Raw genomic sequence first — 55690 nt, 5'->3', positions numbered from 1 at the left:
CAGTTCAACGTGCGCTCGGTGGTCACGGGCGGCTCGCCGGTCGCACGGTTCGACATCCCCGACGACGTCTCGGTGCTCTCGATCGAGCACGACCAGGACGTGGTGCCGATGCTCGAGGGCCGCGAGAACCCCGACCGGCCGAACTGGGTGACCGTCGAGCGCGACGCCTCGGACTCGGTCGAGCTCGCCGAGCAGGGCTACACGGTGGGGGCCGTGCACGGCACGGGCGTGTACGCGGAGACGGGTGCGGTGGTCGACGGTTCGGAGGACCCGTCGGTCGCCGCGTGGCGTGCGGCCAACGAGCAGTTCCTGGCGGGCGACCGGTACGGCAGCCCGCAGGTGGACCGCTACCGGCTCGAGCCCGACCGGTGAGGCGGGCGCAGCGGCGCGGCGCGGCGACCGTGCTGGTGGCCGGGACCGCGGCGGGCCTGCTCGCGGCATGCCTCCCCTCAGGTGGGCGTGAGCCCGAGCGCACGCCCGTCCCCGACGAGGTGATCTTCGACGCCGTCCGCGAGATCCCGGGCGTCACCGGCCACGACCTCGTCTACACCGACACCTTCGGCTCGACCGGCTACAGCGGTGAGGTCGTGGTGAGCGACGACGCCGATCCGGCCTGCGTGCTCGACAGGACCCTCGCGCTGCTGTGGCAGGGACGCTCCTACCTCTCGGTGGCGGTCAAGCAGGGGGACGAGTTCACCCACCCTGCCGATCTCGCCGACGGCCTGCCCCGCGCCGCCGCGTTCGCCGAGCGCTACGGCGACAAGCCCGACGACGGCGTGCTGCGCGAGGTCGACCCGCCGGCCTGCGCGGGCTGAGGGGGCCTTCGACGCGTCAGCGCGCAGCGGGCGGCACCGACGGGACGTCGAGCCGCCACGGTGGTGCACATCTTGTCCGCGAAGGTCTGCCGACGCGCGTCCCAGATCGGCCACACCCGGCACCCGGCACCCGGCACCCGGCACCCGGCACCCGGCACCCGGCACCCGAGGAGTGTGGAGCGTTTCCGGGGTCCCCACCGGCGTGTCGCGTCGGATGCGCTCCACACGGGCCGGGAACCCTCCACACAGGTTCGGAACGCTCCACGTGCGGGGGCGGGTGAGGTCCCCGCGGCGGGTGAGGTGCCTGGCGCGGCTTCGCGCGGCGACTACTCCGGGAGGTCGACGTCGAGGCCGAAGACGGCCTCGAGGCCCTCGCGGTACTCGCCGTGGCGGCCCTCGCGCGCGTGCTCGCGGGCCCGGACCGCCGGGGTGTGCAGCAGGGTCGCGGCGAACCTGCGCAGCGAGCGCTCGGTGAGCGCGACCGACGCCTCGCCCTCGCCGCGCGCACGGGCCTGGGCGCGGGCACGGGCGAGCTCGGCCTCGAGGGCCTGGCTCACGTGGTCACGCAGCGCGACGACGGCGGGGGCGACCACCTGCTCGACCATCGCCTCCTCGAACGCGGCGACGGCCTCGTCGACGATCCTCAGGCCGGCCTGCACCTCGGGGGTTACGGTCGTGGGCGAGTGACGCTGCACCACCGCGAGGTCGATCAGCTCGACGCCGGGCACGTGCCCCACCTCGGGGTCGATGTCGTGGTGCAGCGCGAGGTCGACGAGCACCGTCGGCCGCGCGGCACCGTCGGGTCCGGTGGCGCGCTCGCGGGCCGTCCGCACCATCGCGGCGTCGACGACGGGTCCGAGCGCACCGCTGCAGGAGACCACGAGCTCGGCGTGGGCGAGGCACTCGTCGAGCCCGTCGGTGGGGACGGCCTCGAGCCCGCGCTCGGCCGCGAACACCTGTGCGCGGCCCGACGGCGAGTGCACGTGGACGTCCCGGGCGCCGCGGGCCCGCAGCGCGGTGACGCTCGCGCCCGCGTACGAGCCGGTGCCGATCAGCAGCACGCGTGCGCTCGCGAGGTCCACGGTCTGCGCGGCGAGGTCGAGCGCGACCCCCACCACCGAGCGGCCCGTGCTCCCGAGGCCGGTGCGGGCACCCACGGCGCGGGACGTGCGCGACGCCGTCTGGAAGAGCCGCTCGAGCGCGGCCGACGTCGTCCCGTCGCCGCGTGCGGTCGCGAGGGCGCGACGCACCTGACCGGCGACCTCGCGCTCCCCCACCACCATCGAGTCGAGGCCCGAGGCCACGGTGAAGAGGTGACGCGCCACGGCCGGGCCGGTGCGCTGCTGGAGCGACGACGCGACGTCGTCGTGCGCGAGGCCGCTCGCGGCGGCGACGGCGTCCACGGTCACGGCCGCGACCGCGGAGGCCACGGACGCCCGGGCGCCGGGGTCACGGTGCTCGGCCCCCGCGGCCGGGTCCACGTCCAGGTACACCTCGAACCGGTTGCAGGTCGCGAGGACCACGCAGCCGGTGACCAGGGGGCTGTCGGCCACGACCGCCGACCCCACCGAGTGGCTCCCGGAGCTCAGCTGCTCCAGCACGTCGAGGTCGAGGTCGCGGTGACTCGCCGTGAGGGACATGAGCACCACAACTCGCTGAGTTAACCAGCCCGAGGAATGTTCGGCACAATCGTCAGGTGACGCTTCCCGCAACTCATCCCATGACCGACGCCCGGACGGCGAATTCTGCGCTGGTCCGAGCATTTCGGTCCCTCCCGTCGCGTGACGAGGATCACGGGCCCGACGGCGCCCGCCGGGTCCCGGTCTGGTTCATGCGGCAGGCCGGGCGCTCGCTGCCCGAGTACCGGGAGCTGCGCACCGGCGTGACCATGCTCGCAAGCTGCCTCGAGCCCGAGCTCGCGAGCGAGATCACGCTGCAGCCCGTGCGCCGTCACGGCGTGGACGCGGGGATCTTCTTCAGCGACATCGTGGTGCCGCTGCTGCTCGCCGGGGTTGACGTGGACATCGTGCCCGGCACCGGCCCCGTCTTCGCTGAGCCCGTGCGCACGGCCGGCGACGTCGCGCGGCTGCGCCCGCTCGAGGTCGAGGCGCTCGACCCGGTGGTCGAGGCCGTGCGCCTGACGGTCGAGGCCCTGGGCAGCACGCCGCTCATCGGGTTCGCCGGCGCACCGTTCACGCTCGCGAGCTACCTGGTCGAGGGCGGGCCCTCCAAGGACCAGCTGCGTGCCCGCACGCTCATGCACGCCGAGCCCGAGACCTGGCGCGCGCTCATGGACTGGGCGGCCGATGTCACGGGCACGTTCCTGCGCGCCCAGGTGCTCGCGGGGGCGAGCGCGGCGCAGCTCTTCGACTCGTGGGCGGGCTCGCTGTCGCTCGCGGACTACCAGGCGCACGTGGCGCCGGCCTCGGCCCGTGCGCTGTCCCACGTGCGCGACCTCGACGTGCCGGTGGTGCACTTCGGCACCGGTACCTCCGAGCTGCTCGCGGCGATGCGTGACGTGGGCGCGGACGTGGTGGGCGTGGACCACCGCCTGCCGCTCGACGAGGCCAACCGTCGGCTCGGCGGCCGCACGCCGCTCCAGGGCAACATCGACCCGGCCCTGCTGGGCGCGCCGTGGCCGGTGCTCGAGGCGCACGTGCGCGACGTCATCGCGCGCGGTGCGAGCGCGCCGGGCCACGTGCTCAACCTGGGCCACGGCGTGCCGCCGACCACGGACCCCGACGTGCTGACGCGGATCGTGCGCCTCGCGCACGGGGAGACGGACCTGCACGGCGAGCCGGAAGAGAGCTGACGTGACCGACGTCGTCGTCGTCGGGGCCGGGGTCGCCGGGCTGGTCGCGGCCCGCAACCTCGCCCGCGCGGGACGTCGGGTGACCGTGCTCGAGGAGGGCGCCGCGCCCGGCGGCAGCGTCGCGGGGCACACCGTGGACGGGCTGCGGCTCGACGCGGGCGCCGAGTCGTACGCGACCCGCTCGGACGTGGTCGCGCAGCTCGTGGCCGAGCTGGGCCTGGCCGACGACGTCGTGACACCCGTGCCCGAGGGCGCGTGGGTGCACCTGCCCGACGGCACCGTGCCGCTGCCGCGCACCGGCGTGCTCGGCATCCCCGGCCGCCCCTGGGCGGCGGACGTGCGGCGCGCCGTCGGGCCCGTGGGAGCGCTGCGCGCGAGCGTCGACCGTGTGCTGCCCGCCCGGGTGGGTGCGCACGCCGGCGACCTGGGCAGCCTCGTGCGCACCCGGATGGGCCGCCGTGTGCTCGACAGGCTCGTGGCACCCGTGGTCGAGGGCGTGCACGCGGCACACCCCGACCAGGTCGAGGTGCTGCCCGGCCTGCTGCCGGGCCTGCGTCGTACGGGCTCGCTCGCGGGTGCGGTCGCCGGGATGCGCGCCGCGGCGCCGGCCGGCTCGGCGGTCGCGGGCCTGCGCGGAGGGCTGCACCGCCTGGTCGAGGCGCTGGTCGCGGACCTCGCGGCGCTGGACGTCGAGGTGCGCACGGGGGACGCGGCGACCCGGCTCGAGCGCGCGGGCCACGGCTGGCGCGTGCACACGGCCGACGGCCCGCTCGGTACCGGGCGGGTGCTGCTCGCGGTTCCCGGTCACGTCGCTCTCGCGCTGCTGCGGCCCGTGGGACTGGGCGACACGGACGACGACGTCGTGCCCGTGCCCGCGCCCGTGGTACTCGTGACGCTCGTGCTCGACGCACCCGAGCTGGACCGCGCGCCACGCGGCACCGGCGTGCTGGTCGCGACCGGGGCACCCGGGGTCACGGCCAAGGCGCTCACGCACGTGACCGCGAAGTGGGCCTGGGTGCGCGACGTGGCCGGGCCGGGACGGCACGTGGTGCGCCTGTCCTACGGCCGGCCCGGCGACGGCCCACCCGAGGTGGACGTCACGACCGCGCTCTCCGACGCGTCGACCCTGCTGGGGGTGCCGCTCGAGGGCCGGCTGCGAGCGCACGCCGTCACCACGTGGGCCACCGGGCTGCCGCGGCCGCGTCCGGGCCACTCGGCGCGGATCGCGACGCTCCGCAAGGACCTCGCGGGCACGGGGCTGGCGGTGTGCGGCTCGTGGGCCGCGGGCACCGGCCTGGTCGCGGTGGTCGGCGACGCGCGCACCGCAGCGGTCTCCCTGCTCTGACGGGCGCCCCCGGGCCTGGTCCCACGCCCGGCACCCCCGGGCAGCCCCGGCCCGACGCCGCTCCCTGGCGGCGAGGCCGTACATCTGCAGCGAGGGCGTACACGCGCATGTACGCCCTCGCCGCGGATGTACGGCTTCGCGAGTGGAGGCGGGGTCGGGGGTGGGGTCGGGGTCCGTGGGGCCGGGGTCGGTGAGTGACTGGGGCCCGGGGCGGCGGGGGTGGGGTCCGGGGCGGCGGGGTGGGCGTTGTGAGGCGGGTCACGGAAATGTGCGACCTGACAATTCGTCGGAATGTTCTGACGCATTGTCAGAACATTCTGGCCGGGTTCCCGGGCCCCGTTCGATTTCCGCATTCGCGACTCCTGACGGAGACTTTGGGCCATGACCGAGCCCAGCCCTGCTGCGTCCTCCTACGACTCGCCCGCGGCTCCCGACGCGGGTGCCTGGACCCTGTGGACCGTGCTGCGCCGCCCCGCCGGCGCACCGGTCGCGACCCCCACCGGGACCGGGCCGGTGCTCGCCGACGCTGCCGCTCAGACGCCCGACGGCGTGACGCTCCGCGGGCTGTACGACGTCTCGGGCCTGCGCGCGGACGCGGACCTGATGGTCTGGCTCACCGGGCAGAGCGCGGAGGCGCTCCAGGCCGAGATCCGTCGCCTGCGCCGCACCACCGAGCTCGAGGCCCTGCTGCCCTCGTGGTCCGCGATGGGCGTGCACCGCACGGCCGAGTTCAGCGCGAACCACGAGCCCGCGTACATGCGCGACACGCAGCCCAAGGACTGGCTGACGGTCTACCCCTTCGTCCGCTCGTACGAGTGGTACCTGCTGCCCACCGACGAGCGCCGCGCGATGCTCGCCGAGCACGGCCGCAAGGGGCGCGTGTTCTCCCAGGTGCTCTCGAACACCGTCGCCGCGTTCTCGCTGGGCGACTACGAGTGGCTCCTGGGCCTCGAGGCCGACGACCTCGTGGACCTGGTGGACCTCATGCGCGACCTGCGCGCCACCGACGCCCGCCGCCACGTGCGCGAGGAGGTCCCGTTCTACACGGGCCGACGCATCGAGGCCGACGAGGTCGCGGGGGTCGTGCTGTGAGCGCCCCGACCCTGCCCACCGGAGGTGCCGCCGTGAACCCCGAGTCCCTGCCCCACGCCGAGCCCGAGGCCCCGAGCGCCTACGACGCCGTGCTGCTCGTCTCGTTCGGCGGCCCCGAGGGCCAGGACGACGTGCTGCCCTTCCTGCGCAACGTCACACGCGGCCGCGGCATCCCGGATGAGCGCCTCGAGGAGGTCGCGCACCACTACCGCGCGTTCGGCGGCGTGAGCCCGATCAACGACCAGAACCGGGCGCTCCGCGCAGCCCTCCAGGCCGAGATCGACCAGCGCGGCCTCGAGCTGCCCGTGCTCTGGGGCAACCGCAACTGGGACCCGTACCTCACCGACGCGCTGCGCGAGGCGCACGCCGCGGGCCACCGCCGCCTGCTCGCCGTCGTGACCAGCGCCTACTCGTCCTACTCGGGCTGCCGCCAGTACCGCGAGGACCTCGCGCGCGCTCTCGAGGAGACGGGCCTCGCCGGTGAGATGCACATCGACAAGGTGCGCCAGTACTTCGACCACCCGGGCTTCGTCGCACCGTTCGTCGACGGCGTCCAGGGTGCGCTCGAGCGCGCCGAGCAGGGCGGTGTGGACCTCGCGAGCACGCACGTGCTCTTCGTGACCCACTCGATCCCCACGCAGGCCGCGCTCGCGTCGGGGCCGCCCGAGGCCGAGCTGGGCCCCGAGGGCGCCTACGGCGCGCAGCACCGCGCGGTGGCCGAGGTGGTCATGACCGCCGTCGGACGCGACGTGCCCTGGTCGCTCGTCTACCAGTCGCGCAGCGGCGCCCCGAGCACCCCGTGGCTCGAGCCCGACGTCAACGACGCGATCACCGAGCTCGCCGGGCAGGGCACGAAGGCCGTGGTGATCGTGCCGCTCGGCTTCGTGTCGGACCACATGGAGGTGCTGTGGGACCTCGACGAGGAGGCGCTCACGACGGCGCGTGAGGCGGACCTGTGGGCCGAGCGCGTGCCGACCCCCGGGGTGGACCCGGCGTTCGTGCGCGGGCTCGTGGACCTCGTCACCGAGCGGGTCGAGGGCCAGGATGGTGGGGTGCGCCCCGCCCTGACCGCCCTCGGCCCCTGGTACGACGTGTGCCGTCCCGGCTGCTGCGCCGGCCGTGAGGTGCGACCCGCCGTGGCAGGCCTCGCGCCGTGATCCGGCTCGGCACGCGCGGGAGCCTGCTGGCGACGACCCAGTCGGGTCACGTCGCCGACGCCCTCGGGTGGCTGCTGGGCACCGGTGAGGTCGAGCTCGTCACGATCCGCACCGAGGGCGACCGACTGCGCGGCTCGCTCGCAGCGCTGGGCGGGGCGGGCGTCTTCGTCGCGGCCCTGCGCGAGGCCCTCCTCGAGGACCGCTGCGACCTCGCGGTGCACTCGCTCAAGGACCTCCCGACGGCGCCCGCCCCCGGCCTCGCGCTCGCTGCGGTCCCCGCGCGTGAGGAGCCCCGTGACGCGCTGTGCGCACGCGACGGGATGCATCTGAAGGACCTGCCCGACGGCGCCCGTGTGGGCACCGGTTCGCCGCGGCGGGCGGCCCAGCTGCGCGCGGCACGGCTCGACCTCGAGGTGGTCGACATCCGCGGCAACGTCGGCACGCGCCTGGGCCGCGTGCCCGGCCTGGGCCACGACGGGCCGGGCGACCTGGACGCCGTCGTGCTCGCGGCGGCCGGGCTCGAGCGCCTCGGCATGATCGGTGTCGCGAGCGAGGTGCTCGACCGGCACGTGCTGACCCCCGCCCCCGGGCAGGGTGCGCTCGCCGTCGAGGTGCGCGCGGGCGACGAGCTGGGCGAGCTGGTCGCGCGGCTCGACGACCTGACCTCACGGCTCGAGGTGACCGCCGAGCGCTCGCTGCTCGCAACCCTCGAGGCCGGCTGCGCCGCGCCGATCGGGGCGCTCGCCCGGGTCGAGGCCGGTGACCTGGTGCTCGAGGCCGTGGTGTGCCGGCCCGACGGCGGTGCGCAGGTGCGCACCGAGCAGCGTCTGCCCCTCCCGCACGGCGTCGTGGGTGTCGACGGCGCGACGCACCACGACCCGCAGGCACCGGTCTGGGCCCTCGAGGTCGCCGTCCGCCTGGGCGCCGACGTCGCGCACCGCCTGCTCGACGACGGCGCGGCCGAGCTCGCCCCCCTCGTCGACGGGCGGCGCTGACGTGGGGCGGCTCACGGGCCGCCGCGTGCTGGTGCCGCGCGGGGGCGAGTGGGGTGAGCGCGTGGGCGCGCTGCTCGAGGCCGAGGGTGCGCAGGCCGTCGTGCTGCCGATGCTCCGCTTCGAGGACGCACCGGACGTGGAGGACGTCGACGACGCGATCCTGCATCTCGCGGCCGGCCGGTACGCGTGGCTCACCGTGACGAGCGCGACCACGGTGGCCGCGCTGTCCGCACGCGCCGTCACCGTCGCCCCGGGCACCCCCGCCGACGTGCTGCCACGCGTCCTGGGCGGGGCGCGCGTCGCCGCCGTCGGGCCGGGCACCGCGCGTGCCCTCGAGCGCGCGGGCGTGACGCCGGACCTGGTGCCCACGGGTGAACGCTCGGCGCGCGGGCTGGTGGCCGAGTTCCCCGCACCCGCCGCGACGCCGTCGTCGGCTGCGCAGCTGCGCGTGCTCGCGCCGCACTCCGACCTCGCCGAGCCGACCCTCGTCGACGGGCTGCGCGCCGCGGGGTGGCAGGTGGACGAGGTGATCGCCTACCGCACCGTCACGGGTGACACCCCCGACGAGGCCGTGCGCACCGCGTGGCGCGACGGCGGGTTCGACGCCGTGCTGCTGAGCTCGGCGAGCACCGTGACGGCGCTGCTCGAGCTGGTGGGCGCGCCGCCCGCCGCCACAACCGTGTGCTGCATCGGCCCGCGCACCGAGCGTGCGGCCCTCGACGCCGGTCTCGCCGTGCACGTGCGTCCCGCGCACGCCTCGGCCGAGGACATGGTCGAGGCCCTCGCGACCCACCTCGCCGAGCAGGCCCACGACCACGACCAGCCCACCCCCGACCCACGTGTCGACGAGGAGCGCCCATGAGCATGCCCGTCCGACCCCGCCGCCTGCGCCGCACCCCGGCGCTGCGGCGCCTGGTCGCCGAGACCCACGTGCAGCCCGCGCAGCTCGTGCTGCCGATGTTCGTGCGTGAGGACGCGACCGAGCCCGTGCCGATCACCTCGATGCCCGGCCAGGTGCAGCACACGCGCGACAGCCTGCGCCGCGCCGTGACCGAGGCCGCGGCGGCGGGCGTGGGCGGCGTGATGCTGTTCGGCGTGCCCGCCGAGCGCGACGCGACCGGCACCGCCGCGTGCCGGCCCGACGGCGTGCTCAACGCGGCCCTGCGCGACGTCGTCGCCGAGGTGGGTGACGCGCTCGTCGTCCAGGCGGACCTGTGCCTCGACGAGTTCACCGACCACGGCCACTGCGGCGTGCTCGACTCCCGGCCAGGGCGCGAGGGCACGGTCGACAACGACGCGACGCTCGAGATCTACGGGCAGATGGCGGTCGCCCAGGCCGAGGCCGGCGCCCACCTGCTCGGCCTCAGCGGGATGATGGACGGCCAGGTGGCGGCGGTGCGCGACGCGCTCGACGCGGCCGGGCACGACGACGTCGTCCTGCTCGCGTACGCGGCCAAGTACGCCTCGGCGTTCTACGGTCCGTTCCGCGAGGCGGTCGACTCGGCGCTGACCGGCGACCGGCGCACCTACCAGCTGGACCCGGCGAACCGTCGCGAGGGTCTGCGCGAGGTCGAGCTCGACCTCGCCGAGGGTGCGGACGTCGTGATGGTCAAGCCCGCGGGCTCCTACCTCGACGTGCTCGCCGAGGTCGCCGCGATGAGCGACGTGCCGGTGTGGGCGTACCAGGTGTCGGGTGAGTACGCGATGGTCGAGGCCGCGGCCGCGCAGGGATGGATCGACCGACGCGGGGCGATCACCGAGTCGGTGCTGGGCATCCGCCGTGCGGGGGCCGACGCCGTGCTGACGTACTGGGCGACCGAGCTGGCCGGATGGCTGCGGGAGGGACACGCATGACGACCAACCACGACGCGTTCGAGCGGGCGCGGCTCGCGCTGCCCGGAGGCGTGAGCTCGCCCGTGCGCGCGTACGGCTCGGTGGGCGGCGACCCGCGGTTCCTCGCGAGCGCGCGCGGCCCGTACGTGACCGACGTCGAGGGCCACGAGTACGTGGACCTCGTCGCGTCGTGGGGCCCGGCGATCCTGGGCCACGCGCACCCCGAGGTGGTCGCGGCCGTGCAGGAGGCCGCCGCGCGCGGGCTCTCGTTCGGCGCACCGACCCTGGCCGAGGTCGAGCTCGCCGAGGAGGTGCGCCGGCGCGTGCCGTTCACCGAGCGGCTCCGGCTGGTCTCGACGGGTACCGAAGCGACCATGACGGCGGTGCGGCTCGCGCGCGGCGTGACCGGCCGGCCGCTCGTGGTCAAGTTCGCGGGCTGCTACCACGGGCACTCCGACGGCCTGCTGGCCGCCGCAGGCTCGGGCGTCGCGACCCTGGGCCTGCCGGGCTCCGCGGGCGTGACCGAGGCGACGGCTGCCGAGACCCTGGTGCTGCCGTACAACGACCCCGACGCGGTGGCCGACGCGTTCGCGGTGCACGGCCCGCGCATCGCCGCGGTGATCACCGAGGCCGCACCCGCGAACATGGGCGTGGTGCCGCCCGCGCCCGGCTTCAACGCCGCGCTGCGCCGGATCACGGCCGAGCACGGCGCGCTGCTGATCCTCGACGAGGTGCTCACGGGCTTCCGCGTGGGCCCGGCCGGGTGGTGGGGCCTCGAGGGTGCGGCCGAGGGCTGGGAGCCGGACCTTGTGACGTTCGGCAAGGTCATCGGCGGCGGCCTGCCGGTCGCGGCGCTCGGCGGGCCGGCCACCGTGATGGACCAGCTCGCGCCCGCAGGCCCGGTGTACCAGGCGGGCACGCTCAGCGGGAACCCCGTGGCCGTGGCCGCGGGCCTCGCGACGCTGCGCCTGGCCGACGACGCCGTCTACGCACGGCTCGACGCGACCGCGGCGAGGTTGCGCGACGCCGTCGGGCACGCGTTCGCCGAGGCCGGGGTGCCGCACGTGGTGCAGCACGCGGGCAACCTGTTCTCGCCGTTCCTGGGCGAGGCCCCCGCGCGCGACGGCGTGCGCGACTACGCGGCCGCGCAGGCGCAGGACGTCGCGGCCCACCGCCGCTTCTTCCACGCGATGCTCGAGGCGGGCGTCGCCCTGCCGCCCTCGGCCTACGAAGCCTGGTTCGTCACGGCCGCCCACGACGACGACGCCCTGACGCGGATCCTCGACGCCCTCCCCGCGGCCGCGCGCGCGGCGGCCTAGCCACCGAGGTGTGGAGAGTTGCTCACGCTATGCGTGAGGAAGTCTCCACACCTCAGTCCCAGGGGAGGTAGAAGCTCAGGACGTCGCCGCGCACCGGCGGGAAGAGCGTGTCGTAGAGCTCCGGGTCGGGGCCCGGGTAGACGTCGGGGCGGCGGCGCGCGAGCGCGTGCATGCCGCAGCCCAGGAGCAGCGCCCCGAGCTGGTCGGGCGCCACGCCCGCGCCGCCCAGTGAGGCGGGCCACTGCAGCCGTCCGCCCACCTGCGGCGTACCGAGCGCGCCGTCGTCCGCCACCGGGATCCGGACGTGCTCGGCGAAGGTCGACACCAGGATCTCGGTGCCCGTGCGGTCGAGGCCGGCCTCGGACAGGCGCCGCGTCAGCACCGGGCGCAACGCGTCGAGCACCGGGCCGAGCGCCGGGACACGCACGTAGTACTGCTCGGGGTACTCGCTCGCGGGGCCGAGCCGGGCGGCCCAGCGGCGACCCGTCACGGTGAGCTCACGGTGCACCACGCGCAGCTGCTCGCCCGGGCGCAGGCCGACGACGGCGCGCAGCAGCGCGTCGGCCGCGTCGTCGTCCCGGGCGGCGGGGTCGGCGAGCAGCACGGCGCCGTCGTCGGAGCGCAGCCGCACGCTCGCGACCACCTCCTCGTGCTCGCCGTCCTGCTCCGCGGCGCCACGGCGCACGAGCACCCACAGCGCGCTCGCCGGGGTGCCGCGCAGCCAGTCCCAGCGGGCACGCGGGTGCGCGACGGCGACGTCGTAGGGCTGCTGGGCGAGGTCCTGGAGCCCGGCGAGGGCGTCGACGTCGTCGGCCTCGGCGGGGCGAAGCCGGTACGGACCCGGCTCACCCGGCCCGAGCGGCTCGGGCAGGTCCACCACCTCGCGGGCGGGCGGCATGTCGATCGCGTACTCGTAGCCGAAGCGTCGGTACACGTACGGGATCCCGATCATCACCTGGAGGAGGTGGCCGCGCGTCGCCGAGAGCTCGTGCGCCCACTCCATGAGCGCGCGCATGAGGCCGCGACCCTCGTGGTCCTCGTGCGTCGCGACCAGCTCGACCTGGCCCGCGGGCAGCACCACGTCCCCCACCCGCACCGTCTCGTCGAGCAGCGTCGCGGTCGCGACCACGCGGTCCCCGTCGACGACGACCGCGCTCGTCCCCCACCCGGCGGCGGGGTCCTCCACCACCAGGCGGTGATCGACGTCGTCCCCCTCCTCACCCCGGTCGACGAGGAGCGCCGCGACCTGCTCCAGGTCGCCGGGCCGGGTGGTGCGCAGGGTCAGGCCGTCGGGAAGCATGCCGCGAGTCTGCCCCTGCACGGGGCCGAGGCCCAGCAGATTGCGCCGGTCAGGGCTGCGGCACGACCACGGGCACGGGCTCGAGGCGGCGGGTCGCCAGGTGGGCGCGGACGGACCACGCGACGGCGGCGACCCAGACGGCCGCGATCGAGCCGAGGACGACGGCCGTGACCGACGGCGTGGCCGCGAGCAGGTCCGAGCGCAGCAGCGTGCGGGTGTTGGTCAGCACGATCACGCCGCCGACGGCGGAGCCGAGCACGCGTGCGGGCACGTGGCGCACGAGCCACGCGGCGATCGGTGCGGCCACCAGGCCGCCGGCGAGCAGCGCGAGCGCCCAGGTGCCGTCGATGCCTGCGGTGCCGAGCGAGAAGAGGAAGCCCGCCGAGGCCGCGACCGCGACGAGGAACTCGCTCGTGTCGATCGAGCCGACCACCTTGCGCGGCTCGAGCCGGCCCGAGGCCAGCAGGGCCGGCGTGCCCACCGGGCCCCAGCCCCCGCCACCGGTCGAGTCGACGAACCCGGCCACCAGGCCGAGCGGCGTGAGGAAGCGGCGGCGCAGGGGCACGTCGCTGCGCACCACGGGCAGCGTGAAGAACGTGAAGCGGCCCAGCAGGTAGAGACCGAGCGCGAGGAGCACGAGCGCCATGACCGGCGTCGCGGCCTCGGTGGACAGGCGCGAGAGGAAGGTCGCACCCGCGAACGCGCCGATCGCGCCCGGGACACCGACCCGCAGCACGACGCGCCAGTCGACGTTGCCGAACCGCCAGTGCGCGGCGCCGGAGGCGAGGGTGGTGCCGATCTCGGCGAGGTGCACGGTCGCCGACGCCGCCGCGGGGTTGGTGCCGACCGCGAGAAGCAGGGTGGTCGACGTGACGCCGTAGGCCATGCCCAGGCTCCCGTCGACGAGCTGGGCTCCGAGCCCGACGAGGGCCAGGACGAGGAGGGTGCGCATGGTGGTCTCCGATGGTCGGGATCTCTCTCGACCATCTTGACCGTCTTTGTCCAGTTTTGTCGCTCACCCGGGCGGGTGAAAAGGGGCGAATCGGACAGTCAGGGGTTGTCCCAGGCGCCCCCGCGCTGGGCGAGCTCACGCACCGGGGCCGGCAGCCGCCCCTCGACGAGCTCCGCGAGGGTCACCTTGTCGAGGACGTCGCGCACGCTCACCCGGAGCGCGACCCACAGCTCGAGCAGCGACGCGGCCGAGCCCTCGTACTCGAGGCTCGGCGGGCGCTCGTCACGCACGGTCAGCAGCGGGCCGTCGACCGCGCGGATGATCTCGCCGACGACGACGGCGCTCGCCGGGCGGGCGAGACGGTGGCCCCCCGCGCGGCCGCGCACGCTCGCGACGACGCCCGCGCGGCGCAGGTCACCCATGATCCGCTCGAGGAAGGTGACCGGCAGGCCCTGGCGCGCGGCGAGGTCCTCGACCCGCACCGGGGCGCCGTCGGGCGCGATCGCGAGCTCGGCGCACGCCCGCACCGCGTAGTCCGCCTTGGCCGAGACGCGCATGCCGCGAGCGTAGCGGCGGGGACGGACGTCCCGGGCCGCGGCCCTCGCGTGGAATACCCTAGGGGGGTAGGGTGTTGGCCAGGGCACGGCACCACGACGGAGGACCACGATGGCGGGCTACACCGGGACCAAGGACGAGTACCTCGCGCGGCTGCGCCGCGTCGAGGGGCAGGTGCGCGGGATCGCGCGCATGGTGGACGAGGACACCTACTGCATCGACGTGCTGACCCAGGTGGCCGCGGTGACCAAGGCGCTTGAGGCCGTGAGCCTCGGGCTGCTCGAGGACCACCTCACACACTGCGTGGTCGACGCCGCACGTCAGTCCCCCGAGGCCGGGCAGGCCAAGATCCGCGAGGCCTCCGACGCGATCGCGCGTCTCGTCCGCAGCTGACCAGCACGACCGGCACGACAGAAGCACCACCCACCGAAGAAGGAGCACCTCATGAGCACCCAGACCATCAACGTCGGCGTCCAGGGCATGACCTGCGGCCACTGCGTCCGCTCGGTCGACGAGGAGCTGCGCGCGCTGCCCGGCGTGACCGACGTGCACGTGGACCTCGTCTCGGGCGCGACCAGCCAGGTCACGATCACCTCCGAGCAGCCGCTGTCCGACGACGACGTCAAGGCCGCCGTCGAGGAGGCCGGCTACCAGGTCGCTCCCCCGCGTTCGCTCCTCTGAGGGAGCGACGCCACCCGCAGCACCCCCGCCCGGGCGAACCCCGGCGCACCACCCACCACAGGACGTGAGGACATGACCCACCCAGTCGCACCGGCAGGAGCCACGGACGCACGCGTCGTCGTCGGCTCGCTCGACCTCGCCGTCGAGGGGATGACGTGCGCCTCGTGCGTGGCGCGGGTCGAGAAGAAGATCAACAAGGTCGAGGGGGCCACGGCCACCGTCAACCTCGCGACCGAGTCCGCGCACGTCGAGCTGAGCGCCGACGTGGACCCGGCCGAGGTGGTGCGTGCGGTCGAGGCCGCGGGCTACACCGCGACCCTCGTGCGCCGCAGCGGCGGCACCGACGCCGAGCACGCGCTCTCGGGCCACTCGATGGGCGAGGGCCACCACATGGACGAGGACGAGGACACCTCGGCACCCGTCGCGGACCGGGGTGCGGACCTGCGCCGTCGTCTGCTGGTCGCGGCCGTGCTGACGGCCCCCGTGCTCGTGCTCTCGATGGTGCCCGCGCTCCAGTTCGCGGGCTGGCAGTGGGTCGTCACGGCCCTCGCGCTGCCCGTGGTGACCTGGGCCGCGTGGCCGTTCCACCGGGCCGCGGCCCGGGCCGCACGCCACGGAGCCTCGACCATGGACACGCTCGTGTCCCTGGGCGTGATCGCCGCGAGCGCGTGGTCGCTGTGGGCCGTGCTGCTGGGCGGCGCGGGCGAGATCGGCATGCGGATGGAGCCCACGCTCATCCCGCGGTTCGGCGTGGGCCACACCGGCATGCCCGAGCTGTACTTCGAGGTCGCGGCCGTGGTCACGACCTTCCTGCTCGCGGGCCGCTACGCCGAGCACCGGTCACGGCGCCGCGCGGGCGACGCCCTGCGCACGCTGCTCGAGCTGGGTGCGACCGACGTGGCCGTGCTGCGCGAGGTGGACGGGCGCCGCGTCGAGGAGCGCCGCCCGGTCGAGACCCTCGCGGTGGGCGACCTGTTCGCGGTGCGCCCGGGTGAGAAGGTCGCGACCGACGGCGTGGTGGTCGAGGGCACGAGCGCCGTCGACACCTCGCTGCTCACGGGTGAGCCCGTGCCGGTGGACGTGGCGCCGGGCTCGCAGGTCACCGGCGCGACCGTGAACACCTCGGGCTACCTCGTGGTGCGCGCGACCCGCGTGGGCGAGGAGACGATGCTCGCCCAGATCGGCCGGCTCGTGGCCCAGGCCCAGACGGGCAAGGCACCCGTGCAGCGGCTGGCCGACCGCATCTCGGCCGTGTTCGTGCCCGTGGTCATCGTGATCGCGCTCGGCACGCTCGCGGTGTGGCTGCTCACCGGCGGCGGGTCGCAGGCCGCGTTCACCGCGGCCGTCGCGGTGCTGATCATCGCCTGCCCGTGCGCCCTGGGTCTAGCGACCCCCACCGCCCTGCTGGTGGGCACGGGCCGCGGTGCGCAGCTCGGCATCCTCATCAAGGGGCCGGAGATCCTCGAGCAGACGCGCCGCGTCGACACCGTGGTGCTCGACAAGACGGGCACCGTCACCGAGGGCCGCATGCAGCTGGTCGACGTGCTGCCCGCCGAGGGCGTGACGCGCGACGAGGTGCTCCGGTTCGCCGGGGCGGTCGAGGAGCGCAGCGAGCACCCGATCGCCCAGGCGATCGCGGCGGCCCGGCCCGCGGCCCCGCAGGCGACCGCCGAGGCGGGCGCCGACGGCGTGCAGATCGGCAGCGACCAGGTCACCGAGTTCGCGAACGAGGCCGGGCGCGGCGTCGTCGGCGTGGTCCGCACCGCGCACAGCGGGCTCGACCTGGGCCGGCGCGTGCTCGTGGGACGGCCTGCGTGGCTGCGCGAGCAGGGCGTCGTGACCGAGGGCCTCGACGCCGCGTTCACGGCGGCCGAGGCCGACGGCGCGACGGCGGTCATGGCGGCGTGGAACGGCACCGCGCAGGGCGTGCTCGTGCTGCGCGACCCGGTCAAGGCGACCTCGGTCGCGGCCGTCGCCGAGCTGCGTGCGCTGGGCCTCGAGCCCGTGCTGCTCACGGGCGACAACGCGGGAGCCGCCCGTGCCGTGGCCGCCCAGGTGGGCATCACCGAGGTGGTCGCCGAGGTGCTGCCGGCCGACAAGGTCGAGAAGGTGCGTGAGCTCCAGGCCGCGGGCCGCACGGTCGCGATGGTCGGTGACGGCGTCAACGACGCCGCGGCCCTCGCCCAGGCGGACCTGGGGCTCGCGATGGGTACCGGGACCGACGTCGCGATCGAGGCGGCGGACCTCACGCTCGTGCGCGGGGACCTCGCCTCGGCCGGGCAGTCGATCCGGCTCTCGCGCCGCACGCTGCGGATCATCAAGCAGAACCTGTTCTGGGCGTTCGCCTACAACGTCGCGGCGATCCCGCTCGCGGCGCTGGGCCTGCTCAACCCGATGATCGCGGGCGCCGCGATGGCGTTCTCCTCGGTGCTCGTGGTGACGAACTCGCTGCGCCTGCGCCGTTTCGCCTGAGCGCACCCGCGACACGTACGACGGCCGCCGTCGGGCCCGGAAGGGTTCCGACGGCGGCCGTCGTCGTGTCAGCGGAAGCGGCGCCCCTCGTCGCGCCGGTACGCCCACACCGCGAAGGCCGCGAACAGCGCGCCCCAGGCGAGCAGCACGGGCAGCGCCGCCGCACTCGCCTGCGCGTCGGTGAGCGCCTGCACCAGCAGGTCACGGCCGGCACGGCTCGGCAGCGCCTGGGAGAAGCGGTCGAGCCAGTCCGGGAACACCTCGGGCGGCATGAACAGCCCGCCTGCGAACGCCATCGGGAAGAGCACCACCTGCACCACCGCGATCGCGGCCTTGGAGCTCATCGAGTAGCCGATGCCGAGCCCCAGGCCGAGGAACGGCAGGGCCACCCCGATCACGACGGCGAGGCTCACCAGCGCCTGACCCGCCGTGACCGTGGCCGCCGTGAAGATCCAGGCGATCAGGATCAGCGGCACCAGCCCCAGCAGGGCGAAGCCGCCGCCCGTGAGCATGCGCCCCAGCAGCCGCGGAGCCGGCCCGGCGGGCAGCGTGCGCACGTACGGGTCGAACGGCAGCGCACGGTCCTCCGCGGCGCCCACGCCGAACGTGAACATGCACGTGGACATCACCGAGAACATCGCGAGCTGCCCGACGGCGGCCGTCGCAGCCACCGGGTTCTGCGCGACGGCGCTCTGCGGCACCACGAAGAAGAACATCGCGAGCGACGGGAAGAGCATGGTGCCGAGCACCGCGATGGGGACGCGGACGGTCTCGAGCGCCTGGTAGCGCGCGTGCAGCAGGGTCAGGCCGGCCGTGCTCATGCGACCACCTCCGGGGTCTCGCGCGTCAGGGTGAGGAAGGCCTCCTCGAGGCTCGCGCCGCGCACCTCGAGGCCGTGGAACTCCCGCCCCGAGGTGACGAGCGCACGGACCAACGCGTCGGCGTCGCTCGTGAGCAGCTCGTGCCGGTCGCCCTCACGGCCCGCGTCGACCACGCCGGGAAGCGCCTGGGCGTCGTGATCGGTGATCCCCGGCAGGTGCACGACGACGCGACGCACCGCGACCCGTGCGAGCACCGAGCCGAGGGCGTCGTCGGCGAGCAACCTGCCGTGGCCGATGACGACGACGCGCTGCGCGAGCGCCTCGACCTCCTCGAGGTAGTGACTCGTCAGGAGCACTGTCGCGCCGTCGGCGTGGTAGTCGCGCAGGGCCTGCCACAGCAGGTGACGCGCCTCGACATCGAGGCCGGTGGTGGGCTCGTCGAGCACGACCAGGCGCGGGCGGCCCACGAGGGCGAGCGCGACGGCGAGGCGACGCTTCTGCCCACCCGAGAGCCCGCCGGTCTGGCGGCCGGCCACCTCGGTGAGGCCGAAGCGCTCGAGCAGCTCACCGGCCGGCATCGGGTCCGGGTAGTGGCCCGCGACGAACGCGACCACCTCACCGACCTTGAGCGTGGGCGGCAGGCCGGTCTCCTGCGGGGTGGTGCCGAGCGCGCGGCGGCTCGCCGGGTCGCGCGGGTCGCCGCCGAAGAGGCGCACGACGCCCTCGTCGGGCTTGCGCAGGCCGGTGACGAGGCTCAGCAGCGTCGTCTTGCCGGCGCCGTTGGGGCCGAGCAGGCCCACGAGCTCACCGGGTGGCACGGTCAGGGACACGTCGTCGAGCGCGACCGTGGCGCCGAAGCGACGCGTCACGTGCTCGACCTCGACCACGGGGGTCTGGGTCATCGTTCCTCCTGGGACAGCTGCTGGACGTCGGGTGGGGTGAGCAGCGCCTGGAGCGCCGCGGTGTAGTCCTCGAACGCGCGCCGGCCCGCGCGGGTGGCCTCGACCTGGGTGGACGGCACGCGACCCAGGTGCCCCTTGTGGACGGCGACGTAGCCGGCGTCCTCGAGCTTGCGCAGGTGGGTCGAGAGGTTCCCGGCGGTGGTGTCGAGCAGCGACTGCAGCCGCGGGAACGTCAGGCGGTCGCCCTCGCCGAGGGCCGTGAGGGTGGTCATGATCCGCAGCCGGGCCTGGCTGTGGATCACCGGGTCGAGGCTCATCGCCGCCGCCGCACCTGCTCGGCCACCGCCCCGAGCAGCATGCCGCCGCCCCCGGCGAGCGCCATGACCGCGAGGAGGTGCGGGTAGCCCACGAGGATCGCGACGATCGTCACCGCCGCCACCCACACCCCGAGGACGAACTGGGTGCGGTCGCGCCAGATCGCGCCGCCCGCCATGTACAGCGCGCCGACGGCGAGAGCCGAGCCGCCGCTCATGACGGTCGAGGTGAGGGCCGGGCCGGCGTCGAGGGCGTTGAGCGCGTAGCCCATCGCCCCGTAGCCCGTGAACGTGAGCGCCCAGGCCCAGCCGTACATCGCACCCTGCGTCGCGGACGACCCCCGCACCCCGCCCGAGCGCCGTGCGAGGTGCACCGCGGTGACGACGGCGGCGCTCACCAGGAGGAGCCCGAACGCCAGGCCCGCGTACTGCGGGGCCAGGTCGATCAGCGGCTCGTCGACCGCGACCGCCCACAGCACGCCGAAGCCCAGCAGCCAGGCGGTCCCCCAGACCCCGAACAGCAGGCGCGCGTCGACGTCGACGGCCTCGACCACACGCGCGCGCTGCTCGGCGATGAGGGCGGCGCTCTGCGCGGGGTCGAGGGGCGCGTCGTCGTCGGGCTCGAGCGCGTGTTCGTCGGCGGGGGTCATCAGGCTCCTGTCGTGAGTTGCAGACTAGTTTGTGATGCAAAGTTGTTTGCACAGCATGAGCCTCGCGTGGTCGCGGCGTCAAGGCGCACGTAGGTTGTCCCCGTGCCCGAGCAGCCACAGCCCCCGCGGTCGGCGGCAAGCGTGCCTACGCCCGCGACGGCCGCATCGGCCCCCGCGGGACCGGACGCTGCGGGACCGGACGCAGCTCGACCGTCCGACCCCACGCCGCCGTCGGGGACGCGGCGCCGCCTGGGCGCCGAGGTGTGGATCGTGCTGGGCCTGTCGCTCGCGCAGTCCGCGGTGTACGCGGCCCTGCGCCTGTACGTGCGGTTCACGAGCGAGGTCCCGCTCGCGCAGCAGACGGCGACCCTCAACCCCACCCGCTCAGCGCGACCGTACGTCGACCTCGTCTACCAGCTGCTCGGCATCGGCTTCGCGCTCGTCCCCGTGGCGCTCGCGCTCTACCTGCTGTCGACCCCGGGTCGCAGCGCGCTGCGGCGCATCGGGCTCGACGCCGCCCGCCCGCTGCGTGACCTGGCCGTGGGGCTGGGCCTCGCGGCAGCGATCGGCATTCCCGGGCTGGGCTTCTACGTGCTCGGACGCGTGCTCGGGCTCAACGTGCAGGTGCAGCCCGCGGGCCTCGAGCCGTACTGGTGGGCCGTGCCCGTGCTGATCCTCGCGGCGCTGCAGAACGCGCTGCTCGAGGAGGTCGTGGTGGTCGGCTACCTCATGGAGCGGCTCGGCGAGCTGCGCTGGACGCTGCCGGCGATCCTCGTGACGAGCGCGCTGCTGCGTGGCGCCTACCACCTGTACCAGGGCCCCGGCATGGCCGTGGGCAACGTCGTCATGGGCCTCGCCTTCGGCTGGTACTACCTGCGCACGCGCCGCGTCATGCCCCTCGTGGTCGCGCACACCGCGCTCGACGTCGTCTCGTTCGTGGGCTGGGCCGTGCTGCCCGACCCGTGGCTCGAGGCCCTCGGGGTGGCCTGAGGGCCCTCCGCCGCCTCACCTGCCCAGCAAGCGGCTGCCGCCGTGCTTCTTGTGCACGGCCTGCCGGCTCACGCCGAGCACCTGCGCGATGGCGGCCCACGACGCGCCCCGGTTGCGCGCGCGGCGCACCAGCATCGCCTCCTGCCGCTCGGACTCGGCGCGCAGCTCGACCAGTGCCCGGAGCGCCACGAGCGGGTCGTCACCATCGGCCTGGCCCACCAGTGTGTCCATGCGTCCCATGCGGCCACCTCCCGCGGTGATCGCACCAGCCCGTCGACCCGCGTGTCAACCGTGGATGACACGCGGGTCGACGTCAGCGGCATTTCTCACCCGGCGGACCACCCTCCCGGGGGGTGGCAAAGTCGGACATTCCCGGTGACCATGGATCGGCGTGCTCCCCCCAGCGCACGCAGAGGGTGGCGAACCATGACGCCGGGCAGCAGCGACGGACGAGACGTCCCGTCGTCGCGCGCCCAGGGTGACGTGCTGCCTCCCCACGGCGCGGGCGCGGCCCTGCTCGCGGCGGCGCTCATCGGGCTGGTCGCCCTGCCCGCGCTCCTCGCGCTCCACGTTCGCGGCCTCGTGCTCGGCCCTCCCGTCCTGCTCACCGCGCTCCTCGTCCTCAACGGCGTGCTGCCGAGCGAGCCCGTGCAGCGGTTCCTCGGAGGCGGCTGCCTGCGCAACCGTGCCGTGCTGCGCGTGGCGCTCGGGCTCACGCTGTTCGCCGCGACCGCGTGGACCGCCGGGTGGGCACCCCTGGTCCCGCTCGCGGGCATGGTGCTCGCGGTCGTCCACGTCGAGCGGTCGGGCAGCCGCGTCACCGCCCCGGCGATCGGCCTCATCGCCGCGGTCACGAGCCTGGGCCAGCTCCTCGAGCAGGCCGGGGTGCTCACGAGCGTGCCGCAGCTCGAGGTGAGTCACGCCGTCGCCCTCGCGGGCCTGGTGCTCGGCGCACTGACCGTCGCGATCGTCGGCCTGTCGGTGGCCGACCGCGAGCGCTTCGAGCTCACGCTCGCGCGCACCGAGGCCCGGGTGCGTGCGCTCCTGGACAGCTCGAACGACGTGCTGGTGGTGACCGATCGCGACGGCGTGCTCACCTACGTGAGCCCCGCGGCCGAGCGCACCATGGGCCGCACCCCCGACGAGCTGGTGGGCCGCCACCTGCTCGAGATGGTCGACTCGGAGCACCGGCACCAGGTGCAGCAGCGCCTCGAGCACGTGGTCGCGCGCGGGGGCGGGGCCCGCGCGGCGCTCGACGTGCTCGTGGTCCACGCGAGCCACGAGCGCCGCTGGTACGAGTGGAACGTGCGCAACCTGCTCGACGACCCGTTGGTCGAGGGCCTCGTCGTGGACCAGCGCGACGTGACCGACCGACGTCTGCACTCCGAAGCTCTCGCGCACGCGGCCGCGCACGACGACCTCACCGGGCTGGCCAACCGGCGTGAGCTCATGCGGCGGCTCTCGGCGACCCTGCCGCAGGCCGCGCCCGGGAGCGCCGTCGCGGTGCTGTTCTGCGACCTCGACCACTTCAAGGAGGTCAACGACACGTTGGGTCACGCCGCGGGCGACGACCTGCTGGTGGTGGTCGCGCGCCGGCTGCGCGCGAGCCTGCGCCCGCACGACCACCTGGCACGCCTGGGCGGCGACGAGTTCTGCGCTGTGCTCAGCGAGGTGCGCGACGAGCACGAGGTGCGCGCCGTCGTGGCCCGCCTCGAGGAGGACCTGGGGCGTCCCGTCGCGCTCGGCGGACGACGCGTCGCGGTGCGCGCGAGCATCGGGGTCGCGCTCACGACCGACCCGGCCACCGACCCGGAGCGGCTCTTCGCGCATGCCGACGCCGCGATGTACCGGCTCAAGTACAGCCGGCGCGCGGCCGCCACCGACCGCCTGGGCTGAGGGCGCCGCAGGTCAGGCGACGCGCAGCATCCGGGCGACGCCGACGATCGTCGCGGCAAGGGCCCCGAGCGCGCCGAGCACGATGAGCCACCACGTGCCCGCGCCGTCGGCCCCGACCGGCACCATGCCGAGCAGCACGACACCCATCGCGACCGTCATCACCCCGAGCAGCTCCTGGCTGAGGCGGTAGAGCGTCGGCGCGTTCTCCTCCGTCACCGTGACCGGGTAGTTGTGCACGTGGGGCATCCGCACGAGCACCGTGAGCATCACCTGCAGCACGACCCACAGCGCGACGAGCCCCCAGAGCGCGGCGGGGTCGCCCCAGCCGTCCACCGTGCCGGTCGCGCCGTAGTGCAGCGGCACCTCGTCGGGCAGCGACGGCATGCGCAGCGCCACGACGCCCGCACCGCCCAGCGTGAGCAGCCAGCCCACCGCGACCATCGCCCGCACGTGCGCCGGGACCCGGCCCGCGCGCGGCCGCGCGGCCACCTCACCCATCGACCCACCCCCTCGGGGCACGACCGTACTGAGGTCGGCCGGCGACGTCACACGAGGTCGTGCACCAGGACGGGGCGCACCGCCTCGGCCCAGCGGTCCAGCGCCGTGCCGACGACGCGCGCGTCGGCACCGAGCGGGCGGCTCACCGTGTCGGCGCCCGCGAGCTGGAGGCGGTCGTGGAAGAAGCCCGGCGCGAGCAGGTACGACGCGATGGCGACGCGACGCGCTCCGGAGGCACGCGCGGCGTCGACGGCGGCGGGCACGCGCGGGTAGGCCGCAGACCCGTAGCCCACGGTGACCGGACCGCGCCGTCGTCGGGCGAGTTCGGCCGCGACGCGCTCGACGTCGGCCGTCGCGCGCTCGTCGCTCGAGCCCGCGGCCGCGAGCACGACGGCGTCGTCGGGCAGGGCCCCGGCCTGGTCGAGCCGTTCGTCGAGCAGCTCGACCAGCCGCGGGTCAGGTCCGAGCGCCGGGGCCGCGACGGCGCGCGCGCCCCACGGCTCGACCGCCGCCGCGATGTCCACGTGCACGTGGTACCCGGCCGAGAGCAGCAGCGGGACCACCACCACGGGCGCGCCGTCGTCGGCCCCGCCTTCCTCGACCGCACGACGCACCACGTCCGCGACCTCGGGTTGCTGGACGTCGACGAACGCCTCGCGCACGTCGAGCTCGGGGCGGGCCTCGGCGATGCGCGCGAGGATCGCGAGGATCGTCGCGCGGCCGTCCGGGTCCGCGGTGCCGTGCGAGCAGCCGACGAGGATCACAGGGCCTCCTGGGGGTGGGGGTCGGCGACCGCGAGGCGGTAGCCGCGCTTGACGACGGTCCGGACGAGCTCGCGCGAGGTGGCCTCACGCACGCGGGCGACGGCGACCTCGGCCGCGTGCGGGTCCGTGGACGAGCCGGGCAGGGCGGCCAGCACGGCCTCGCGGGTCACCACCGACCCGCGCGCCTCGACCAGCAGGCGCAGCACCTCGAGGCCCGACGGCGACAGCGGGACCACGCGGCCGTCGAGCACGGCCGCGCCGCGGTGCACCTGGAGCGGCCCGGCCACCGTGGGCAGCGCGTCGGTGCGGCGGGTGTCGTAGTGCGCGACGACTGCCCGCACGAGCGACCCCAGACGGCCGCGGTCCGGGATCAGGGGCTCGATCCCGCGCTCCCGCAGGGGTGCGGCGGTCACGGGGCCGACGGCGGCTGCGAGCACGCAGCCCGAGGTCAGACGCTCGTGCAGCGCGTCGGTGACGCCCGCCTCGTCCGCGGCCGCGAGCCACGCGGCGGCACCCGGGGCGGAGGTGAACGTCACCGCGTCGACCTCGCCCGCCGCGCAGTCACGCACCGAGGCCGTGAGCGCCTGCGGGTCGGGCGGCGGGCCCCAGCGGTAGACCACGAGGCTCTCGACCTCGGCCCCCGCGGCCCGGAACGCCTCGTCGAGGCCGTCCGAGCCCGCGCCGTGGTGCTGCACCGCGACGCGCAGCCCCGCGAGGCCCTCGCCCAGCAGCACCTCGGCGATCTCGGCCGAGGTCTCGGACTCGGCGACCCAGTCGGCCTGGAGGCCCGCGGCCTGGATCGCGCCGCGCGCCTTGGGCCCGCGCGCGACGATCCGCGCGCGGCCGAGCACCTCGAGCAGCGGGTCGAGCAGCCCCACCGCGTCGGCCGACTCGGTCCAGCCTCGGAACCCGATGCCGGTGGTCACGACGACGACGTCGGGCGGGGTCTCGATCACCGCGCGCGTCCCGGCCGCCAGGGCCGCGTCGTCGATGTGCGGGACGATGCTGAGCGCCGGCGCGTGGCGCACCGCGGCCCCGCGGCGCGCGAGGGCCGAGCCCAGCTCCGCGGCCCGGCGGTCGGCGGTCACGAGCACCGTGCAGCCTGCGAGCACCTGCGAGATCGGCTCAGCCATCCGGGACCTCGAGCAGCTCGGGTGCCGCGACCGCCCCCAGCACGAGCACGGCGGGGGCGCGCACCCCCACGAGCGCGGCGTCGGCCACCACGGTGTCGAGCCGCGAGCGCGTGACGCGTTGGCGCGGCGTGGTCCCACGCTCGACGACGGCGACCGGGAGCGTCGGGTCGATACCCGCGCCCAGCGCCGTGGCCACCAGCTCGGGCAGCACCGAGACGCCCATGAGCACCACGAGCGTGCCGCGCTCGCGCAGCACCTCGACGGCGGCCGGGCCCAGGCCGTCGTGACCGTTGATCACCTGGAACGTGCCGGTGACCCCGCGGTGGGTCAGCGGGATGCCGGCGGCCGCTGGCACCGCGAGCGCGCTGCTGACCCCGGGAACCACCTCGACGGGCACGCCGGCCTCGTGGCACGCGAGCACCTCCTCGCCGCCGCGGCCGAAGACGAACGGGTCGCCGCCCTTGAGCCGCACCACGACCTCCCCGCGCTGCGCGCGCTCGACGAGGATCCGGTGGATCTCGTGCTGGGGCACGGGATGGTGGCCCGGGGTCTTGCCGACGTCGACCACCTCGACCTCGGGCGGCAGCTCGTCGAGGATCTCGCGCGGGCCGAGGCGGTCGGCGACCACCACGTGCGCCTCGGCGAGCGCGCGGCGCGCGCGTACCGTGAGCAGGTCCACGTCGCCCGGGCCGCCGCCCACGAGCACCACGCGGCCCTGACCGAGCACGGGCGCACGCCGTCGGCGCTGGTCGACGGTGGGCAGCACCTCGGCGAGCGCGTCGCGCACCGTGGTGCTGCGCCTGGGGTCGGCCGGGCCGGTCGAGACCACGCCCACCAGCAGGTCGCCGCTGCGGGTGGTCGCGGGGGTGCGCGCGGTGCCGTGGGTCACGTCACCCGCGTGCACGCACCAGGCGCGACGCGCGTCGGCCCAGCGCGCGACGGCGTCGTCGACGGACCGGTCGCCGGTCGCGGTGTGCACGAGCCACGCGCCGTCGAGGTCACGCTCCTCGACCTCGCCCTCGCGCCAGCGCACCACCCGGGCGTCGGCGAGCTCGGCGAGCTCCTCGCACAGCTGGGGTGCGACCACCAGCACGTCAGCGCCCGCGACGCGCATCGCCTGCACGCGTCGCGCCGCCACCGGGCCGCCGCCCGCGACCACCACACGCCGTCCGGCGAGCTCGACGCCGAGGAGCGCGGTCACCGGGCCACCTCCGCCGGCCGGGAGCCCACGAGCACGAGCCCCGCCTCGACCCGCACGGGCCACGTGCGCAGGTCGGCCTCGTGGCCCGCCAGCGGCTCGCGGCCCACGCGGTCGAGGCACACGCCGGTGCGCAGGTCGAAGACCTGCTTGTACATCGGCGAGGCGAGGGTGGGGACCTCGCCTCGCGTCCCCACGATGCCGCGCGACATCACGTGCGCACCGCTGAACGGGTCGAGCTGCTGGACCGCGAGGACGACGGGCTCGCTCTCCTGCGCGCCGCTCTCCCCCACGCCGCCGTCGGGCCCGTGCAGGCGGACGAGGGCGACCTGCTCACCCTGGACGAGGGCTGCCGCGCCGCGCTCGGGCAGCAGGTCCGCGAGGTGGCAGACGGCGGTCCAGGCGAGCCGGGACGTGTCGAGCACCGCGGTCATGACCGCACCTCCAGGCTCGGGCCCGCGACCAGCACGGCCTCGCGCTCGGCCGGGGTCGCGGGGCGACGCTGGCCGCGCTCGGGCACATACGCGAGCGACGGGTCGGGGGTGGTGGGCGCGTTGACGAAGGACGCGAACCGCGCGAGCTTCTCGGGGTCGTCGAGCGTCGCGCGCCACTCGTCGGTGTAGGCCTCGACGTGCGCGGCCATCGCGGCGTCGAGCTCGTCCGCGATGCCCAGGCTGTCGTCGAGCACCACGGCCCGCACGCCGTCGAGCCCGCCCTCGACCTCCTCGATCCACGGGGCCGTGCGCTGGAGCCTGTCCGCGGTGCGCACGTAGTACATGAGGAAGCGGTCGATCGTGCGGATCAGCGTGGGGGTGTCCAGGTCCTCCGCGAGCAGCTGCGCGTGCCGCGGCGTGAAGCCGCCGTTGCCGCCCACGTAGACGTTCCAGCCCTTGTCCGTCGCGATCACGCCGACGTCCTTGGCACGGGCCTCGGCGCACTCGCGCGCACACCCCGAGACGCCCAGCTTGATCTTGTGCGGCGAGCGCAGGCCCCGGTACCGCAGCTCGAGCTCGACGGCGAGCGCGACCGAGTCCTGCACTCCGTAGCGGCACCACGTCTGCCCGACGCACGACTTCACGGTGCGCAGCGACTTGCCGTACGCGTGACCGGACTCGAAGCCCGCGTCCACGAGTCGCCGCCAGATGAGCGGGAGCTGCTCGATGCGCGCGCCGAACATGTCGATCCGCTGGCCGCCGGTGATCTTGGTGTAGAGCCCGAAGTCGCGCGCCACCTCACCGACGACGATCAGGCCCTCGGGCGTGACCTCGCCGCCCGGCATGCGCGGGACAACCGAGTACGTGCCGTCCTTCTGCAGGTTGGCCATCACGTGGTCGTTGGTGTCCTGGAGCGTCGCGTTCTCGCCGTCGAGCACGTGGCCCGCGCCCAGCGAGCCGAGGATCGACGCGACCACGGGCTTGCAGATGTCGCAGCCGCGGGCACCCGGCAGGTCGGCCCGGCCGTGCCGCGCGATGATCTCGCTGAAGGTCCGCAGGCCCGTGACGCGCACGGCGTCGAACAGCTGCGCACGCGAGAGGTCGAAGTGCTCGCACAGCGCCTGGCTCACGGTGACGCCCGTGCGCTCGAGCTCGGTCGTGACGAGCTTCTTGACCAGCGGGAGGCACGACCCGCAGCTCGTCCCGGCCTTGGTGCACGCCTTGACCCCCGCGAGGTCGGTGCAGCCGTGCTCGGTGACCGCCGCGCGCACGGTGCCCGCGGTGACGTTGTTGCACGAGCACACCGCGGCGTCGTCGGGCAGGGACGTCTGCGGACGGCCGGTGCCCGCACCCTCGGGCAGCAGGTAGGCGCCCGGGTCGCCGTCGAGCTCGCGTCCCAGCATCGGCCGCAGCGAGGCGTAGGCGGAGGCGTCGCCCACGAGCACCCCGCCGAGCAGGGTCTTCGCGTCGTCGGACAGCACGAGCTTGGTGTAGACGCCCGCCACCGGGTCGGCGTGGACCAGCTCGAGCGCGCCGTCGGTCTGCGCGAACGCGTCGCCGAAGCTCGCGACGTCCACGCCCGTGAGCTTGAGCTTGGTCGCGGTGTCGGCGCCCGGGAACACGGCCGCGCCGCCCAGCAGACGGTCCACGACCACCTCGGCCATCGCGTAGCCGGGGGCGACGAGCCCCAGGCACGAGCCCTGGATGCACGCGACCTCACCCACGGCCCACACGTGCGGGTCCGCGGTGCGGCATGCGTCGTCGACCACCACGCCGCCGCGTGGGCCGATCTCGAGGCCGGCCGCGCGCGCCAGCTCGTCGCGCGGCCGTACGCCCGTCGCGAGCACCACCACGTCGGCGTCGAGGCGCCCGCCGTCGGCGAAGTCCATGCGCCGTACCGCGCCGTCGCGGCCCGGCCGCAGCCGCGTGGTCGACGTGTTGAGCCGCACCGCGACGCCCTTGGCGTTGATGAGCCGGCGCAGCGCCTCGCCCCCACCCTCGTCCACCTGGAGCGGCATGAGCCTCGGGCCGAACTGCACCACCGTGCTCTGCGCGCCCAGGGCCTGCAGCGCGCCCGCGGCCTCGAGCCCCAGCAGGCCACCGCCGACGACGGCGCCCTGGACGGGCCTGCGACGCCGTCGTGCCGTCTCCTCGACCCAGCCGCGCAGCGCCGCGACGTCGTCGACCGTGCGATAGACGAAGACGCCCGGCAGGTCGGTGCCCTCGACGGGCGGGACCGCGGCGGACGAGCCGGTCGCGAGCACGAGCGCGTCGTAGCTCAGCACGGCCTCGGAGCCGACACCGTTGCGCACGGCCGTGACGGTGCGCACCTCGCGGTCCACGGCGGTCACCGTGGTGTCGCGCAGCAGCGTGACGTGCGGATCGGCCCACAGGTCCGGGGTGCCCAGCGCGAGATCCGCGGGGTCTCGGCCCGAGAAGTAGCTCGTGAGGGCCACGCGGTCGTAGGGCGCGCGGGGCTCCTCGGCGACCACGGTGACGTGCCAGGCGCCGTCGGCGTCGCGGTCACGCAGCGCCTCGACGAGCCGGTGGGCGACCATGCCGCCCCCGACCACGACGAGCCGCCGTGCCACCCCCCGGTCCATGTCGTGACCGTAGGGAGCGGAGGTTTCCGTCGCGGTGACGGGGTGTTTCGGCTCTGTCACGTCGTCCTCCCGGCCCCGCCCGGGCGGTCGCCGGGTGGGGCCTGCGACGCTAGGCAGCCGGTGTTTCGCCGCCGGACCTGCCGGGTTACCCGTGGGCAACGGTTCTCGCACAGCCGTGGCGCCGGGCCTGTGAGGTGGGAGCGCGTCCTAGACTCGCGACCATGTCGAGCCCGCCCCCCGCCGTGCGCGTGGGCCTGGGCCGTGGTCCGAGCGACCACGGCGTGCGGATCGTCGACACCCCCGCCGTCCGAGTCCACCACCCGGCGGACCTCGTGGGCATCGTGCTCGCCGCGCTGGGCGTGGTGCTCGTGCTCGTGCTGGGCGTGTACGCACAGGCCACGACCAGCGGCCTCACGGAGGACGTGCAGGGCTTCTCGTCGATCGTGCGCCGCATCCTGTTCGTGCCGGTCACCGTGCTCGAGGGGCTCATCACGTTCGTCGCGCCCCTCGCGGTGCTCGCCGAGCTGATCGCCCGACGGCTGCTGCGGCAGGCCTTCGAGGCCGTCGGCGCCGCGGTCGCGGGCGTGCTCGTGGCGCTCGCCGCGACCTGGCTCATCACGACGTTCGGGACCGACGAGCTCAAGGCCCCCCTGAGCGTGTGGGTGCGGGGCGAGCTGCGCTGGGTCGTGACGATCCCCGCGCTGCTCACCGGCACGGCCGCCCTGCTCACCGCGGCCGGCCAGCGCGGACGACGGCGCACCGTGGGCTGGTCCTGGAACCTGCTGTGGGTGGGCCTCGGCGTCGCCGCCGTGACGAACTTGGTGACGCTCCCGGGCGCGCTGCTGACCGTGCTGCTGGGCCGGCTCGTGGGGCTCAGCGTGCGGTACGCCTCGGGCGTGCAGAGCGAGCGGGCCTACGGCAACGCCCTGGTCGAGGGGGTGCGGCGGGCAGGCTTCGAGCCGCGCAGGCTGGTGCGCGTGCGCGACGTCGCCGACAGGTCGGCCGAGGGCGACGAGGTGACCGGCCCGGACCTCGCGGCGATCGCCATCACCCGCTACGGCGACAACCGGGTCTACGCCATGACCACGGCCGAGGGTGAGCGGCTGGACGTCGTCGTGCTCGACGGCGACCGCCAGGTGGTGGGCATGCTCACGCGGCTGTGGCGCTCGTGGCGCCTGCGCGGGCTCGAGGGACGCGGCGTCGTCTCCCTCCGGCAGGCCGCGGAACGCGCCGCACTCCTGTCGTACGCCGCGTGGTCGGCGGGCGTCTGCACGCCGCGCCTGCTGGGCATCGCCGAGTCCGAGGACTCGATGCTGCTGATCCAGGAGCACGCGCACGGCGCGGTGCCGCTGCGCGAGATCGCGTCCGACGACTTGTCCGACGACGCCCTCGACGCCGTGTGGGAGCAGCTGCTCAACGCGCACGCCGCGGGGCTCGCGCACCGTTCACTGACGAGCGACGTGGTGCTGCTCGACCCGTCGGGTGAGTGCGCGCACGCCGAGCACGTGCGGCAGCGCGAGGACGGCTCACGCCCCCCGGTCGCCCTGCTGACCGGCTGGGAGTCGGGGGACGTCGCGTCGTCCGAGCTCGCGCGGCGCATGGACCTGAGCCAGATGCTCGCGGTGCTCGCGCTGCGGGTGGGGGCCGAGCGCGCGGTCGCCTCGGCCGGGCGTGCGCTGCCGGACGACGAGCTGACCCGCACCGGCCCGCTGCTCCAGTCGATCGTGCTGCCACGTGCGACCCGGGACGAGGCGCGGGCGCGCCGCGGCGTGCTCGCCGAGGTGCGTGAGGCGCTGCTCGCGCGGCTGCCCGCGACGGACTTCGAGCCCGAGCGGCTCGTGCGGTTCGGGGCCCGCACCGTGCTGATGATCATGCTGACGATCGTGGCGGCGACGGCCGTGATCACGACCATCAGCTTCGACGAGATCGCCGCGGCGCTCGAGCGTGCGCAGCCGTGGTGGGCCGCGGTCGTGCTGGTCCTCGGGCTCGCGACGTTCGTCGGTTCCGCGCTCGCGCTGGTGGCGTTCGCACCGGTGCGGCTTCCGCTGTGGCGCACCACGATGGTGCAGGCCGCGGCGGCGTTCGTCGCGCTCGCGGCGCCCGCGGGGATCGGGCCGGCGGCGCTCAACCTGCGGATGCTCCAGCGACGGGGGGTCAAGAGCGCGCTCGCGGTCGCGTCGGTGGGGCTGGTGCAGGTGTCGCAGCTCATCACGACGCTCGCGCTGCTGCTCGTGCTCTACCTGGTGAGCGGCGCGCAGGCACCGCTGCGCATGCCGACGACGACGGTGCTGGTGGCGTTCGCGGTGGTGCTGGTGGCGGGCGGAGCCGCGATGCTCGTGCCGCGCGTGCGCGGCTGGGTGCTCGCCAAGGCGCAGCCGGTGTGGCGGCAGACGTGGCCGCGCCTGGTGCAGATGCTCGCGCAGCCGCGACGGTTCGCGATCGCCGCCGCCGGCAACCTGATCATGACGATGGGCTACGTGGGGGCGTTCTGGGCGAGCCTCGCGGCGTTCGACCAGGACGTGCGGCTGATCGACCTCGCGCTCATCTACCTGATCGGCAACGCGGCGGGCGCGGCGGTGCCCACGCCCGGCGGCCTGGGCGGTGTCGAGACGGCGCTGATCCTGGGTCTGACGTCGACAGCCGGGGTGGGCGGTGCGGTCGCGACGTCGGTCGTCGTGCTGTTCCGCGCGCTCACGTACTGGGCACGCATCCCGCTGGGCTGGGTCGCGATGCGCGCGCTCCAGCGCTCCGGCGAGCTGTAGCCCCCGACCACGGCGGCGTCAGCGCGCCACGCAGCGGCCTCGGTCCAGCTCGAGCGGGGCGAGACCCGGCGCGGCGTCGGAGCGCAGGCGAGCGTGCGTCTCGACGTCGAACCGCTCGCTGCCGTAGCGGAGCTTCTTGCGTTCCACCCCCTCGGCCGTGAAGCCGGCGCGTGTCGCGACCCTGCACGACGCCGGGTTGTTGACGCGGTGCGCGAGCTCGAGCCGGAAGAGGCCGACCTCGTCGAACGCCCACGTCGCGACGGTGGCGAGGCTGCGCGCGGCGAGGCCGAGCCCACGGTGCTCGGGACCGAGCCAGTAGGAGACCCAGGCGGTGTCGTGCCGCCGCTCGATGTGGCTGAGGCCGATGCTGCCGACGGCGCGTCCGTCGACGGTCACGGCGAGGTGGTGCGTCCCGTTGCCACCCGGCTCGACCGGCAGGGTCGCGGGCTGCAGCTCGCGCTCGATGAAGGCGACCGCACCGGCCGCGCCGTCGAGCCCGGCTCCGCCGAGCTGCTTGTCGAGCTCGGGATCGGCGGTGAGTGCGTCGAGGAGGGCGGCGGCGTCGCTCGTCCGCCAGGGGCGCAGCCGGATGTCCACGAGGACCGATCTTCACATATCGCCCGGTTCTGGGCCGCTCCAGATCGTGCGCCGTCCGCCGCCCCACTTCCGACACGTCAGGGCCCGCGCGGCCTTCCTCGCTCCCGGCTCCCGGCCCGGCCCCGAGGTCCGTCCTCGACCTCGGTGCCGTCGCGGCGTCGGAAGCGCCAGCGGCCGCGCTCGTGCCGCATCGTGATGCCGTGCCCGTCGACGTGGGCATGGTGGAACCAGCACAGGAGTGCGGCGTTGTCCGTGGACGTCTCGCCGTGGGCCGCCCACGGCGTGAGGGCGTGGTGCACCTCGCACTGCGCGGGAGGCGCGTGACAACCGGGCCAGACGCAGCCGCCGTCGCGCGCGATCACGGCGACGCGGCGGCTGCCGGTGAAGGTGCGCTCGCGCCGGCCGACGTTGAGCACCTGCGACTCGGGCCCGAAGACGATCCGGCTGACGTTGCCGTCGCACGCGAGCCGCTTGAGCACCGACGAGGGCACGGGCCCGGTGCCGTCGAGCCAGCGCGCGGGCGGCTCGGCCAGCAGTGCGTCCCAGTCGACCTGCGCACCCGTCACCGGGTCGCGGTCCGCGCCTGTCCGATCGAGCTCGGCGCGCAGCTCCGTCCACGAGACCGTGACGGCCAGATGAGGCCGCACCGCTGAGCCCGCCCCCGCGAGCCCGTGGTCGAGGACGGTGCGGCCCAGGTCCGCGAGCGCCTGGGCACGCCGCTGGGTGGTGGATCTGCGGTCATCTGCCGCGGGCACGCCGCCCACGGCGTCGAGCGCGGTGCGCAGCACCTGGCCGTGCTCGGTGGTGAGGAACCCCGCGAGGTGGAACCCGCCCGTGGTGGCGGCGAGCTCGACGAACTCCCGCTCGGCGGCGTCGGCGAACGCGCGATCGGCCGCGTCCGGATCTGCGACAGCCGCGAAGTGGTGCAACACGCGCCGGAAGGGCTCGACCCGGTGCTGCGCCGCGAGCTCGACGAGCACCTGCTCCCCGGTGCGAGCATCCCGCGCGCCCTCCGATACCGCCTCTTGTGGGGTCACGTCCTCCACGGCGGCCACAGGTGCCGCGAGCGCCGCGCGTCGTGCGTCGCTCGTGGCCGCGATCGACGCGAGCGCCCACACGTGGTCGGGCCCGATCTGCCCCGCCGCCGCCGCGGCGGCTGTGAGCGGCAGGTCGTCGCGCAGGGTGCGCGCGAGCCGCACGTCGCGTCGCGCCGTCGCGAGCGAGAGCCCGTGCGACCACGCGACCCAGTGCGCGAATGACCGCACCGCGTCGAGCGCCCACCGGCCGTCGGCCTCGATCCGCGTAAGCCAGCCGAGCCGGCACACCTGGAGCCGGTGCACGGCGCGGGCGACCCGCACGGAGAGCTCGGGGAGCAGATCCTCATGCGGCATCTCGCGGTGAGACAGGCCCTCGCCCGGTGCAGTGCCGTCCGGTGCACCGTCGTCCGCTGCAGCGTCGCCCGGCGCGTGGTGCACGTCAGGTCCCCGAACCGATACCGCGAGGGACGCAACCAGGCTCTCGAGCGCCTCGACGCGGACGTCCGGCGGCGCCATGAGGACCTCGCGCAGCGTGAGGCCGGCGAGCCTCTCCGCCACCGCTGCACCCACGCATCCCCCTCTGCGCGCTGACTTTCTCGACCCCTCGATCTTATCGAACACCTGTTCGATTTATCCCGTTTCTCCACATGCTGAACACCCTGTCCCAGGTACGCCCCGGCCAGCGGCACCCCCTGTCACGACGCGATGCGTGACACCTCGACTCCGGGCCTTCGTCCCGCGCCCCTGAGCGACGCCGTGGCACCCGCGGCCGACAGCCCGGCATTTCCACGCCACTCGGAGGGGCTGCGTGGCAAGGTCGCCGCGTTCACGGTGGTCGACGTGCCCGGCCGGTAGCCTCGCGGCATGCGCCTCGTGGACCTGCGCCGCCGCCCGATCGCCGCCGACGACGCCCCACCCGGGCAACCGACCGTCGACATGACGTGGGTCGCCGAGCTCGACGGCGCGGGAGAGGTGGCCGGGGAGGACGACTTGCGCACGCCGATCGCGGCCGGGACCGCTGCGGTGTGGGCCCCGGGCGAGCAGCACACGTCGTGGGCCACGACGGACATGACCGTGGTGATCGTCCAGTCGCGCGCCGAGCCGTCGCTCACCGCGGCATGAGCCGGGCACACCGCACCCCCGTGCCCGACGACGCCCTCATCGCGGCCCGCGCGCTACGCGTCGGGTACCTCGACGCCCCCGTGTGCGCACCCGTCGACCTCACGCTGCGCGCGGGCGAGATCCTCGCCGTCGTCGGGCCCAACGGCGCCGGCAAGTCCACCCTGCTGCGCACCGTGCTGGGCCTGCTCGACCCGCTCGGCGGGAAGGTCACGGTGCTGGGCGACGAGGTGGACGAGCGCTCGGCCCGCTTCCGCGCCGCCGTCGCGGGCGTGCTCGACGACGACGCGTGGTTCCCCGGCCTCACGGCGCGTGAGCACCTGCTGCTCACGGCGGCGGGGCACGGCGTGAGCAACACGACCACGGTCGTGGACGGCGTGCTGGAGACCTTCGGCATCACCGATCACCAGCACGCCCTGCCGTCGGCGCTGTCCTCGGGCCAGCGGCGCCGCCTGCTGCTCGCCGCGGGGTTCGTACGGCCGCGCGAGCTGCTCGTGCTCGACGAGCCCGAGCAGCGCCTCGACGCAACCATGCGCGCGACCCTCGCGGGGCTTCTGCTCGCCGAGGCCGCCGCGGGCACCGCGGTGCTCCTCGCCACTCACGACCCGGTGCTGCTCACCACGCTCGACGCACCCGCCGTCCACGTCGACGACGTCACGTGCCGCCTCATGAGCGCGGCCGAGGCCGTCACCGCGATGCACGAGTGACGGGGCGCCATGACCATCCACCTCCCCGAGCTCGTCCACGACCCGGCAGGCGTGCCCGATGGCGCGCGCATCCGTCGCGTCACCGCCGAGATCCAGGGTGCGCGCCATGGCACGGGCCTGGGTCACGTGCTGGTCGAGATCTGGGGCGCTGTGACGATGGTCGTCCTCAGCGCGGCGTTCGTCGCCGGGGTGGCCGCCACGCTGCACCGGTCCGCACCTCCCGAGCTCGCGAGCACCCTGGTGGGTGAGCTGCCCGCCGTCGTCGTGCTCGTCGCGCTCGTGGGTGCGACGCTCGGGCTCGCGGAACGCCTGGGGCCCGTGGGCGTGGGCGGAGGGGGCGCCGCCTGGTGGCTGCCCATGCCCGTCCCACGGCGCGGGCTGCTCGCGGCGCCCGCCGTCCTGCGACCCGTGATCGGCGCAGCCGCGGGCGCGGCGCTCGCGCCCACCGCCACGCTCGCCCTCGCCGTGCCCACCTCCGCCATGCGGATCGCCGTGTGGGCGCTGCTGGGGGCTGGCGCCCTCGGGACGGCCGTCGGGGTCGCAGCCCTCGCGCAGCACGTCCCGCGTGCCGGTCGCACGGTACGCGTCACGGGGGACGCCCTGCTGGTCGTCGCCGCCGCGGGCCTCGCCGCGCTGGTCTGGGTCCCGTCACCCGTCGAGGTACTCCCTCTCCGGGCGCTCGGCGCGGCAGGGAGTCTCCTCGTGCTCACCGCGGCGGCGCTCACCCCGGTCGCGGCCCGTCGCGCCGGCGACCTGCCCGGCGGCGTGCTGCGTCGCTCCGGGAGCGTCGGCGACCGCGTGACCTCGGCCGTGCTCGGTCTCGACCTGCGCGAGCTGGGCCGCACGCTCACCGAGCGCACGGGCCCGAGCCGCCGTCGTTCGCGCGAGCTCCACCCACGCGGCCCGCGCAGCGCGCTCCTGACGGCGGACCTGCTGCTGCTCGGCCGTACGCCGCGCGCCCTGGTGCAGCTCGCGGCCGCGACGCTGCTGGCCGTGGCCGCACCGCGCACCGCGCTGCTGGGCTCGAGCATCCCGCTCTACCTCGCGCTCGTCGTGCTCGGCACGTGGGCCGCGAGCGCGGGCGCCGGCGGGGCGCGCCACGGCGACCTGGTGCCCACGCTCGACCGCGCCTTCGGGCTCTCCGCGCGCGCCACGCGCCTCGTGCGCGGCGGCACCCCCGCGCTCACCGCAGCCGTCTGGGCCGTCGTCGTGATGGGAGTGCTCGCGGCCGACGACGTGCGCTGGCTCGCCCTCGCGCCCGCGTGGGCGCTCGCCCTGGCGGCGGGCGCGATCCGGGCGGCCTACCGGCCCCCGCCCAAGGCCCCGCGCATGCCGGTGTCGAGCCCCATGGGCGGCGTGCCCTACACCGCGGGCCTGCTGGTCGGGATCGACGTCGCGTTGGCGGCGACGCTGCCCACCGCGATCGGGCTGCTCGTCGGCCTGAGCCCGACCGTGCTCGGGCTCCAGGCGGTGTTCGCCGTGGCGGCGGCCGTCGGCGTGGTGCTCAGCGCGCCCAGTGCTCGGCCACGGCGCGGAAGCTCTCGACCCGCCGCGCGCGGTCGAGCGACGGCGTGACGAGCACCAGCTCGTCCACCTCGGCCTGGGCGGACAGCTCACGCAACCGACGCACGACGTCGTCCGGGGTGCCCGTGACCATGCGGTCGTCGCCCTGGGCGCGCAGCGCCTCGCGCGACCTGCGGAACGTGTCCGAGCCCGCGTACGCGCGCACCTCCTCGGGACGCAGCGGCTCGCGGATCCCGCGCGCGAGGTTCTGCATGGTGAGCGCCCAGCCGGCCTCGAACTCGAGCACGGCCTCGGCGTCCTCGCTCGCGAAGGTCAGCACCGACATCGCGGACCACGGCTCGGCGGGCCCGTAGGGGCCGGGCTCGAACTCGCGGCGGTACTCACGCAGCAGCCCGACGGCGGCCTCGGGGCTCATGTGGTGCGCGAACACCGCGCGGAGCCCGTTGGCCGCGGCGAACCGCGGGCCGTAGGCGCTCGAGCCGAGCATGAGCACCTCGGGCTGGTCGTCGATCACGGGCGCCGCGACGAGAGGTGCGTACGGGTGGCCCTCGGGGAACCCGCTGCCCAGGAACGCGAGCAGCTCCGCCACCTGCCCCGGGAAGTCCGACGCGACGTCCACCGCGGTGCCGCGCCGCAGCACGTGAGCGGTCAGCGGGTCGGTGCCCGGGGCGCGACCCAGGCCCAGGTCGATGCGGCCCGGGTGCAGGGCGAGCAGCGTGCGGAACACCTCGGCCACCTTGAACGGCGCGTGGTTCGGCAGCATGATCCCGGCCGCGCCCACGCGGATGCGGGACGTGCGCCCCGCGACCGCGGCGATGAGGATCTCGGGCGCACTGCACGCGAGGCTGCGCATGTTGTGGTGCTCGGACACCCAGAACCGGTGGTACCCGGCGTCCTCGACGGCCTGGGCCACGCCCACCGCCCCCTCGAGGGCGTCGTGGGCGGACTCGCCGTGCTCGATGCCGACGAAGTCCAGGACGGAGAGCGGGAGGGGCTGCGGAGCGGTCACGTGCGGTGCGGTCACGTGGGGTGCCAACCGCCCGGTCCGAGCCGCTGTTCCCTACCCGCCGAGTCCGCCACCCCAGCCGCCGAGCGCCGCGTCGAGGGCGGGCAGCCGACCGAGCGCGTCGCGCGCCACGAGGAACCCGACGATCCCGACCACCCACGCCGTGGTCTCGGCACCCGTGCGCTCGAGCCACGCGCCCAGCCGCGTGAGCGCAGGCGCGACCAGGCGGTGCGCCGCGAGCCGCACCCCCAGCAGCACGAGCGCGGGCAGCACCATCACCAGGCAGTACGCCGCGAGCACGCCGGTGCGCGCGAGCGGGCCGAGGTCGGACTGCGTGAGCATCCCGATCGCCCCCAGGTAGGGGAGCATCGTCGCGAGCTCGAGGCCCGCGGCGACCAGGGCGAGCACGACGACGGCGCGCAGCCCCCCGTCCCCCGTGACCGCGCGCTCGCGCCACCGCAGCACGCGGCCACCGCCCGAGCCGCTGCGGCCGCGACCGATGAAGAAGCTCCCCACGAGCAGCGCAGCGCCCACCACGAGCTGCAGCACCGAGCCCACGGGCGTCCCCGCGAGCGCACCGGCCCGTTCGAGCAGCACGTGCGCACCCGCAGCGAGCGCGAGCCCGACGACCAGGTAGAACGCGGCGACGGTCGCGAGGAACGCGAGCACGCGTCCGGCGCGCACACGACCCGGCACGGTGAGGAACCAGACCGGTACGAGGAGCGTCCCGACGCTCGTGCTGTCGACGAGGGCGAGGGCGGCCAGGACGGCGAGCTCGGCGGGGGTCATGGCGCAAGCGTCCGTGGGCGGCGGCCGCTGCGCGTCGGGCGAACGATGCAGGCGGGCGGGACGGCGTACATCGTTCGTCGGACGGTCGCGTGGGCGGGCTGTGCTGGGATGGCGGGGTGAGGCGGACGGAGGGCGCGGGGCCGGTGCGGTGGCGCGCCCTCGAGCACGTCTGGCACGCGCGCGTGCGCGGCACGCCACGTGCCCGTGACGTGAGCGACGCCGCGATCACGGCCGTCGTCGGGCTGGTGCTGCTCGCCCTGGGCCTCGTCGGGCTCTGGGGCGGTGACCGAACGCCCGGCACCACGGGCGGGCTCGTGCACCTGACGACGCTCCTCCTCGGGTGCACCGTGATGCTCGCGAAGCGCCGCCATCCCTGGCTGACGCTGCTCGCCGGCACGCTGCTGCTGGCCGTCGACCTGCGCTGGAGCGGGAGCGTGGGCCCCGTGCTGGTGTTCTTCGACCTGATCTACTCCGCCGTGCTGCACGGCGGGGCGGCGGCGGTGGCCCGCCTCCGGCTCGCGGCGTGGGTCGCCGTCGTCGGCGGGTTCGCCGTGGCCTGGGTGCTGGGCGACGACGCGCGAACGGCCGTCTTCCTCGGGCTGCAGCTGTTCGCGGTGCTGATGACGCCGCTGTGGTGGGGCCTGTCCGTGCGACGGCAGACCGAGCTCGCCGAGGTGCACCGCGCGCGTGCGGACGACCTGCGCCGGCTCGCCGAGCTCCGCGAGGCCGAGGTGCTTGCGGACGAGCGCGCCCGTACGGCACGCGACCTGCACGACGCCGTCGCGGGCAACCTCTCGGCCATCGCGATCCACTCCGAGGCTGCGCTCGCGGCGCCGCGCGACCCGGCGCGGGACACCCGCGCCCTCACCGCCATCAGGGCCGCGAGCCTGACCTCGCTCACCGAGATGCGCTCGATGATCGGGGTGCTGCGCGGCGGCACGGACGAGGTCGCCGCGCCCGCGCGGCTCGCCCGGGCGGACACCCTCCTGGCGGTCGCGCGTGACTCGGGGCTCGACGTGACGTGGGCGGGTGCGCGGCCGGACGCGCTCGGGGAGCTGCCCGCCGCCGTCGACCAGGCGGCGTACCGGATCCTCCAGGAGGCCCTGACGAACGCGGCGAAGCACGCGCGCGGCGGCGCGGTTCGGGTGCACCTGGCCACCGCCGCAGCCCCGATCGCGCACCTCGAGTTGCTGGTCGACTCGCGCGCGCCGGACCGTGCACCCGCACCGCGCTCCCCCGGTCGCGGGCTCGGTCTGCTCACGATGCGCGAGCGCGCGGAGTCGCTGGGGGGCGACCTTGCCGCCGGCTGGGCCGACGACGGCCTGTGGCGCGTCCGACTCGAGCTCCCGCTCCCGGTGCTCGCATGATCCGCGTCCTGCTCGCCGACGACCACGGAGCCATCCGCGCCGGCCTGCGGCTCATGCTCGAGACAGCGGACGACGTGGTGGTCGTGGGTGAGGCCGCCGACGGTGAGGCCGCGGTGCGCAACGCGCGCGCGCTGCGGCCCGACGTCGTCCTCATGGACGTGCGGATGCCGGGGACCGACGGGATCGAGGCGACGCGACACATCGCCCACGAGGGCCTCGCCGACGTGCTCGTGCTCACGACGTTCGACATCGACGAGTACGTGCTGGGGGCGCTGCGCGCGGGTGCGGCGGGGTTCCTGCTCAAGTCCGTCGACGCGCCGTCGTTGCTCGACGCCGTGCGCAGGGTCGGTGCGGGCGAGGGTGTCGTGGCTCCCGAGGTGACGCGGCGGGTGCTGGCCGAGCTCGCGGCACGCGCGCCCGTCGTGGCGCCTCCCGCGCCGCCCGGCCTCGACACGCTCACCGACCGCGAGCGCGACGTGCTGGCATGCCTCGGCGAAGGGCTCTCGAACGCCGCGCTCGCCCGGGCCCTCGACATCACCGAGGCGACCGCGAAGACCCACGTCTCACGGGTGCTGGCCAAGCTCGAGTGCGCGTCCCGCGTGCAGGCCGCGATCCTCGCGCGAGACCTCGGGGTCGTCCGGACCTAGGACCCATCCCATGGGTTGCGGGGCGCGGGAGAGTAGTGACCAACGGGCGACAGCCGCCCGGAGGGGAACGGGACGCGAACCCGCCCTCACATCCTGGGGAGGACACTCATGAGCACCGCCATCACGTCCCACGGCAAGTCGGTCCGCGTCGTCGGTCTCGTCGCCATCATCGCCGGGATCGTGCTGATCCTCGGCGGCGGCGCCACCTGGCTCGTCGTGCGCAGCCAGCTCGTGGCCGAGAACATCACCATCCCCGACGACGCCATGGCCTTCCAGGGCAACGTCGTCAACGGCCCGCTGGACGCCTACGTCCAGGCCGACATCATCAACCACCACGCCCTGGACGGCTCGGGCGGCAAGACCTACGCCGAGCTCGACCGCGAGGACCCGGCCCGCGCCACGGTCATGAACGCCTCGTTCCTGCGCGCCTCGCTGTTCACCTCCGTGATCGCCTTCGGCATCGCCGCCTTCGCCGCCGGCATGGGCGTGCTGTTCATCCTCATCGGCTGGGCCCTGCGCAAGCTGGTGCCCACGGACGCCGTGGTGACCGCCCCGGCGCCGGCCGCTGGGGCCTGAGGACCTTCCCAGGGCACAAGGCCCCGTCCCCTCCCGGGGGCGGGGCCTTGTTGTACCCGCCGTCGGGTGACGTCGCGGGCGGTCAGAAGGCGAGCCGGAACCACACGGACTTGCCGCCCGCCAGGTGCGGGTGCGTGCCCCACGTCGTCGCGAGCGCGTCGACCAGGGGGAGCCCACGGCCCGAGACGTCGGCAGGGCCGGGCTGGGTCGGGACCGGCACACCGGCCCCTTCGTCGTGCACCGAGATCACGACGGCGTGGCTCTCGTGCTGCAGTCGCAGGGTGATGACGCCCGACGGCGTCCCGTGCCGCACCGCGTTGGTCACGAGCTCGCTCGTGAGCAGCTCGCCGGTCGAGACGACGTCGTGCGGGGCCTCGACCTGCTCGAGGTGACGGACCACCCAGCGGCGCGCCCAGCCGACGGCCTGCGGCGCGGCTCCCAGGGTCAGCGCCGGCAGGGGGCCGGGCGGGCCCACCTCGAGGCGCTGCCAGGTGCGCGCCGGCTGCGGCGGGGCTGCTCCTGCTGCGCTCATCACGTCTCCGCGGGGCTGGGGGCCGGGCAGGCAATCGAGTGCGGACGCCACATGAGAACGCGAACATCGGGGTCCATGACGCGGGCCACGCTCGCGTCTCACCATTCGGTCACCCGGGTTCCGGGGCGGGCTTCCCGTGCGCGCAGCCGCCGTGCCGGCGCGCGCCCCGGTGCGACGCTGCGCACACTCGTCGCGTGACCAGCATCCTGTGGCTGCGCCGCGACCTGCGGCTGCACGACCACCCCGCCCTCGCGGCCGCGGCCGAGCACGGCCCGGTGCTGCCCGTGTTCGTGCTCGACCCGTCACTGCTCGGCTCGGCGGGGCGCGTCCGGACCGCGGCGCTCGGCGCGACCCTCGAGGCGACGTCGGCCGCGTACGACGGCGCTCTGGTCATCCGTCGCGGCCGGCCCGAGGCGGTGCTGCCCGAGCTGGCGCGCGCCGTCGGCGCGACGGCCGTGCACGTGAGCGCCGAGACCACGCCGTACGGCCGCGCGCGGGACGCGCGGGTCGAGGCCGCGCTGCCCGACGGCGTCCCCCTCGTGGCGACCGGGAGCCCCTACGCCGTCACCCCGGGACGGGTGCGCAAGGGCGACGGCACGCCCTACCGGGTCTTCACCCCGTTCAGCCGCGCCTGGCGCGATCACGGCTGGCGCGCGCCTGCTCCCGTGCCTCGCGCGCTGCGCTGGGTGCGTCGGGTCGAGTCGGAGACCCTCGACCTGGGCGCCGCCGACGGCGTGCACCTGCCGCCGCTCGGCGAGGACGCCGCCCGCGAGCGCTGGCGCGAGTTCCTCGACGAGGGCCTCGGGACCTACGGGGACCGTCGCGACCGCCCCGACCTCGACGGCACGTCGCGGCTGTCGGTGCACCTCAAGCTCGGCGCCCTGCACCCGCGCACGCTGCTCGCCGACGTGCACGCGCGGTCGCCACGCGCCGCGAGCGCGCGGACGTTCGTCGACGAGCTCGCGTGGCGCGAGTTCTACGCCGACGTGCTGTGGCACGAGCCGCGCTCGGCCTGGGCCGACCTGCGCACGGACCTCCCCTTCGCGTACGCGGACCCGGCCGACGACGACGTCGCGCCCCTGATCGAGGCGTGGCGCACCGGGCGCACGGGCTTCCCGTTCGTGGACGCCGGGATGCGGCAGCTGCTCGGCGAGGGATGGATGCACAACCGCGTCCGCATGGTCACCGCGAGCTTCCTGGTCAAGGACCTGCACGTGTGGTGGGGCCACGGCGCGCGCCACTTCCTCGACCACCTGGCCGACGGCGACCTCGCGTCGAACTCGCACGGCTGGCAGTGGGTCGCGGGCACCGGGACGGACGCGGCGCCGTACTTCCGGGTGTTCAACCCCGTGGCGCAGGGCGAGCGCTTCGACCCCGACGGCGCGTACGTGCGGCGGTGGGTGCCCGAGCTGCGCCACCTCGCGGGCAAGGCCGCCCACCAGCCCTGGAGGGCGGCCGACGGGTACGCGCACGGCTACCCCGAGCGGGTCGTCGACCACGGGGCCGAGCGGGCCGAGGCCCTGCGCCGGTACGAGACGGCCCGCGGCGCGGGCCGGTAGCCTCACCGGGTGACGGACGGGAGCGCGCACAGGCTCGACGCGACGCGGTTCCGCATCTCGACCGACACGGCCGACGTCGACCGCGCGGCCGTGCACCGCTGGCTGTCCGAGCAGTCCTACTGGGCCGAGGGCCGCGCGCGTTCGGTGCAGGACGCCGCGATCGACGCCTCGCTGTGCTTCAGCGTGCTCGAACGCGCCTCGGGCCGGCAGGTCGGGTTCGCCCGCGTCGTGACCGACGGCGCGACGTTCGCGTGGCTGTGCGACGTGTTCGTCGACGGCTCCGCGCGCGGGCACGGCATCGGCACCGCCCTCGTGGCGGAGGTCGTGGCGCACCTGGACGCGCGCAGCCTGCCACGCGTGACCCTCGCGACGGCCGATGCGCACGGCCTGTACGAGCGGTTCGGCTTCGAGCGCACCACCCCTGGCATGTACATGGCGCGACTGCGCCGGTAGCCGTCGGTACGCGGCCCAGAACCGGCTCCGCCCCATCCGCAGCTCGTGCGCAGCGTCCGTCGGGGGGTGGTGGCACTGTGAGGACATGTCCCTGACACCGGTACCCGGCGACGCCAAGGCCACCCTGCAGCGCTACCTCCAGGAGGCGCGCGACGCGATCGTCTGGAAGACCGACGGCCTGTCCGAGCGTAACCTGCGACTCCCCCGGACGCCGACGGGCACGAACCTCCTCGGGCTGGTCAAGCACTGCGCGACCGTGGAGATCGGGTACCTGGGTCCGACGTTCGGGCGGCCCTGGCCGAGGCCCGAGCAGGTCCCGTGGTTCGCCACGTGGTTCGACGACGACGTGCCCGACGACGACCCGCAGGCCGACCTCTACGCGACGGAGTCCGAGAGCGCGGCGGAGCTGCTCGAGCTGTACCGCCAGGTCTGGGAGTTCGCCGACCGCACGATCGCGGAGCTCCCGCTCGACGCACCGGGGCACGTCCCGTGGTGGGGCGAGAACGGTGCGGTCGACCTGCACACCGTCCTCGTCCACCTCGTCGCCGAGCTCCAGCGGCACGCCGGCCACGCCGACGTGGTCCGCGAGGGGATCGACGGCGCCGTCGGGCTGAGCCCGCGGAACGGCAACGTGTGGACCGCACCCGACGACCGCGCCGCCTACGTCGCCAAGCTCACCCGCATCGCCGACTCAGTGCGGTGAGCGTGCGTCGACGCGCACCTCAGGCCCCCTGGACGTGCAGGGCGGCTCGAGAGCGTGGGTCATGCGTCGCCACGTAGTGGTCCTCGGCCGCAACCCAGCGGGCGATCCACTCGTCGGCGTTCTCCCCCCGCTCGGCCTGCCGGCGCAGACGTGTCTCCGCTGACGCCTCCACCCAGACCGCGACGTCCACGAGGTCGAGGAGCTGCGGGCGGAGGGTGTAGACGCCCTCGACGACGACGACGTCCGGCATGAGCTGCTCGACCCAGGCTCCCATCGTGGCGTCGGCCCAGTCGTACCGCTGGTAGCGCAGCGTCCTCTCGCCACGCCGCACGGGCTCGAGGACCTCTCGACGCAACCGCTGCCAGTCGAAGTAGTGCTCGGCTCCCCACGCCGGGTCGAGAGCGGCGCGCGCGTCGTCGTCCATGTCGCGGTAAAAGTCGTCGCCCTCGACGACGACGGCACTGCCCAGCGAGCCGACGACGGACCGCGCGAACGTGGACTTGCCGGCCCCGCCCTGGCCGTCGACCCCGACGAGGACGGGTCGACGGTCGACACCGGCGACCAGCGCGCGCAGGCTCTCGGCGGCGTGGTCGGTGGAGCGAGTCATGTGGTTCTCTCGGCCGGGGACGGTGGGCGATGGAGCTGGACGAGGTGCATGGGCACCCTCTCATCGAGACGGTGGAACCACGCACCACGCCTGCCCCGAGACCTACGGTTCCCCCATGGCTCAGGGGCGTGTGGTGCTGTCGGACTCGACATGGCGGCAGCCCCTGCCCGAGACGTCGTCGGCGGCTCGATCGGCACTCGTCCGAGCGGTCGCGTCCCACGTCGAGGCACGCGACGCGATCAGGACCCTCGTCGCTGTCAACGGCCGGACCGCGGCGGGGAAGACCACGTTCGGACACGAGCTTGCCGAGGCCCTGGCGCGGCAGGGCCTGACCGTGTGCGGCGGGTGGCGTGGCTCTCTGCTCCGTCGATCCCCTCGCCCAGGCCGACCACTCAGGATCCCGTGTGCCCGCTCCAGACGGGGCGGTGCTCGTCGTCGACGGTGTCTTCGCCCTGCGTGCCGAGATCGACGGCTGGTGGGACCTGCGGATCTGGCTCGACGTCGATGCCCAGGACTCGGTGGCCCGCGGGACTCGCCGTGACCGTGCCCGGGCAGGCGCGGAAGCCGTCTCGCTGCACCGAGACCGGTACGGGGTCGCCGAGGACATCTACGGACGAGAGACGGACCCCATGTCCCGCGCGGACGTCGTCGTCGACAACCGCGACTTCGATGCGCCGCACCTCATCCGCGGCTTGGTGGACGGGCGCGCCTGACGCGCGGTGGGGACGCCGGACATGCCGTCGGCAACGCTCTGATGAGACCGTTCACCTCCGCGCGGTCTCGGCCCCCGTGCGCCGGGCGGCCGCGTGGAGCCGTCTGTCGATCAGGTCGAGCGCGGGAGGTGACAGCCCGACGCCGAGTGACCCGAAGACGAAGGCGAAGACAGCGACCAGCACGTCGACGACCACTGGCGACGTGTGGGACCCCTGAGTCATGAGCGCGACCAGGAACAGCGCGATCGCCAGGTTGAGGCCGGTCAGCAGCCACGTGAACGCGACCCAGCACCGGGGGACCGCACCCGCGCACACCCGGTTGAGGGCCTTGTGCCCGAGAGCGCGGGCGACGTGCCACGGCACGCCCGCGCGCGCCATCGCGTCCCGTACCACCCACGGCGGGAACCGTTGGCCGACGGAGTTCCGGTCCCGTACGGCGGTGGCGGCGGGAAGCCACGCCAGACCGCGGCCCATGCGGTCCCGGAACGCGTAGCCGTCGACCGCGAAGGTCGAGCCGTGCGGCCCGGGCGCGATGGCGAAGTCACCCTCGAGGTGCACCACGTGGTCGAGCTGCCCCGGCTGCGGGCCTCTCGTGAGCGTCCACCCGTCCCCAGCGCGTGCGTGCGGCGGTCGGTAGGTCACCGTCATGTCCGAGATCACGAGCGCGGCTCCCTCGGCGGACCTGAGGCGCCTGCGGTGCGCGAGCCTGTGCAGCCGCTCCCGCGGCGCGCGCGGGAGACGTGCCTCGACGACGACGGCGTGGCCGTCCGACTGCTCCTGCGACGTCACGTCACATGCCGACCGGTGCCATGTCGACGAACCTCGCGTAGTGCCCCTGGAAGGCGACGACGATGGTGTCGGTGGGGCCGTTACGGTGCTTGGCGACGATGACGTCGGCCTCGCCCGCACGCGGTGACTCGCGCTCGTAGGCGTCCTCGCGGTGGAGCAGGATCACGATGTCAGCGTCCTGCTCGATCGAGCCGGACTCACGCAGGTCGCTCATCTGCGGGCGCTTGTCCGTGCGCTGCTCCGCGCCACGGTTGAGCTGCGAGATCGCGATCACCGGCACCTCGAGCTCCTTCGCGAGCAGCTTGAGCGCACGCGAGAACTCCGAGACCTCCTGCTGACGCGACTCGACGCGCTTGCCCGAGGACATGAGCTGGAGGTAGTCGATCACGACGAGCTTGAGGTCATGGCGCTGCTTGAGCCGACGGCACTTGGCGCGGATCTCCATGAGCGACATGTTCGGCGAGTCGTCGATGAACAGCGGCGCCTGGCTGAGCTTGCCCATGGTCGAGGCGAGCTTCTGCCAGTCCTCGTCGCGCATGGTGCCCTTGCGCATGTTCTGCAGCGGCACGCGCGCCTCGGCGGAGAGCATGCGCATGGTGATCTCGTTGCGGCTCATCTCGAGCGAGAACACCACCGAGGTGAGGCCGTGCTTGATCGACGCCGAGCGCACGATGTCGATGCCCAGGGTCGACTTGCCGATGGCGGGGCGCGCGGCGAGGACGATCATCTGGCCCGGGTGCAGGCCGTTGGTGAGCTTGTCGAGCTCGCTGAACCCGGTGGGCACGCCCACCATCCCGTCACCGCGCGCACCCGCGGCCTCGATCTCCTCCATGGTGCCGTTGATGATCTCGGCGAGCGGGAGGTAGTCCTCCGAGGTGCGCGTCTCGGTCACCGCGTAGACCTCGGCCTGCGCGTTGTTCACGATGTCGTCGACGTCGCCGCCGTCCGTCGCGTAGCCGAGCTGGACGATGCGGGTGCCGGCCTCGACGAGCCGGCGCAGCACCGCGCGCTCGCGCACGATCCGCGCGTAGTAGCCGGCGTTGGCCGCCGTGGGGACCATCGAGATCAGCGTGTGCAGGTACGGCGCCCCGCCGATGCGCGAGATCTCACCGCGCTTGGTGAGCTCCCCCGCGACCGTGACCGCGTCGGCCGGCTCACCGCGGCCGTACAGGTCGAGGATCGCCTCGTAGACCAGCTCGTGCGCAGGCCGGTAGAAGTCCGGGCCCTTGAGCTGCTCGATGACGTCGGCGATCGCGTCCTTCGAGAGCATCATGCCGCCGAGCACGCTCTGCTCGGCCGCGATGTCCTGCGGCGGGGTCCGGTCGAAACCGGCGTCGGGTCGTCGGGTGCTCAGTCCCTGCTCGAGCTCGTCGACGCTCACGAGTTGCTCACCGGCTCCATCCTCAGCAGTGCCACCGACGGAGTTCCTCCGACGTACGTACCGACGTTCTACCGCGGCCCTCCGACACCGTCGTCGGGTGTCGCGGGTTGCCCGTCGGTCCGCCCTGCCGGGCCTCGCCCGACACCTCTGCTGGGAGGTTAGGTGCCTCGTCCCGAGGCACCAAACGGCAGGACCTCGGTCCTGTGGGCGAGCCTGGGGACGTCCTGTGGACACCCCGGCCGGCGGCTGTGCACAGGGCGTGGACAGGTCTGTGGATACGGTGGGAGCACCCGTGGGAACTCGCGCTGAGCACCGGCTTCGTCGCCCACCGACTGTGGACAGGAACTCGTTGCCCGAACGTTCACCTGATGGACACCCCGGACCACCTCGTGGCCGGGAGCTCGATCGCCGCATCCTTTCCCTCGCGCTGCCCGCGCTCGGCGCGCTCGTCGCAGAGCCCCTGTTCGTGCTGGTCGACTCGGCCGTCGTCGGATCGCTCGGCACCGGTCCGCTCGCGGGACTCGCCCTCGCGAGCACCGTGCTGACGACCGTCGTCGGGCTCTGCGTGTTCCTCGCGTACGCGACCACCGCGACCGTCGCGCGCAGCCTCGGTGCGGGTGATCGTCGTCGTGCCCTGTCGCTCGGCGTCGACGGGCTCTGGCTCGCTCTCACCCTGGGGGTGGTGCTCGCCGTCACCCTGTGGACGACGGCGCCGTGGCTCGCCTCCGCGCTCGGCGCGCCCGAGGCCGCGCTCCCCCACGCGGTCGCCTACCTGCGGTGGTCCGCGCCGGGCCTGCCCGGGATGCTCGTGGTGCTCGCGGCGACGGGAGTGCTGCGCGGCATGCTCGACACGCGCACACCCCTGTGGGTCGCCGCGACGGGTGCCGTCGCGAACGCGGTGCTGTCGGTCGCCCTCGTGCTCGGCGCCGGGATGGGCGTCGCGGGTTCGGGCCTCGGCACGAGCCTGGCCCAGCTCGGCATGGCGACCGCGCTGGGCGCCGTCGTCGTCCGGGGGACGCGTGCGGCCGGTGTGTCCCTGCGCCCGAGCGTCGCCGGCCTGCGCCTGGGCGTTCGTGCGGGGACACCGCTGCTGATCCGGACCGTCTCGCTGCGCCTCGCGATCCTCCTCGCGGCGTGGGTGGCCGCGGGCCTCGGCACGGTCACGCTCGCCGGGCACCAGGTGGTCATGGCCCTGTGGGGCCTCATCGCCTTCGGGCTCGACGCCCTGGCGATCGCCGCCCAGGCGCTCGTCGGGCGGTCGCTCGGGGCCGGCGACGTCACCGCGACGCGCGCCGTGCTGCGTCGCACCCTCGCATGGGGCACGGCGGCGGGCGCGGTCGCCGGTGCGGTCCTCGCCGCCGCGGGCTGGTGGATCGCGCCGCTCTTCACCGCCGACGACGACGTGCGGCGCGCGGTCGCGACGACGCTCGTGGTGGTCGCGCTCACCCTCCCGATGGCCGGCTGGGTGTTCGTGCTCGACGGCGTGCTGATCGGCGCGGGTGACGGACGCTACCTCGCCGGCGCGGGGATGGTGACCCTCGTCGTCTACGTTCCCGCGGCCCTCGCCGCCCGCGCCTGGGCCGACGACGGTGCGGGTCTGCTCTGGTCGTGGGTCGCGTTCGCGGGGGTGTTCATGGCCGCGCGCGCCGTGACGACCGGCCTGCGCGCACGGGGCACGGCGTGGATGGTCGCCGGCGCCTGACGTCCGGTGGTGGCCCCGCCCGGGTCGCGCTTGAGTAGGAGGATGCCCCGCCGACCCCGGCTCGACGCCGTGATGCACCGTGTGCGTCGCGCGCTGCTGCACCCGCGCATGGGCCTCGCGCTGCGCACCGGGCTGGCCGCGGCCCTCGCGTGGTTCGTGGCCTCGCGCCTGCCCGGGGCCGCGCACGAGTACGCCTTCTACGCACCGCTCGGCGCGGTGGTCGCGACCTACCCCACCGTGACGAGCACGGTGCGCGAGTCGCTCCAGGGCGTGGCGGCCATCTCGCTCGGGGCGGTCATCGCGCTCGTGGGCGACCGGCTCATCGGCCCCAGCATCGGGATGATCGCGATCGTCGTGACCCTCGGCGTGCTGCTGGGCGGGCTGCCGTGGCTGGGCGGCATGCGCACGTACGTCCCGACCGCCGCGCTGTTCGTCCTGGTGATCGGCCAGGGCGACGAGGTCGCGTACAGCCTGTCCTACGCCGGGCTGTTCCTCCTCGGGGCGGCCATCGCGATGGTCGCGAACCTGGTGTTCCCCGCGCTGCACCTGCGCCCTGTCGACGACGCGACGCGGGACCTGCGCGAGGCGTTGCACGCCCACCTCGAGCACCTGTCGTGCGTGGTGGCGGGCGAGCACGGTCTCGACCACGACGGCGCACCGGGCCGCTCGGGCCTCACGGCGCTCACCTCGCGCGCGCGTGCGGCGGCCTTCGAGGCTCGCGAGTCGCGGCGCGCCAACCTGCGCGCGCGTCGCTCACCCGACGCCGTGGACTCGCGGTACGAGGCGTTCCGGGCACTCGAGCGCGTCGTCCTGATGGTCGACGACCTGTACGACCTCGTCCAGGAGCAGCCCTGGGGCACGGACCTGCGCACGACGTCCGCGGAGCTGCGGGCACCCATGGCCCGGGCGCTGAAGGAGCTCGCCGACGTCGTGCTCGTGGTGGGCACCGAGGACGCGGTCCCGGGGCGCAACGCGGGCGCCGACGCGGCGGTGGTCGACCTCGCCGAGACCCTGCGCGAGCACCAGGCCGCGGGGGGCGAGGACGCCGAGGCCCTCGTGGCGGGCACGGTCGTCACGGCGCTGCGCCGCTGCGTCGCGGCGGTCACCGCGGAGGACGAGCTCAGCGACGCGCCCGAGTCGCGGATCCTCGTCCACCCGGCCGACACGCAGGACGACGGCGCACGGCACCCCACGGAGCAGGCGCCGGACGACGACGCGCCGGGACGGCCGGCGGCCGGGGACGACGAAGCCCGGCCCCCGAGGGGACCGGGCTCCGGCACGGGTGGGTGAGGCTCAGGCCTCGGGCACCACGTGCACGTCGATCGTGGCCGAGACGTCCTCGTGCAGACGGATCTGCACCTGGTGCTCGCCGAGCGACTTGATCGGCTGACCGACCTCGACCTTGCGCTTGTCGATCGAGGGGCCGCCCTGGGCCGCGACGGCCTCGGCGATCTCGGTCGTGGTCACGGCGCCGAACAGGCGGCCCGCGGCACCCGCGCGCACCTTGACGGTGAACGGCTTGGCCTGGAGCTGGTCGCGCACGACCTTCGCCTCGTCGAGCGTCGCGATCTCGCGCGCCTTGCGGGCCTTGCGGATCCCCGCGATCTGCTTCTCGGCGCCCTTGGACCAGGCGGTGGCCAGGCCACGCGGGACGAGGAAGTTGCGGGCGTACCCGTCCTTCACCTCGACCACGTCACCCGGGGCGCCCAGACCGGTCACCTCGTGCGTCAGGATGAGCTTTGCCATCGGTGCGACCTCTCTCAGCGAGCCGAGCTCGAGTACGGCAGCAGGGCCATCTCGCGGGCGTTCTTGACGGCCCGCGCGATCTGGCGCTGCTCCTGGACGGACACACCGGTGACCCGGCGCGCGCGGATCTTCCCGCGGTCGGAGATGAACTTCCGCAGCAGGGCGGTGTCCTTGTAGTCGACCGACTCGATCTTGGCGGCCTTGAGCGGGTTCTGCTTCTTCTTGGGCTTGCGGACGACGGGCTTGGCCATCGTGGTGCTCCTTCGTTCTGGAGCCCGGGGTCACGCGCCGGCAGGCGCGCGGTGCCCGGGATGGGTGTGGATCAGAAGGGGGGCTCGTCGCTGAACGACGACCCACCCTGGTTCGGCGCGGGCGTGGCCCACGGGTCGTTGTCCATGCCGCCGGACTGCTGGCCGCCACCGCCGCCACCGCCGAAGCCACCGCCGCCGCCACCCGAGCGCTGGGCGCGGGTGACCTTGGCCGAGGCGTAGCGGAGCGAGGGGCCGACCTCGTCGACCTGGAGCTCGACGACCGTGCGCTTCTCACCCTCGCGGGTCTCGTACGAGCGCTGCACCAGACGGCCCTGCGCGATCACGCGCGTGCCCTTGGTGAGCGACTCGGCCACGTTCTCCGCGGCCTCGCGCCAGATCGAGCAGCGCATGAACAGCGTGTCGCCGTCCTTCCACTCGTTGCTCTGGCGGTCGAACTGGCGGGGCGTGGACGCGATGGTGAAGTTCGCGACGGCCGCACCCGACGGGGTGAAGCGGAGCTCGGGGTCCCCCGTGAGGTTCCCGATCACCGTGATGACGGTGTCACCAGCCATGCCTGCTCCTCGTTCTCGGTCGGTCCGGTCGGTCGGAGGCTCAGTGCGCGTCCGGGCGCATGACCTTCGTGCGCAGCACGGCCTCGTTGAGGCCCAGCTGGCGGTCGAGCTCCTTGGCGGTGTCGGGAGTCGCGGTGAAGTCGACGACGGCGTAGATGCCCTCGCTCTTCTTGTCGATCTCGTAGGCCAGACGACGGCGGCCCCAGATGTCGACCTTGTCGACGGTGCCACCCGAGGTGGTCACCACCGAGAGGTACTTGTCGAGGGACGGGGCGACGGTGCGCTCCTCGATCTCGGGGTCGAGGATGACCATCAGCTCGTAATGACGCATGCGAGTACCCACCTCCTGTGGACTCAGCGGTCACGGTCTCTCCGTGACAGGAGGGTTGTGCGTCGGCTGCCCGTGCCCCGACGCGGTGATCGGCACCGCAGGGCGGCAGGCAGCAACGGGTCATGCTACCGGCTGGCCGGGGACCGGGCGACCACGCTGGTGGCCGCCCGGCCGCACGCTGTCAGGGAAGGGTCAGGCCGTCCTGGTTCGGAGGCGGATTCTCGTCATCGGGAGGACCGGGGTTGTCGGGCGGACCGGGTTCCTCGTCCTCACCGTCACCCGGCGGCGGGGGCTCCTCCTCCTCGGGCGGGCCGGTCGAGACGACGATCGTGACCGTCGTGCCCTCCTCGGCCTCTCCCGTGGGGTTCTGCGAGACGACGCGACCTTCCTCGGCCTCGTTCTCCTCGCGGCGCACGTCGACGGTGAACCCGGCGCCCTGGAGCCGCTCGGTCGCCTGGGCCTCGGTCAGCCCGACCACGTCGGGGATCTGGACCGGTGCCGGACCCGTGGAGACGACGATCGTGACGGTCGCCCCCTGACGCGCCTCGCCCGTGGGGTTCTGGCCCACGACCTGGCCCTCGGGGGCGTCGTCGTCGGCCTCCTCGCTCACCGCGACGTCGAAGCCCGCGCGCTCGAGCCGCGAGGTCGCCTCGTCCCGGCCGAGACCGACGACGTCCGGAACCGCGACGAGCGGCGGCTTGCCGACGTCCGCGCGCGCCGGGAACTCGACGACCTCCATGCCCTCGGTCACGGGCTCCATGAAGTCGACCCACACGTCGAGCGGGACGCTCGAGCCGGTGATCTGGCGGTACCCGCCGAACGGCGTGATCTCCTCCTCCGTGCCCTCCCCCACCTGGTAGAGGGCGACGGCCGTGACGACCTGAGGGGTGTACCCCACGAACCACGCGGACTTGTTGTCGCTCGAGGTGCCCGTCTTGCCCGCGACGGGCCGACCGAGGGCCTGGGCCTTCTCGCCCGAGCCCTCCTGCACGACTCGCGTCAGGGCGTACGTCGTGTCCGCCATGACGTCCTCCTCGAACACGCGCTCGCCGCGCGTGTCCGCCTCGTAGACGAGGTCGCCGTCGAGATAGGAGACCGACTGCACGATGTGCGGGGTGGTCCGCACGCCCTGCGCGGCGAAGGTCGAGTAGGCGCGCGCCATGTCGATGGGGTGCGGCGACGCCGAGCCGAGGACGTTGGACGGCACGGCCTCGAGGCCCGTCGTGTCCTCCGGGACGCCCGCCCGCACGGCCACGTCCACCGTGGCCTCCGGTCCGACCTCGGCGTTCATCTGGGCGTAGACCGTGTTGACCGAGTTCGCGGTGGCACGCGCGACGTCGATCCGCCCGAAGCTCTGACCCCCGAAGTTGCCGGGCGGCTCGTCCCAGCCCTCGATGTCGCCCGGGTCGTTGTTGCCGTTGTACGTGGTGCGCAGCGAGTTCCCCGACTCGAGGTGGGCGACGAGCGTGAACGGCTTGAAGGTCGAGCCCGCCTGCGCGGTGTCCTGGGTCACGGCGTTGCGCGACACCGTGAGGTAGTCGGGCCCGCCGTACAAAGCCCTGATCGCACCCGTCGCCGGGTCGATCGACACGAGTCCCGTGCGGAGGTTCTCGGGGGCGTCCTCGGGCAGCTCGGCGACGGCGGCCACCGCGGCCTGCTGCCACGCGGGGTCGATCGTCGTCACGATCGTGTACCCGCGACGGTCGAGGTCCTCCTCGGTGACGTCGGTGCGCTCGACGATCTCGTCCCTGACCTCGCGCAGGAGGTAGCCGTTGGGGCCGGCGTAGGTGTCGGTCGCGACGCGCTCGATCGCCTCGGGGAAGACCTGCGCGTCGCGCTCGGCCTGCGTCAGGGTGCCGGTCGCGACCATCCCGTCGAGCACGTAGTTCCACCGCTGCTCGGCCTTCTCGGGCGCGACCGCGGGGTCCCAGTTGTTCGGCGACGGGATGATGCCCGCGATGAGAGCGGCCTGCGACACGGTCAGCTCACCGACGGGGACGCCGAAGTACGACTGCGCCGCGACCTCGATGCCGTAGGCGTCGCGGCCGAAGTAGATGGTGTTGAGGTAGTTGACGAGGATCTCGTCCTTGTCCTGCGCGCGATCCAGCTTGACCGCGAGGAAGGCCTCGCGGATCTTGCCGGTGTACGAGCTCACCGTCTCGCCGAAGTAGTAGCGCTCGGCGTACTGCTGGGTGATCGACGAGCCACCCTGCTGGTCGCCGCCGCGCACGTTGTTCCACAGCGCCCGGACGATGCCGGCGGGGTTGATCCCGGGGTTGTCGTAGAAGGACCGGTCCTCTGCCGCGACGACGGCGTTCTTGACGTGGTCGGGGATCGCCTCGCTCTCGACGAGCACCCTGTCCTGCTCGCTGAACGAGCCGATCTCGGTGGTGCCGTCCGAGAAGTAGACGGTCGAGGTCTGGGCCCGCGCGAAGTCGCTCGGGTTCGGGATCTCGGTCGAGGCGTAGGCGTAGGCGACGGCGCCGACGCCCAGGAGGACGAAGAAGAGGAACGTCCCCGAGACCAGCTTCCAGGAGGGCAACCAGCGTCGCACCCCCGTCTTGCCCTGGCGCGGGTAGTCGATGAGCCGGCGTCGGCCGTCGCCGGCCCGGCCGCCACCGCTGCGGCCCCCTCCGCCGCCGGCACCGCCGCGACCTGCACCGCCGCGACCTGCACCGCTGCGGGCTCC

56 protein-coding genes (1 of these 56 cut by a window edge) are annotated in these 55690 nt (G+C 74.7%); 28 read left to right on the top strand and 28 right to left on the bottom strand.

What is annotated here, in order from left to right; translation table 11 throughout:
* Together GXB85_RS14400 and GXB85_RS14395 are read left to right on the top strand one after the other, a co-directional pair.
* Positions 1–372, top strand: partial view of a hypothetical protein gene (locus tag GXB85_RS14400; protein ID WP_161918359.1) — the 3' end only. It extends 1062 nt beyond the left edge of the window; only the last 372 of its 1434 coding nucleotides appear in the window; its start codon lies beyond the left edge, outside the window; its stop codon occupies positions 370–372.
* On the top strand, positions 369–815 hold the full coding sequence (locus tag GXB85_RS14395; RefSeq protein WP_161918358.1) for a hypothetical protein: 447 nt from the start codon (positions 369–371) through the stop codon (positions 813–815). The genes GXB85_RS14400 and GXB85_RS14395 overlap by 4 nt, the downstream gene beginning before the upstream one ends.
* 326 nt (positions 816–1141) lie before the next feature.
* Here the strand turns inward: GXB85_RS14395 and GXB85_RS14390 are convergent, their stop codons facing one another.
* Positions 1142–2455 carry a glutamyl-tRNA reductase gene (locus GXB85_RS14390; RefSeq protein WP_202628008.1) on the bottom strand — a complete coding sequence of 438 codons (1314 nt, stop codon included), beginning with the start codon at positions 2453–2455 and terminating at the stop codon, positions 1142–1144.
* 80 nt (positions 2456–2535) lie between these two features.
* Here GXB85_RS14390 and hemE point away from each other — a divergent pair, with 80 nt between their 5' ends.
* The 8 genes from hemE to hemL all read left to right on the top strand — a co-directional run bounded on the left by hemE (position 2536) and on the right by hemL (position 11368).
* Positions 2536–3627: a uroporphyrinogen decarboxylase gene (hemE, locus tag GXB85_RS14385; RefSeq protein ID WP_161918356.1), complete on the top strand. Its 1092-nt coding sequence runs from the start codon at positions 2536–2538 to the stop codon at positions 3625–3627.
* Position 3628: 1 nt separating this feature from the next.
* The gene (locus GXB85_RS14380; RefSeq protein ID WP_161918355.1) at positions 3629–4972 is read left to right on the top strand and encodes an FAD-dependent oxidoreductase; all 1344 of its coding nucleotides are present in this window, start codon (positions 3629–3631) and stop codon (positions 4970–4972) included.
* Positions 4973–5353: 381 nt separating this feature from the next.
* Positions 5354–6064 (top strand): hydrogen peroxide-dependent heme synthase, encoded by a 711-nt coding sequence (gene hemQ / locus GXB85_RS14375; protein ID WP_161918354.1) that lies wholly within the window; start codon positions 5354–5356, stop codon positions 6062–6064.
* On the top strand, positions 6061–7221 hold the full coding sequence (locus GXB85_RS14370) for a ferrochelatase (RefSeq protein ID WP_161918353.1): 1161 nt from the start codon (positions 6061–6063) through the stop codon (positions 7219–7221). The genes hemQ and GXB85_RS14370 overlap by 4 nt, the downstream gene beginning before the upstream one ends.
* Positions 7218–8216 (top strand): hydroxymethylbilane synthase, encoded by a 999-nt coding sequence (hemC, locus tag GXB85_RS14365; RefSeq protein WP_161918352.1) that lies wholly within the window; start codon positions 7218–7220, stop codon positions 8214–8216. Before GXB85_RS14370 ends, hemC begins: the two co-directional genes overlap by 4 nt.
* A 1-nt stretch (position 8217) precedes the next feature.
* Positions 8218–9078, top strand: coding sequence for a uroporphyrinogen-III synthase (locus GXB85_RS14360; RefSeq protein ID WP_161918351.1), 861 nt, complete (start codon positions 8218–8220; stop codon positions 9076–9078).
* Positions 9075–10070, top strand: coding sequence for a porphobilinogen synthase (gene hemB / locus GXB85_RS14355; RefSeq protein WP_161918350.1), 996 nt, complete (start codon positions 9075–9077; stop codon positions 10068–10070). Before GXB85_RS14360 ends, hemB begins: the two co-directional genes overlap by 4 nt.
* A complete protein-coding gene (gene hemL / locus GXB85_RS14350) occupies positions 10067–11368 on the top strand; it encodes a glutamate-1-semialdehyde 2,1-aminomutase (RefSeq protein ID WP_161918349.1) in 1302 nt (433 codons plus the stop codon). The genes hemB and hemL overlap by 4 nt, the downstream gene beginning before the upstream one ends.
* A 52-nt stretch (positions 11369–11420) precedes the next feature.
* Here hemL and GXB85_RS14345 read toward each other — a convergent pair whose 3' ends face one another.
* From GXB85_RS14345 to GXB85_RS14335, 3 genes are all read right to left on the bottom strand, one after another.
* Entirely contained in the window at positions 11421–12668 is a 1248-nt protein-coding gene (locus GXB85_RS14345) for a GNAT family N-acetyltransferase (protein ID WP_161918348.1), read from the bottom strand.
* 49 nt (positions 12669–12717) lie between these two features.
* The gene (locus GXB85_RS14340; RefSeq protein ID WP_161918347.1) at positions 12718–13620 is read right to left on the bottom strand and encodes a sulfite exporter TauE/SafE family protein; all 903 of its coding nucleotides are present in this window, start codon (positions 13618–13620) and stop codon (positions 12718–12720) included.
* Positions 13621–13718: 98 nt separating this feature from the next.
* Positions 13719–14177, bottom strand: coding sequence for an Rrf2 family transcriptional regulator (locus GXB85_RS14335; RefSeq protein ID WP_161918346.1), 459 nt, complete (start codon positions 14175–14177; stop codon positions 13719–13721).
* Positions 14178–14286: 109 nt separating this feature from the next.
* Here GXB85_RS14335 and GXB85_RS14330 point away from each other — a divergent pair, with 109 nt between their 5' ends.
* From GXB85_RS14330 to GXB85_RS14320, 3 genes are all read left to right on the top strand, one after another.
* Positions 14287–14568: a metal-sensitive transcriptional regulator gene (locus GXB85_RS14330; protein ID WP_161918345.1), complete on the top strand. Its 282-nt coding sequence runs from the start codon at positions 14287–14289 to the stop codon at positions 14566–14568.
* A 51-nt stretch (positions 14569–14619) separates the two neighbouring features.
* Positions 14620–14856 (top strand): heavy-metal-associated domain-containing protein, encoded by a 237-nt coding sequence (locus GXB85_RS14325; RefSeq protein ID WP_161918344.1) that lies wholly within the window; start codon positions 14620–14622, stop codon positions 14854–14856.
* A 72-nt stretch (positions 14857–14928) separates the two neighbouring features.
* Complete coding sequence (locus GXB85_RS14320) at positions 14929–17328, top strand: cation-translocating P-type ATPase (RefSeq protein ID WP_161918343.1); 2400 nt, start codon at positions 14929–14931, stop codon at positions 17326–17328.
* A 68-nt stretch (positions 17329–17396) separates the two neighbouring features.
* Here GXB85_RS14320 and GXB85_RS14315 read toward each other — a convergent pair whose 3' ends face one another.
* The 4 genes from GXB85_RS14315 to GXB85_RS14300 are packed head-to-tail and all read right to left on the bottom strand — an operon-like array spanning position 17397 to position 20015.
* On the bottom strand, positions 17397–18149 hold the full coding sequence (locus tag GXB85_RS14315) for an ABC transporter permease (protein ID WP_161918342.1): 753 nt from the start codon (positions 18147–18149) through the stop codon (positions 17397–17399).
* Positions 18146–19051 carry an ABC transporter ATP-binding protein gene (locus GXB85_RS14310; protein ID WP_161918341.1) on the bottom strand — a complete coding sequence of 302 codons (906 nt, stop codon included), beginning with the start codon at positions 19049–19051 and terminating at the stop codon, positions 18146–18148. The genes GXB85_RS14315 and GXB85_RS14310 overlap by 4 nt, the downstream gene beginning before the upstream one ends.
* The gene (locus GXB85_RS14305) at positions 19048–19368 is read right to left on the bottom strand and encodes a transcriptional regulator (RefSeq protein ID WP_161918340.1); all 321 of its coding nucleotides are present in this window, start codon (positions 19366–19368) and stop codon (positions 19048–19050) included. Before GXB85_RS14305 ends, GXB85_RS14310 begins: the two co-directional genes overlap by 4 nt.
* Complete coding sequence (locus GXB85_RS14300; RefSeq protein ID WP_161918339.1) at positions 19365–20015, bottom strand: transporter; 651 nt, start codon at positions 20013–20015, stop codon at positions 19365–19367. Before GXB85_RS14300 ends, GXB85_RS14305 begins: the two co-directional genes overlap by 4 nt.
* Before the next feature lie 270 nt (positions 20016–20285).
* On the opposite strand from GXB85_RS14300, the gene GXB85_RS14295 reads away from it, so the two are divergent.
* Positions 20286–21005, top strand: a complete 720-nt coding sequence (locus GXB85_RS14295; RefSeq protein ID WP_161918338.1) for a CPBP family intramembrane glutamic endopeptidase — start codon at positions 20286–20288, stop codon at positions 21003–21005.
* Positions 21006–21020: 15 nt separating this feature from the next.
* On the opposite strand, the gene GXB85_RS14290 is transcribed toward GXB85_RS14295, so the two are convergent.
* Complete coding sequence (locus GXB85_RS14290) at positions 21021–21245, bottom strand: hypothetical protein (RefSeq protein WP_161918337.1); 225 nt, start codon at positions 21243–21245, stop codon at positions 21021–21023.
* A 186-nt stretch (positions 21246–21431) separates the two neighbouring features.
* Between GXB85_RS14290 and GXB85_RS14285 the strand changes: the two genes are divergently transcribed.
* A complete protein-coding gene (locus tag GXB85_RS14285; RefSeq protein ID WP_161918336.1) occupies positions 21432–22901 on the top strand; it encodes a sensor domain-containing diguanylate cyclase in 1470 nt (489 codons plus the stop codon).
* Between the two features lie 12 nt (positions 22902–22913).
* On the opposite strand, the gene GXB85_RS14280 is transcribed toward GXB85_RS14285, so the two are convergent.
* Genes GXB85_RS14280 through nirB form a run of 6 tightly spaced genes read right to left on the bottom strand, consistent with a single transcriptional unit; the run spans position 22914 to position 29531 of the window.
* Positions 22914–23399: a DUF1648 domain-containing protein gene (locus GXB85_RS14280; protein WP_161918335.1), complete on the bottom strand. Its 486-nt coding sequence runs from the start codon at positions 23397–23399 to the stop codon at positions 22914–22916.
* 47 nt (positions 23400–23446) lie between these two features.
* Positions 23447–24163, bottom strand: a complete 717-nt coding sequence (locus GXB85_RS14275; protein ID WP_370524258.1) for a sirohydrochlorin chelatase — start codon at positions 24161–24163, stop codon at positions 23447–23449.
* Complete coding sequence (locus GXB85_RS14270; RefSeq protein WP_161918334.1) at positions 24160–25296, bottom strand: uroporphyrinogen-III synthase; 1137 nt, start codon at positions 25294–25296, stop codon at positions 24160–24162. Before GXB85_RS14270 ends, GXB85_RS14275 begins: the two co-directional genes overlap by 4 nt.
* Positions 25289–26497, bottom strand: coding sequence for a uroporphyrinogen-III C-methyltransferase (gene cobA, locus GXB85_RS14265; RefSeq protein WP_161918333.1), 1209 nt, complete (start codon positions 26495–26497; stop codon positions 25289–25291). The genes GXB85_RS14270 and cobA overlap by 8 nt, the downstream gene beginning before the upstream one ends.
* The gene (locus GXB85_RS14260; RefSeq protein ID WP_161918332.1) at positions 26494–26928 is read right to left on the bottom strand and encodes a nitrite reductase (NAD(P)H) small subunit family protein; all 435 of its coding nucleotides are present in this window, start codon (positions 26926–26928) and stop codon (positions 26494–26496) included. Before GXB85_RS14260 ends, cobA begins: the two co-directional genes overlap by 4 nt.
* Positions 26925–29531 (bottom strand): nitrite reductase large subunit NirB, encoded by a 2607-nt coding sequence (gene nirB, locus GXB85_RS14255; protein ID WP_161918331.1) that lies wholly within the window; start codon positions 29529–29531, stop codon positions 26925–26927. Before nirB ends, GXB85_RS14260 begins: the two co-directional genes overlap by 4 nt.
* 221 nt (positions 29532–29752) lie before the next feature.
* On the opposite strand from nirB, the gene GXB85_RS14250 reads away from it, so the two are divergent.
* On the top strand, positions 29753–32293 hold the full coding sequence (locus GXB85_RS14250) for a lysylphosphatidylglycerol synthase transmembrane domain-containing protein (RefSeq protein ID WP_161918330.1): 2541 nt from the start codon (positions 29753–29755) through the stop codon (positions 32291–32293).
* 18 nt (positions 32294–32311) lie between these two features.
* On the opposite strand, the gene GXB85_RS14245 is transcribed toward GXB85_RS14250, so the two are convergent.
* Both GXB85_RS14245 and GXB85_RS14240 read right to left on the bottom strand, forming a co-directional pair.
* On the bottom strand, positions 32312–32890 hold the full coding sequence (locus tag GXB85_RS14245) for a GNAT family N-acetyltransferase (protein WP_161918329.1): 579 nt from the start codon (positions 32888–32890) through the stop codon (positions 32312–32314).
* Positions 32891–32967: 77 nt separating this feature from the next.
* Entirely contained in the window at positions 32968–34497 is a 1530-nt protein-coding gene (locus GXB85_RS14240; protein WP_161918328.1) for an HNH endonuclease signature motif containing protein, read from the bottom strand.
* A gap of 294 nt (positions 34498–34791) precedes the next feature.
* Between GXB85_RS14240 and GXB85_RS14235 the strand changes: the two genes are divergently transcribed.
* From GXB85_RS14235 to GXB85_RS14225, 3 genes are read left to right on the top strand one after another with little or no spacing between them, the layout of a single operon-like run.
* Complete coding sequence (locus GXB85_RS14235; protein ID WP_161918327.1) at positions 34792–35049, top strand: hypothetical protein; 258 nt, start codon at positions 34792–34794, stop codon at positions 35047–35049.
* 20 nt (positions 35050–35069) lie between these two features.
* Positions 35070–35753 (top strand): ATP-binding cassette domain-containing protein, encoded by a 684-nt coding sequence (locus GXB85_RS14230; protein WP_370524257.1) that lies wholly within the window; start codon positions 35070–35072, stop codon positions 35751–35753.
* 9 nt (positions 35754–35762) lie between these two features.
* On the top strand, positions 35763–37328 hold the full coding sequence (locus GXB85_RS14225; protein ID WP_161918325.1) for a DUF6297 family protein: 1566 nt from the start codon (positions 35763–35765) through the stop codon (positions 37326–37328).
* Here GXB85_RS14225 and GXB85_RS14220 read toward each other — a convergent pair.
* Both GXB85_RS14220 and GXB85_RS14215 read right to left on the bottom strand, forming a co-directional pair.
* Positions 37258–38301: an LLM class flavin-dependent oxidoreductase gene (locus tag GXB85_RS14220; protein ID WP_202627998.1), complete on the bottom strand. Its 1044-nt coding sequence runs from the start codon at positions 38299–38301 to the stop codon at positions 37258–37260. The genes GXB85_RS14225 and GXB85_RS14220 overlap by 71 nt on opposite strands.
* A 36-nt stretch (positions 38302–38337) precedes the next feature.
* Positions 38338–39072, bottom strand: a complete 735-nt coding sequence (locus tag GXB85_RS14215; RefSeq protein ID WP_161918324.1) for a GAP family protein — start codon at positions 39070–39072, stop codon at positions 38338–38340.
* Between the two features lie 116 nt (positions 39073–39188).
* Between GXB85_RS14215 and GXB85_RS18935 the strand changes: the two genes are divergently transcribed.
* The 3 genes from GXB85_RS18935 (at position 39189) to GXB85_RS14200 (ending at position 41662) form a co-directional block, all read left to right on the top strand.
* Positions 39189–40439 (top strand): histidine kinase, encoded by a 1251-nt coding sequence (locus GXB85_RS18935; protein ID WP_161918323.1) that lies wholly within the window; start codon positions 39189–39191, stop codon positions 40437–40439.
* Positions 40436–41086, top strand: a complete 651-nt coding sequence (locus GXB85_RS14205) for a response regulator transcription factor (RefSeq protein WP_161918322.1) — start codon at positions 40436–40438, stop codon at positions 41084–41086. The genes GXB85_RS18935 and GXB85_RS14205 overlap by 4 nt, the downstream gene beginning before the upstream one ends.
* Before the next feature lie 108 nt (positions 41087–41194).
* Positions 41195–41662 (top strand): aromatic ring-opening dioxygenase LigA, encoded by a 468-nt coding sequence (locus GXB85_RS14200; RefSeq protein WP_161918321.1) that lies wholly within the window; start codon positions 41195–41197, stop codon positions 41660–41662.
* Positions 41663–41744: 82 nt separating this feature from the next.
* On the opposite strand, the gene GXB85_RS14195 is transcribed toward GXB85_RS14200, so the two are convergent.
* Positions 41745–42194: an ATP-binding protein gene (locus GXB85_RS14195; protein WP_161918320.1), complete on the bottom strand. Its 450-nt coding sequence runs from the start codon at positions 42192–42194 to the stop codon at positions 41745–41747.
* A gap of 194 nt (positions 42195–42388) precedes the next feature.
* On the opposite strand from GXB85_RS14195, the gene GXB85_RS14190 reads away from it, so the two are divergent.
* From GXB85_RS14190 to GXB85_RS14180, 3 genes are all read left to right on the top strand, one after another.
* Positions 42389–43753 (top strand): deoxyribodipyrimidine photo-lyase, encoded by a 1365-nt coding sequence (locus GXB85_RS14190; RefSeq protein WP_161918319.1) that lies wholly within the window; start codon positions 42389–42391, stop codon positions 43751–43753.
* Between the two features lie 9 nt (positions 43754–43762).
* Entirely contained in the window at positions 43763–44206 is a 444-nt protein-coding gene (locus tag GXB85_RS14185) for a GNAT family N-acetyltransferase (RefSeq protein ID WP_161918318.1), read from the top strand.
* Positions 44207–44291: 85 nt separating this feature from the next.
* A complete protein-coding gene (locus GXB85_RS14180) occupies positions 44292–44909 on the top strand; it encodes a DinB family protein (protein WP_161918317.1) in 618 nt (205 codons plus the stop codon).
* 19 nt (positions 44910–44928) lie between these two features.
* Here GXB85_RS14180 and GXB85_RS14175 read toward each other — a convergent pair whose 3' ends face one another.
* The gene (locus GXB85_RS14175) at positions 44929–45516 is read right to left on the bottom strand and encodes a uridine kinase (RefSeq protein WP_161918316.1); all 588 of its coding nucleotides are present in this window, start codon (positions 45514–45516) and stop codon (positions 44929–44931) included.
* A gap of 404 nt (positions 45517–45920) precedes the next feature.
* Between GXB85_RS14175 and GXB85_RS17900 the strand changes: the two genes are divergently transcribed.
* Positions 45921–46229: a hypothetical protein gene (locus tag GXB85_RS17900; RefSeq protein WP_202627997.1), complete on the top strand. Its 309-nt coding sequence runs from the start codon at positions 45921–45923 to the stop codon at positions 46227–46229.
* A 51-nt stretch (positions 46230–46280) separates the two neighbouring features.
* Here GXB85_RS17900 and GXB85_RS14165 read toward each other — a convergent pair whose 3' ends face one another.
* Together GXB85_RS14165 and dnaB are read right to left on the bottom strand one after the other, a co-directional pair.
* A complete protein-coding gene (locus tag GXB85_RS14165; protein WP_161918315.1) occupies positions 46281–47018 on the bottom strand; it encodes a hypothetical protein in 738 nt (245 codons plus the stop codon).
* Position 47019: 1 nt separating this feature from the next.
* Positions 47020–48399, bottom strand: coding sequence for a replicative DNA helicase (gene dnaB, locus GXB85_RS14160; protein WP_161918314.1), 1380 nt, complete (start codon positions 48397–48399; stop codon positions 47020–47022).
* A gap of 349 nt (positions 48400–48748) precedes the next feature.
* Here dnaB and GXB85_RS14155 point away from each other — a divergent pair, with 349 nt between their 5' ends.
* Together GXB85_RS14155 and GXB85_RS14150 are read left to right on the top strand one after the other, a co-directional pair.
* The gene (locus tag GXB85_RS14155; protein ID WP_237728275.1) at positions 48749–50101 is read left to right on the top strand and encodes an MATE family efflux transporter; all 1353 of its coding nucleotides are present in this window, start codon (positions 48749–48751) and stop codon (positions 50099–50101) included.
* Between the two features lie 42 nt (positions 50102–50143).
* Positions 50144–51391 carry an aromatic acid exporter family protein gene (locus GXB85_RS14150; RefSeq protein ID WP_161918312.1) on the top strand — a complete coding sequence of 416 codons (1248 nt, stop codon included), beginning with the start codon at positions 50144–50146 and terminating at the stop codon, positions 51389–51391.
* A 3-nt stretch (positions 51392–51394) separates the two neighbouring features.
* Here the strand turns inward: GXB85_RS14150 and rplI are convergent, their stop codons facing one another.
* The 5 genes from rplI to GXB85_RS14125 all read right to left on the bottom strand — a co-directional run.
* A complete protein-coding gene (rplI, locus tag GXB85_RS14145) occupies positions 51395–51847 on the bottom strand; it encodes a 50S ribosomal protein L9 (RefSeq protein ID WP_161918311.1) in 453 nt (150 codons plus the stop codon).
* A 14-nt stretch (positions 51848–51861) separates the two neighbouring features.
* The gene (gene rpsR, locus GXB85_RS14140) at positions 51862–52098 is read right to left on the bottom strand and encodes a 30S ribosomal protein S18 (RefSeq protein ID WP_161918310.1); all 237 of its coding nucleotides are present in this window, start codon (positions 52096–52098) and stop codon (positions 51862–51864) included.
* Positions 52099–52169: 71 nt separating this feature from the next.
* Entirely contained in the window at positions 52170–52670 is a 501-nt protein-coding gene (locus tag GXB85_RS14135) for a single-stranded DNA-binding protein (protein WP_161918309.1), read from the bottom strand.
* 40 nt (positions 52671–52710) lie between these two features.
* On the bottom strand, positions 52711–53001 hold the full coding sequence (rpsF, locus tag GXB85_RS14130) for a 30S ribosomal protein S6 (RefSeq protein WP_161918308.1): 291 nt from the start codon (positions 52999–53001) through the stop codon (positions 52711–52713).
* A gap of 181 nt (positions 53002–53182) precedes the next feature.
* A partial coding sequence (locus tag GXB85_RS14125; protein WP_237728274.1) for a transglycosylase domain-containing protein occupies positions 53183–55690 on the bottom strand: 2508 nt, incomplete at its 5' end.

The sequence above is a fragment of the Cellulomonas sp. APG4 genome (assembly GCF_009996735.1).
Lineage (GTDB): Bacteria > Actinomycetota > Actinomycetes > Actinomycetales > Cellulomonadaceae > Actinotalea.
Note: the sequence above shows the minus strand (reverse complement) of the source record. Positions and strands in the feature narration are given on the sequence as shown.

Coding starts and splice junctions, on each gene's coding strand:
- GXB85_RS14390 (WP_202628008.1), bottom strand. CDS start 2,455: ATGTCCCTCACGGCGAGTCACCGCGACCTCGACCTCGACGTGCTGGAG.
- hemE (WP_161918356.1), top strand. CDS start 2,536: ATGACCGACGCCCGGACGGCGAATTCTGCGCTGGTCCGAGCATTTCGG.
- hemQ (WP_161918354.1), top strand. CDS start 5,354: ATGACCGAGCCCAGCCCTGCTGCGTCCTCCTACGACTCGCCCGCGGCT.
- hemB (WP_161918350.1), top strand. CDS start 9,075: ATGAGCATGCCCGTCCGACCCCGCCGCCTGCGCCGCACCCCGGCGCTG.
- hemL (WP_161918349.1), top strand. CDS start 10,067: ATGACGACCAACCACGACGCGTTCGAGCGGGCGCGGCTCGCGCTGCCC.
- GXB85_RS14345 (WP_161918348.1), bottom strand. CDS start 12,668: ATGCTTCCCGACGGCCTGACCCTGCGCACCACCCGGCCCGGCGACCTG.
- GXB85_RS14340 (WP_161918347.1), bottom strand. CDS start 13,620: ATGCGCACCCTCCTCGTCCTGGCCCTCGTCGGGCTCGGAGCCCAGCTC.
- GXB85_RS14335 (WP_161918346.1), bottom strand. CDS start 14,177: ATGCGCGTCTCGGCCAAGGCGGACTACGCGGTGCGGGCGTGCGCCGAG.
- GXB85_RS14330 (WP_161918345.1), top strand. CDS start 14,287: ATGGCGGGCTACACCGGGACCAAGGACGAGTACCTCGCGCGGCTGCGC.
- GXB85_RS14325 (WP_161918344.1), top strand. CDS start 14,620: ATGAGCACCCAGACCATCAACGTCGGCGTCCAGGGCATGACCTGCGGC.
- GXB85_RS14320 (WP_161918343.1), top strand. CDS start 14,929: ATGACCCACCCAGTCGCACCGGCAGGAGCCACGGACGCACGCGTCGTC.
- GXB85_RS14315 (WP_161918342.1), bottom strand. CDS start 18,149: ATGAGCACGGCCGGCCTGACCCTGCTGCACGCGCGCTACCAGGCGCTC.
- GXB85_RS14310 (WP_161918341.1), bottom strand. CDS start 19,051: ATGACCCAGACCCCCGTGGTCGAGGTCGAGCACGTGACGCGTCGCTTC.
- GXB85_RS14305 (WP_161918340.1), bottom strand. CDS start 19,368: ATGAGCCTCGACCCGGTGATCCACAGCCAGGCCCGGCTGCGGATCATG.
- GXB85_RS14300 (WP_161918339.1), bottom strand. CDS start 20,015: ATGACCCCCGCCGACGAACACGCGCTCGAGCCCGACGACGACGCGCCC.
- GXB85_RS14290 (WP_161918337.1), bottom strand. CDS start 21,245: ATGGGACGCATGGACACACTGGTGGGCCAGGCCGATGGTGACGACCCG.
- GXB85_RS14285 (WP_161918336.1), top strand. CDS start 21,432: ATGACGCCGGGCAGCAGCGACGGACGAGACGTCCCGTCGTCGCGCGCC.
- GXB85_RS14280 (WP_161918335.1), bottom strand. CDS start 23,399: ATGGGTGAGGTGGCCGCGCGGCCGCGCGCGGGCCGGGTCCCGGCGCAC.
- GXB85_RS14270 (WP_161918334.1), bottom strand. CDS start 25,296: ATGGCTGAGCCGATCTCGCAGGTGCTCGCAGGCTGCACGGTGCTCGTG.
- GXB85_RS14260 (WP_161918332.1), bottom strand. CDS start 26,928: ATGACCGCGGTGCTCGACACGTCCCGGCTCGCCTGGACCGCCGTCTGC.
- nirB (WP_161918331.1), bottom strand. CDS start 29,531: ATGGACCGGGGGGTGGCACGGCGGCTCGTCGTGGTCGGGGGCGGCATG.
- GXB85_RS14250 (WP_161918330.1), top strand. CDS start 29,753: ATGTCGAGCCCGCCCCCCGCCGTGCGCGTGGGCCTGGGCCGTGGTCCG.
- GXB85_RS14235 (WP_161918327.1), top strand. CDS start 34,792: ATGCGCCTCGTGGACCTGCGCCGCCGCCCGATCGCCGCCGACGACGCC.
- GXB85_RS14225 (WP_161918325.1), top strand. CDS start 35,763: ATGACCATCCACCTCCCCGAGCTCGTCCACGACCCGGCAGGCGTGCCC.
- GXB85_RS14215 (WP_161918324.1), bottom strand. CDS start 39,072: ATGACCCCCGCCGAGCTCGCCGTCCTGGCCGCCCTCGCCCTCGTCGAC.
- GXB85_RS14205 (WP_161918322.1), top strand. CDS start 40,436: ATGATCCGCGTCCTGCTCGCCGACGACCACGGAGCCATCCGCGCCGGC.
- GXB85_RS14200 (WP_161918321.1), top strand. CDS start 41,195: ATGAGCACCGCCATCACGTCCCACGGCAAGTCGGTCCGCGTCGTCGGT.
- GXB85_RS14195 (WP_161918320.1), bottom strand. CDS start 42,194: ATGAGCGCAGCAGGAGCAGCCCCGCCGCAGCCGGCGCGCACCTGGCAG.
- GXB85_RS14180 (WP_161918317.1), top strand. CDS start 44,292: ATGTCCCTGACACCGGTACCCGGCGACGCCAAGGCCACCCTGCAGCGC.
- GXB85_RS14175 (WP_161918316.1), bottom strand. CDS start 45,516: ATGACTCGCTCCACCGACCACGCCGCCGAGAGCCTGCGCGCGCTGGTC.
- GXB85_RS14150 (WP_161918312.1), top strand. CDS start 50,144: ATGCCCCGCCGACCCCGGCTCGACGCCGTGATGCACCGTGTGCGTCGC.
- rplI (WP_161918311.1), bottom strand. CDS start 51,847: ATGGCAAAGCTCATCCTGACGCACGAGGTGACCGGTCTGGGCGCCCCG.
- rpsR (WP_161918310.1), bottom strand. CDS start 52,098: ATGGCCAAGCCCGTCGTCCGCAAGCCCAAGAAGAAGCAGAACCCGCTC.
- GXB85_RS14135 (WP_161918309.1), bottom strand. CDS start 52,670: ATGGCTGGTGACACCGTCATCACGGTGATCGGGAACCTCACGGGGGAC.
- rpsF (WP_161918308.1), bottom strand. CDS start 53,001: ATGCGTCATTACGAGCTGATGGTCATCCTCGACCCCGAGATCGAGGAG.